Here is a 57,671-nt window from a genome sequence, read left to right as displayed (position 1 = left end):
TGCGTCCGGAGCGTCCGAGCCGTCACTCCTGGGGCTGGTTTGCGGGACAGTCGCTTTCGACGGCGATCAGCGCTAACAGTCGATTAGACACCGTCTTTTTGCGCCGCATGGCCTCGGCGGGTCGACCACGAGACGGGGAAGATTGTGACTCCAGAGGACCAATCGGACAATGTGGCGTCCACCGGCATCGCAGGCCTCGATGACATCCTGCATGGCGGCCTTACCCCCGAGCGGATGTATCTGATCGAGGGGACGCCCGGTACCGGCAAGACCACGCTTGGACTGGGCTTTCTCCTTGCTGGCGCGGCCGCCGGCGAGACCGGCCTCTACATCACTCTGGCGGAAACCGAGGTCGAGCTCCGGGCAGTCGGCAGGGCGCATGGATGGTCGCTGGACAGTCTGAAGCTGTTCGAGATGGTGCCACCGGACGGGTTCACCGAGGACCAGGAGCAGACGCTGCTTCACCCGAGCGAAGTCGAACTTGGCGAGACCGTGCGCGCTATCATGGCGAAGGTCGACGAAGTCCGGCCCGCGCGCGTGGTGCTCGACAGCCTTTCGGAGCTGCGGCTCCTGTCCCAGAGCCCGATCCGGTACCGTCGGCAAATCCTTGCGCTGAAGCACTTCTTCTCGACGCGGGCGTGCACCGTTCTCGTGCTGGACGACAAGGGAGGGAATGGAGGCGATCTGCAACTGCACAGTATCGCCCATGGTGTAGTCGCGCTGGACCAGACGCTTGCGAGCTTCGGGGCACAAAGGCGCCGGTTGCACGTTGTGAAAATGCGCCAGAGGCAGTTCCGGGGCGGCTATCATGATTTCGAGATCCAGCGCGGGGGTCTCTGTGTCTTTCCGCGGCTAGTCGCGGCCGATCACGCAATCGAGGAAGCTGGCGAGGCGATCACAACCGGGTCGCCCGAACTGGATGCGCTACTCGGCGGTGGTCTGGTCCCCGGGACGGCGACCCTGCTGACCGGACCAGCAGGGGTCGGGAAAACGACGACGTCGATTCAATGTATCGTCGCGGCATTGATGCGGGGTGAAAAAGCCTCTTATTTCCTGTTCGACGAACGCACCCCAACCTTGCTGGCGCGTAGCGCCGCGCTCGGGCTGGACCTGAGGCCGCACATCGAGAGCGGGCTGCTTGAACTGCGGGCCATCGATCCGGCTGAGATGTCGCCGGGTGAATTTGCCTCAAGCGTTCAGCGGTCTGTGGAGGTTCACGGTGCCGGCATGGTCGTGATCGACAGCCTGAACGCTTACCTTCAGTCCATGCCCAACGAGCAGTTTCTGGTCCTGCAGATGCACGAGATGCTGAGCTATCTGGGCCAGAAGGGGGTCGTCAGCCTCCTCATTCTTGGCCTGCATGGCGTCACCGGCGACATCCGTTCGGATGTCGACCTGAGCTACCTGTCCGACACCGTGGTCCAGCTTCGCTATTTCGAGGCGCTTGGCGAGGTGCGACAAGCCATATCGGTGATCAAGACGCGAACGGCGCGGCACGAACGCACGATCCGCGAGTTTCAGATCGGCGACAATGGGCTGCAGTTGGGTGAGCCGCTTGGCAGGTTCCAAGGCATTCTCACAGGTGTGCCCACCTTCTCGGGAGAGAGTACGACGTTGATGGCGAGCCAGGCGGCCACGGTTGCACCGCAGGCAAGATGAAAGCACGCGTTCTGATCCTAGCGCCGCGCGGTCGTGATGCCACGATCGCGGAAGAGCTGTTGAAGCGAAACGGAATTGCGGCGCACATCTGCACGGATCAGGCAGAGCTGGTCGACCATTTAGACGAGGGCGCCGGTGCCGTTCTGGTCACCGAAGAGGCGCTGGCGGGGTCGAGCACGGTCACTGTCGCGGACTGGGTGGCCAATCAAGCCGCGTGGTCGGACATGCCGTTCGTGGTGCTGGCTAACGGATCGCGTACGCCCCGGGCGGCTGCCGCAACCGAACGCCTTGCCAAGCTTGGCAATGTCGTTCTGCTGGAGCGACCGCTGCACGCCGAGGCAATGCTTGGCGCGGTGCGCTCGTCGCTCAAAGCGCGCGCGCGGCAATATGAGGTCCGGGACGCGGCCGCGCTCAGCGCGGCACAGAACCGCATACTGGAGCTCGCCGTCCAGGAGGCACCCCTGGCTTCGGCGCTTTCGGCCATCGTCCAGGAAGTCGAAACCCTGTCCAACTCAGGGGTTCTTGCGTCGATCCTCTTGCTGGATGAGGACGGCGTTCATCTCCGCCATGGTGCGGGGCCAAGTCTCCCGGCGGCCTACAATGCGGCGATCGACGGCATAGCGGTAGGTCCTTCCGTTGGTTGCTGTGGAACCGCAGTCCACCGGAAGGAACCGGTGTTCGTTGCGGACATTGCGACAGATCCGTTGTGGGCGGACTTTCGCGACCTGGCGCTCGCCCATCGGCTGCGCGCCTGCTGGTCGGTTCCGATCACCTCCGCAAAGGGGGACATCCTCGGTACCTTCGCGATGTATCATCACGAACCGGGGATGCCGAGCGCGGCCGACCTCGAGATCGTCGACTTCGTTGTCCGCACCGCCGGCATCGTGATCGCCCGCGCGCGGACCGAAGCCAATTTGCGAGCAAGCGAAGCGCGGTACCGGCAAATCGTGGAGGGCGCCGAAGACTTTGCGATCGTGACCCTTGATGCTGCCGGAGTCATCTCTGGCTGGAACAGCGGTGCTCAGCATCTCGTCGGCTACAGTGCGGCAGATGCGCTCGGCCGGTCTGGAGACATGTTCTTCACCCCGGAAGACAGAGCCGATCGCAAGCCGGAGCAGGAACGAGAGCGAGCGGCTGCGGAGGGACGTGCCGTCAACGAGCGCTGGCACTTGCGGGCGGACGGAACCCGCTTCTGGGGTTCCGGTCTGACTATGCCTCTCGCGGGTGAAAATGGCGGCTACGTGAAGATCTTCCGCGATCGGACGGGAGAACACGAAGCCGAGGCGGCACTGCGGGACAGTGAGGCGCGACTTCGCTTTTTCGGTGAGCTCGAGGAACGCTTCTTCGGAGCGGCGGACGCGTCAGATGCCATGAAGGCCGCGGCGGAGATGCTGGGGCAAAGGCTTAGTGCATCGCGGTGCGCCTATGCCGACGTTGATACGGCCAGCGACCTATTCTGGATACGCAGCGACTATAACGGTCCTGGCGTAGCAAGTTCGGTCGGGGCCTACAGCCTCGACCTGTTCGGGCCGCGGGCAGCTGCCGACATGCGGCTGGGCCGTACGCTGATCGTCCGAGACGTCGTTGCAGAGCTCCAGGCTGGCGAAGGGCGCGAGATGTTTCAGGCCATCGGCATCGACGCAATCATCTGCTGCCCGCTGGTGAAGGAAGGGCGGCTCGCGGCGATGATGGCCGTCCATCAGGAACATGCACGCGACTGGAGCCCCGGCGAGATCACGCTGGTCAGGGAGGTGGCAGAGCGATGTTGGTCGCATGTCCAGCGGGTCGGCGCGGAAGCTCGTCTCCGGGAAAGTGAAGAGCGCCTCCGCCTCGCGGTCCAGAACGCTGAAATCGGCTTCTGGGACGTGGACGTGGTCAACGACCGGCTGATCTGGCCGGCACAGACCAAGGCGATGTTCGGCATCTCAGCTGACGTTCCTGTGACGATGGACGACTTCTACAACGGCCTTCACCCCCACGATCGGGAAGCAACCACAGCGGCTTTTCTGGCGGCCGCCGACCCGAACGTACGCGCGCTCTATGACGTGGACTACCGCACGATCGGTAAGGAGGACGGGATCGAGCGATGGGTGGCCGCAAAGGGACGTGGCGTATTCGATGCTTCAGGGCGCTGCCTGAGGGTCGCGGGCACCGCGCTCGACATCACTGCCCGCAAGCGGGCGGAAGAGGCGCTGCGAGAATTGAACGCGACCCTTGAGGCGAGGGTGGCCACGGCAATTGCAGATCGCGAGGAGGCGCACGAGGCGCTTCGCCAGAGCCAGAAGATGGAGGCGATGGGCCAACTGACCGGTGGCGTCGCGCATGACTTCAACAATCTGCTGACGCCGATCGTCGGTGCGCTCGACATGCTCCAGCGCAAAGGGCTCGGTGGTGAGCGGGAGCAGCGCTTGATCGCCGGCGCGGCGCAGTCGGCGGAGCGGGCGAGGACACTCGTTCAGCGCCTTCTCGCGTTCGCTCGTCGGCAGCCGCTTCAGGCCGTGTCCGTCGATGTTGCAAAGCTCGTCTCGGGCATGGGCGATCTGGTCGAGAGTACGACAGGTCCACAGATTAGGGTTGTCGTTGAGGCGTCAGCCGATCTGCCGGCGGCAAAAGCTGATCCGAACCAGCTTGAGATGGCGCTGTTGAATCTTTCGGTGAATGCCCGCGACGCGATGCCGGATGGCGGAACCCTGCGGATCTCGGCAATCGCTGAGGCCGTTCCCAAAGGCCATCGGTCCCGGTTGGCGCCCGGCAGCTACATCTGTCTCTCGGTAGCAGATACCGGCACCGGCATGGACGAAGCGACGATCGCGCGGGCGGTCGAGCCGTTCTTCTCGACCAAGGGTGTCGGGAAAGGAACCGGCCTGGGCCTGTCGATGGTACACGGCCTTGCCTCCCAGCTGGGTGGCGCACTGACCATTCAGAGCCGGCCGGGGATGGGCACGAGCGTGGAGCTTTGGCTTCCCGTCAGTTCCGACGCAGCGGAGCAGGCACCGGTCCCGCAGCGGCTCGCAACCGATGTCCACCATCGGGGAACGGCGCTTCTCGTGGACGACGAGGAACTCGTGCGGATGAGCACGGCCGACATGCTTCTCGATCTTGGCTATACGGTAGTGGAAGCGACTTCGGCCAAGGAGGCCGTGCGCGTTCTCGAGCGTGGGCAGTCGATCGATGTCGTAGTAACCGATCACCTCATGCCTGGAATGACAGGGACGGAGCTTGCCCGGCATGTGCAGGTGACCCGCCCTCAACTGCCTGTCTTGCTCGTGTCCGGCTATGCTGAGCTGGAAGGCGTTGATGCCGAACGTCCGAGGTTGACCAAACCGTTCCGGAAGGACGAACTCGCGGCAACGTTGTCAACGCTTGTCGACTAAGAAGTCTGACGCGGCAGGTGTTCAAATAGAGAGCGTCCTCTCGCTGTTCCCCGATCGTCGACTGATTCATACCACTACGCAAGAACCATGGATTATGGCTTGCACTAAGCCCTGCTGTCGTTTTCTTTCAGCCGATGGCGATTGGCACCTGTTTACAACTCACGGTCGCGATCGCGTCCCGCGACTTGACTGCTTCACATAAACGAGCGCGCGAATTTGGTAAGCAGCACGCGGCCGCTTAACGACTGCTTCTCGTCGAAACTGTTGGCCGATGCGCGCTGAAGGTGGCGCGCTAGGCGACCGTCTGCCAAGTAGGTGCAAACCGATCGGCAGGCGACCGCAACCCTGGTCGTGAAGCGAGATGGCGAGAGGCAGGCGCGGAGGTAGTGACAGGGGAATGACCGCAAGCATCATTACCGCCGACGTTGGCGGCAGGTCTCCAGCATGAGCCGCAAGCTGGAAAGCCTAACTTCGGCTTCAGCAATCGACGGTGATCTTACGTTCAGGGACTTGGCAGATAACCTGCCGACCTTGTGCTGGGTTGCGAATGCCGATGGTCACATCACCTGGTATAACAGGCGTTGGCACGACTATTGCGGCACGACAGCCGAGCAGATGGAGGGCTGGGGTTGGCAAGCGGTTCATGACCCCGACGTCCTGCCTGCCGTCATGGAGCGCTGGACCGGCTCGATTGCCACGGGCGAACCGTTCGAGATGGTGTTCCCGCTGCGCGGTGCCGATGGCGTCTTTCGGCCGTTTCTCTCGCGGATCGTCCCGCAGCGCGACGAGGCAGGTGTACTGCGGCGCTGGGTGGGGAACAACGTCGATATCAGCGCGCAGGTGGCAGTCGAGGACGAACTTCGCCGGTCACGCGAGGAGCTTGAACGGGTGAACCGCGCGATCGCAGAGCGCGAGGCTTTCCTGTCGAGCGTGCTGTCCAGCTCGACGGACTGCATCAAGGTCCTCGATCTTGCGGGCAATCTGACCTTTATGAATGATGGGGGGCAGCAGCTGATGGAGATCGGCGACTTCGCCGACGTGGCGGGCCGTCCATGGACCGACGTCTGGCATGGCGCCGGCAGGGAAAGCGCGAAGCGCGCCGTCGAAGCCGCGCGGCGGGGAGATGCCACCACCTTCATGGGCATGGCCGAAACGCGCCGGGGCAACCTGAAATGGTGGCACGTCGCCGTCAGCCCGATCACGGGACCGGACGGCAAGCCTGAGCGGATCCTTTGCGTATCCCGCGACATCACCGAACTGCGCGCCAGCGGGGAGGAGCGGGATCGCTTCGTGCGACTGGCGGAGAACAGCACCGATTTCATCGGAATGGCCGCGCGGGACGGCCGCGTGTTCTACCTGAACGGCGCGGCGAGAAGGCTGGTCGGCCTGGACGACCGGGCAACGTCCGATCTGGTTATCGGCGACTTTTTCTCGCCTGAACAGGCCGAGCAGATTTCCCGCGAGGTGCTGCCAGCGGTCGACCGGGTGGGCCAGTGGGCCGGTGAGGTGGAGCTTCGCCACTTCGGGACAGGTGAGGCGATCCCTGTCCTGTATTCGGTGTTCAGAATTACCGACGCGAACGGCATGCACGTCGCCTATGGAACGGTCACGCGCGACTTCCGCGAACGTCGGCGCGCCGAAGACGACATGCGGCTGCTCAATGGCGAGCTGGCTCACCGCCTCAAGAACGTCCTTGCGGTTGTGCAATCGGTGGCGAGCCAGACGCTGCGCAGCGCGTCCGATACCGAAGCCGCGAGCCGCGACCTTTCCGCCCGCCTCGTGGCGCTCGGCGCTGCAACCGACCTGCTGACACGGAGGTCATGGCGCTCGGCCGACCTGGGCGAGCTGGCGGTCCGGGCGCTGACCCCTCATGGCGCCATCGGCACGCGCATCCTCATCGACGGGCCGCGCATCGCCATCAAGCCCCAGGTCACGCTCGCCTTTGCGCTCACGCTTCATGAACTCGCAACCAATGCCGCGAAATATGGGGCTCTATCCAATGAAACGGGGACTGTGTCACTTCGGTGGGGGATTGCGGATCAGGGAGGTGAGGCGCTTCTGGATGTTCACTGGCGTGAGCACGGCGGGCCACCCGTGCAGGCTCCGCAGCGTAAGGGTTTCGGTTCGGTTCTCATCGAGCGATCGTTGAGCGCGTACACCAGCGGCAAGACGGAAACTGCCTTCGACGCCGAAGGGTTCGCGTTCACCCTCCATGCACGCCTTGAAGACGTCTCGATCAATGATGGAAACATTTAGTGGGCCAGCGTAAGCCGATTGCGAACAAGACGATCCTGATCGTGGAAGACGAAGCCATCCTCAGGTTCGATCTGGTCGACTTCTTCGAACATGCAGGTTGGAGAGTGTTCGAGGCCACGAATGCCGAGAGCGCCATCGAATTGCTCGATCGTCACAGGGAGATCGGCGCTGTTCTGACGGACGTCAACATGCCTGGGTCGATGGACGGCCTTGCGCTCGCTCATCACGTGCGCAGGCGCTATCCGCCGACCGTCCTATTCGTGGTGTCGGGCAACGTGCCCCTGGACAGCGAGGATCTGCCGGTCCGAACCGCGTTCATGCCCAAGCCGTTCGATCCGCATCGCCTGCTTCGCGAACTGGAGGCGGCAAGTCTGTGACGGGGGGCTAACCTCAACTGCACAGGACGCCGGCGGAGGAAGGCGTTCACGCCGGTGCCAGTGCCGTCACATCGCCCGCGCCATTTCCCCGTCGATCTGCTGGACCGCGGTGACGAAGGCGAACAGCTTCTGCGGGTCGAGCTGACCACCCGTCCGGACGCCGGAGCACAGGTCGACACCATAAGGGGCGAACCTGCCTGATCGCTTCCGCCACGTTAGCGGCGGTCAGGCCCCCGGCAAGAAACACCGGCTTCTCGGTCGCACGGACGAAAGCGGCGCTGACCGCCCAGTCATGCGCGCGGCCGGTTCCGCCCAGCTCAGCGACCGGGGCGTTGGGCCTGCCCGAGTCGAGCAGGAAGGCATGAACGCAAGGCTCATAGGCCGGGATCAGCTGTAGCGCGTCGGGCCCTTCGACGTGGATGACCTGGATCCGGCGGACGTGCGGCTCCAGCGCCGCCAGCTTGCCCGACTCCGCGGGATCGATGTGCGACACGATCTGGACCGCCGCCGGAGCGGTCGCGCGGACATGGGCGGAGATGGCGTCGGCGGTTATCTCGGATGTCAGCAGCAAGGTGGCCACCGGCGGTGGCACGAGCGCCGTCACCTCTGCGATCGCCCTGTCGGAGATCCGACCGGGACCAGAGGGCATGCGTGCCACCAGCCCCAGCGCATCCGCCCCCGCGGCGATCGCGATCCGCGCTTCATCCGGCGAGGCGATGCAGCAAATCTTTATACGAGTTCTCATGGGATGGAGACATGCCGCCAGGCCAATGCGTGGGCAATGCGCCGGTCCGTGCCGGTTGCCGTCGTGAGGTCGGGCGTCCTCTATCGTGGAGCAAGGCGGATCGTGGCCGTGCCGCGCCCCCATACGGGGAGGTACACGCCTTGCCCCGCCGCCTTCAGCTGGCCCGTGCGCACGTCCGTGATGTGGGCGCGCACGATCAGGTCGCCAATCCGCTTCTCGTCGATCGCACGGGTGATCTTGGCGAGCAGCTCGTCGAAATCCTTTTCGAAGTTCTGCGTCAGCGCGGCGGACACGGTGCTGGAGATGCCGGGGGCGTTCACGAGCTTCAGGAGCAGGCTTGTTCGGACCGAGTCGGTCACACCTGCGACGGTGAGATCGTCAAACGCGACACGGCGATCATTGACGGCGTTGCGCGGCGTGGCGGTAAGCCAGATCGTGCCCCGCGAAGGCTCCCCGCCTTCGGCTGCCGCACTGAAGCGGAGCCCGACCGCGATCTTGCCGCCCGTCGTACCGTAGATGGTCACCTGGTGAAACTGCGCGCGCACCGCACCGACACCGGGCACCTCGAAGGGGCGGCGGGAACGCTTCACCAATGCCTTTGCGAGCACCGGCTCCAGCTGACGATAGTCGGCGATGACGGGTATGGCGAACAGGATGCGGCCGGGTCCAGGCTGCATGCGCGTCATGTCGGGGAGCGGCTGGCGCTGCGGATCAGGAGGCCGATCGCCGACAAAGGTCTCCGTCCCCGCCGTCAGCCCCAGCCGCAGGTTCACCCGATTGCGCGAAATAGTGTAGCCTCCGTAGCTCAACTGTCGGGGAGTGATCCGCATCCACACCGGCGGGTTCGCCCGGTTCAACTGGACGGAGGTGAACGCCGCGCCCCACACCTGCGCGATCTGCTTGCGCAGCTGCAATCTGCCGAGCTCCTGCGGCAGAGCGTCCTCCAGGCGCGCGACGACGCCGGCGAGCTTGGCGTCGGCCTTGCTGGTGAACTCGATGCGCTGGCCCAGGAAGTCGACGTGCGGCTCGTCGGTCCAGTCGTAGGCGATCGATACCGTTGCGCGCGGCGACCAGTCGCCGGCGATGTCGAGCCTGGCTACTGCCCGAACGCGGGCGTCCGCCTCGGCTGTTTCCCGGCTGAGCACGCCTCCCACGTCCCGGGCGCTGATCGCGGCGTGAAGCGGCATGGTGACGGTGATCGTTTTGCCCGAGCCCTCCAGCACCAACGGCCCTCGGACGACGGTGCCCGTGATGCGGCACCGGATCGCGGGCGTCTTAATTCTCGCAAAGAGGATCTTGACCTTCTTCGGCGGGACGCAGGTCTGCTCCGGCTTGTCGATTGACCAAAGGCGACGCGGAACCGCCTTTTCGAGAGTTGCCGCCAGCTTGCCCAGGTCCGCGACGATCGGCACGTCGATGGTGGAGGTCTGCGGCGGTACGCTGATCGTGTCCTTCGCTCGCGGAGGCGCCTCGCGAGGAGTTCGGTCGCAGCCAGTGAGGATGGCAACGCAGAGCAGAGCGAACACGATCGAGGCGCGGGAGACGCCGCTTTTGCGCAAGGAAAACCTCGCAATTCGGTCTGCCGCTTCAGATTTCGACCTAACCGGCATTGGAACGGCTTCAAGAGCCGCCATGTTCATCATCGCCGCGTACCTCCAGACGTCCGAGCGGCCACCTCTCCAGCAGGGCGCCGAGGTGCGTCGCAAGAAAGGGAACCGTTCCGTTTCCTTATCGTTCGACCCGTTGATTTCGGTCAATGCCTGACAACACCGACGGAGAACCTCGATGAAGATTGCGATTGTCGCTGCGCTGCTCACCCTGGCGCCGGTACCAGTGCTAGCGCAGGCCGTTTCGCCCGCCACTTCGGGAACAATGACCAGCGCTGACATCGGCGTCTCGCCGATCGCGAGCCAGAGCGGGCCCAATTACGTGCTCGCTGCGGCCGATGCGAACCTTTACCAGATCAAGGCCGCGCAGCTTGCCGCGACGCGCGCGCAGAGAGACGACGTCAAGGCCTATGCAAAGCGCGTGCTGGCGGAAACGCAGAGCAGCCACAAGGCGCTGCTGGCGGCGCTGAAGAATGATCAGCGCACGATCAAGGCGCCGTCCTCGAGCCTGTCCGCTGACCGCGCTGCCCTCCTCAAGCTGCTCCAGAAGGCGCCCAAGAGCGCCTTTGACAATCTGTATCTGACGCAGTCCGCGCAGGTTCAGCAGGCCGCGTGGGCCGTGCACAAGGGTTACGCGCAGGACGGGACCGACCCGGCGCTGCAGCAGGTCGCCGGCACCGCGGTCCCGGTGCTGGAAAACGAGCTCACCACCGGCAAGTCGCTTACTCCCTCCGGGCTTGCAGGATAGGTGATACCCACCGGGCCAGATCGATCAAGCCCCCCTTTCGACCTGGTCCGGTACCTGTTAATGGCGATTATTGACGGGAGTGCAGCCTGCGGAACTGCTCCCGTGCTTCACCGCGCATGAGATGCTGCATTACGATCCAGTAGCCCGTGACGGCTGTCTCTCCTGCCGCCTGATACGCGTTCGCCATGTTGCGCCTGAGTTCCTCGAACAGCGCGTGCTCCAGCGCACGTCCCTCGTCGGTGAGCGACAGCAGCTTCTGCCGTCGATCGCGCTCCCCGACACGTCCGCAGACGAGCCCGCGGTCGATCAGATCCCGCATTACCCTGCCGAGCGATTGCTTGGTGACGCAGAGAACGTCCAGTAGTTCGCTGACTGAGATTTCCGGGTACCTGCCGAGGAAGTACAGGGCGCGGTGATGCGCCCGTCCGAGGGTACGCGTTGCCAGCTCGGCGTCGGCATGCGCCAGATGGGATCTGTGGGCAAAGAACATCAGATCCATTCCTCCCCTGATCGCGTCATCACGCAGATACTGGGCAGGAGGCGGCAGAAGCGGAGCCGTCACGCGGTCGGTGCCTTCCCCTCGCATCGCTGCAAGACTGTCACTGCTGGCTCCATCCAAGTCCCATCGCCTTTTGGAGGGCGATAAAGGCACGATCAAGTTCGCCGGTCGCTTCCAGCACTGACTGGTCGGCAGCCAGCGCCGCGCGTTCGGCATCGATGGACGTGGTCAGCGGTATCGCTCCCTGTGCATATCGCTGCCCGGCATAGGTCGCTGACTGTCTGGCACCGTTACGGCTCGCGACAGACGAAAACAGGTTACGGCGCTGATTGCCGAAGCGGGTCAGGCTGGTTTCAGCATCAGACAGCGCGCCGAGAACCGCCTTGCGGTATTGTGCTTCCGCCTCGTCTCGGTCAGCCCGCGCCTGCTCGACCCGGGCACGATTACGGCCGAAGTCGAGAAAGCTCCAGCTGATCCGCGGCAGGAGCAGGCCCGCGACGCTGTCAGGATCAACCACATCGGCGATATTGGGACCACCGAGCCCGATGATCCCCATAATGCTGACCGATGGGAACTGCCGGGCGACGTTGACCCCGATCTGCGCGTTCGATGCCGCCAGCTGCCGCTCGGCTGCGCGAATGTCAGGCCGGCGTCGCAGCATCGCGGCCGGGTCGCCGATCGCGACAGTCCCTGGGATCATCGGAATCGGGGCGGGGGCAGACAGCAAGGCATCGTGTGCTCCGGGCTCGTCGCCGGTGAGCATGGCAAGCTGGTCGAGCGTGGTCGCGATCTGTCCCTCGAGCGGCAACAGCCCGGCCTCCGTGCGGGTCAGCTCGGTCTTCAGCCGAACCACTTCGTCGCGCGACGATGCACCGCGTTGTTCGCGCTGTTGAAGCAGGGCGAGTGATCGCTGTTGAAGCTGCGCGGAGCGGCGAGCCAGGATCAGGCGCTGCTGAAGTTCGCGCAGGGTCACATAGTTCTGGGCAACCTCCGCCGACAGACGAACCTGCGCATCAGCTTTATTGGCTTCGGCCGCCTGAGCCTGGGCCTGGGCACCTTCGGCAGCGCGGCGTCGCGCGCCGAACAGATCGATCTCCCACGATGCGTCCAGGCCGGCATTATAGAACTCGGCCCTGATACGATCGGATTGCTCGCCTTGCGTCGGCAGCGCGAGCGAGCCTGCGGGGAGATCGGCGACGATCGCAGTGCCTGACGCCGAGACGGTGGGAAGCTGGTTCGCGCGCTGTTCGCGCAAGCTGGCGCGCGCCTTGCGGATGCGCGCCTCGGCGATCGCCACGTCCGGATTGGAGGCAAGCGCGCGGTCGACCAGGGTCGTGAGCTGCGGGTCGCCCATGCCTTCCCACCAGCGTGCGATAGGGAGCTGCGGTGACGTGACTGCCTGATCTGCGCGGCGAAATGTCGATCCGGAGCGCTCCCCACTCGCGACGCCCGGCGGCCCTCCATAGTTGGGTCCGACGACGCATCCGGTCAGGAGGGCGGGCAGAATGGCCCAGCTGAGTCGCTTCATCAGTGCATCGCCATCTGCGTGTCGGAGGAGATCGGGCGGAGGAACAGTGCCAGCGGCGTCGTGACCGCGATCGCGACGCCGAGCGCGAAGAACAGGTCATTATAGGCCATGACGGTGGACTGCTCCAGGAGTTGACCCGCAAGCTGCCGATAGGCGCCTGCTTCGCCGGACGGCATGGCCGTAGCCTTCGCGAACCATTCCTGCGTGGTCGCTGCATTGGCCGACACCGTTTCGCCCAGCCGATTGAAGTGGAGAAAGGTCTGTCGGTCCTGGAGGGTCGCCATCATGGCAAGGCCGATCGATCCGCCTAGATTGCGCCCCGCATTGAACAGCGCGGACGCATCACCAGCATCCTCGGGCGCTACAGCGCTGATCGCTGCCTGGTTGAGGAACATCATGGCGAAGATCTGCCCGAAGCCCCGGACGAGCTGTGAACCCGTCAGGTCGCCCCCAGCCGACTGCGCGGTGAGGTGCCAATCCATGGCGCAACTGACGCCGATCAGCGTCATGCCGACGAAAACCGCCAGGCGAACATCGAGATATTTGAACGCTAGCGGCAGGAACGGCATCAGCATCAGGGCGGGGATACCGGAGACGAAGACCACCTTGCCCGATTGCAGCGCGCTATAATCCGCCATCGATGAGAGGAACTGGGGGATGAGAAAGGTCACGCCGTAGAGCACGACGCCGATGATGAGGCTGAGGACGAAGACGCTACCGAAGGAGCGGCTGAAGATCAGCGACAACTTGAGCACGGGATGCGCGGAGCGGACCTGTCCGATCGTGATGAGCGCGAAGCCGAAGACCGTGGCGATCGCGAGTTTCACGATCATGGCGGACTCGAACCACATTTCGCGCTGCCCCTCCTCAAGCATGACGGTGAGCGCACCCAGGCCGATCGCGAGTCCCGCGATCCCGAACCAGTCGGCATGGCGTAGCTGGTCGAGCCGCAGATGCTCGTGCTTGAGCCCGAACAGCAGGAGCAGGACAAGCCCTGCACAGACCGGCACGTTCAGGAAGAAGGCGTAATGCCAGCTGTAATTGTCGGTGAGCCAGCCGCCGATGATCGGACCGAGCACCGGACCCAGGATCGCTGTGCCGCCGAACGCGGCGGTGCCGATCGGCTGCTGCGACGGCGGCAGCCGTGTCGCGATGATGGTCATGGCGGTCGGGATCAGCGCACCGCCGGTGAAGCCTTGGCCCACGCGGCCAGCGATCATCATGGGCAGCGTCGTCGAGATCCCGCACACGATGGAAAAGCCGGTGAAGCTGACCGCTGCACCCAGAAGGAAGTTGCGCAGGCCGAACAGGCGCACGAGAAAGGGGCTGAGCGGTATCATGACGATCTCCGCCACGAGATAGGAGGTCGCGACCCAGGTGCCCTCGGTGCCGCTCGCGCCGATCTCGCCCTGAATGGTGGGCAAGGCCGCATTGACGATCGAGATGTCGAGCAGCGCCATGAACGACCCGATCGTGCCCGCCGCAACGGCGAGCCAGTCGCGAAGGCCGGCGCGTTCGGACGCCATCAGCGCGAGCCCTGCGTCTCGTCGCGCTTCAGCCGCTGGGTCTCCTGCTCGATCCGGTCACGACTTCCCTTTGCGCTGATCGTGTCGACCGTGACTTCGACCGACAGGCCGGGACGCAGCACCCGGCGCGCCTCCGGCCCCGCTTCAATGCTGATCCGCACGGGCACTCGCTGAACGATCTTGGTAAAGTTCCCGGTCGCATTCTCGGGCGGGATGAGCGAGAACTGCGCGCCCGTGCCTGGCGAGAAGCTCGCAACCCGGCCGCGCAGTTCGGCGCCGTCCAGTGCATCCACCTTGATGGTCACGGGTTGCCCGACGCGCATCAGTGCGACCTGGGTCTCCTTGAAATTGGCTTCGATGTAGAGTTGATCGACTGGCACCACCGACATCAGCCGGGTCGCCGGCTGGACATATTGCCCGGCCCGGACCGCCTTGTCGGCGACAACGCCGTCGATGCTGCTGCGGATCTCGACCGCACCGAGGTCCGTCGAGGCGCGCGCAAGCTGCGCCTGCGCGGTGCCACGCTGCGCCTCCGCCTGGCCGATGCGAGCCGCTTGCGTCGCGACACTGCGACGCGCGGCGAGGTAGGCGGCTCGCTGCGCGCGCAGCTCTGCGGCGGTTCGATCACGCTGAAGGACAAGGTTTGCCAGACGCTCACGCGATTCCGCTCCTGTCCGAGTAAGGGGTTCGTAGCGTCTTACCTCGTTCTCTGCCGCTGCCGCGGCGGCCTCGGCGCTCGCAACCTGGGCGGCGGCCTGAGCGACAGTGGCCTGTTGTTCGTCAAGCGTCCGGCGCGCAGTCGTAATGTTGGCGCCGGCGGCGGCGATCTGAGCTTGCGCCTGTTCGACATTGGCGCGGTAGTCACGAGGATCGAGGACGGCGAGCAGCTGGCCGCGGCCGACAGGCTGGTTGTCGGCGACGAGCACTCGCTCGACATAGCCGCCCACCTTCGGTGAAACGGTCACGAAGTCCGCGCGCACATAGGCGTTGTTGGTCGACTGCAGGTATTGGCCGCTCGCACGGTAGTTCAGGTACCAGACGACCGCCGCGACGATGCCCGCAACGAGCGCGGCGTTGAGGACGTAGCGGATGATCGGAAAGCGCTCGAGAAGCGAGGGCTTCTTTTCGCCATTCTGCTCCTCGGAACTGTCCTCCGACCTGGCTTCTGGCTGGGGATTCGCGTCCGGGTGGTCATGCGTCGCATATTTCTTGTGGTTCTCGGCCTGATCAGCAGCCACACTGAGGTCCCATCATATGTAAACCGATCCGTGGCATAGTCGTAGCGGGAGGGTAATGCCACACACATTTCGATCTGACACGTGAGCCGGTTCCGGAAGCTGATCTCACGCCGGCCCAACCCACGTTAAATGTCTCATGCCGCGAACCAGGATTTGACGATCGGCACGTGTCAATCCTGACTTTGATCAGGCTGGGAGCCGATCGGCGCTGCGAAACGTCGGCTCAGCTACTTCGAGGCTTAGAACCACAACCTCCAAAAAAGGCCCCTCCGTTTCACCAGAGCGGCAGGGGGGAGTCTGCGATCGCCGAAACCTGAATAATCAGGCCTTGAGCTCGGTCAAACTCTGGAAGACTTCACCATAGCCAGCGTCGGGAGGGATGGTCAGAACGCGCTCTCCGTCGCGTGTCTCGACCTGCGGGAGCACGGTGACCAACGGACGTGCATCCGCTCGGGCGAGGCAGCCCGCCGCGCTATCGGCCTCGGCCAGCAGCTTCACGTTCATCAAGGTGGGGAAGATCACTGTTCGGGCACCGCTTCGGGCGAGGTCCAGAACCGACTCTGGCGCGATCCACTCGGCGTCGACCGTTTCATGTCCGTCGCAGATTGCGACTTGGTCGGCAGGAGCGTGGGCGGCGTAGAACCAGGTGTCGAACCGCTTCGGCATCATCTCCGGAGTGATCCAGCGGGCGAACACGGTCAGAGCGGTCAGCGAGAGCTTAACCCCCAACCCGGCGACGACATCGAGAAAGGCGAGTTCCCCGGAATCGACATTCCGGCGTGCCTCGGCGTCGCAGACGCTGGAGAAGCCGCGGCCGTCGGGGTAGGTGCCCAGTAGGATCCCCGCTTCCTCGAACGCCTCGCGGATGGCGCCTATGCGCAGCGCGCGCTGTGTCGCGTCGATCTCGTCCCACCCGGTCACGTGATCGCGCCAGCGCGGATCGTCGTCACCGGGGTGCATCTTGCCACCCGGGAACACCAGCGCCCCCGACGCGAAATCGATCTGGTGGTGTCGTCGCACCATGAGCACCTGATATTCGGGCACATCCCGCAGCAGCAGGATGGTGCCGGCCGGTCGCGGCTCGGCCGGAGTGCGTCTGGCGTCTGCCGTCGAAGTTTCGCCGCTCATGATCTCTCCTATTCTCTGCACGGTCACGCCGCGATGCCGCCGTCCCGCATAAGGTACGAACCGCGACCGCTGGCGAGCAGCACGTCGTCGGGCGAGCGCACCTCGCTGTCCGCGACCGACAGCGTCCGTCCTATCTTCACGACGCGCGCGCGGACGTGAAGCGGGCCGCCGCTTGCCGGGCGGTGATAATCGACGTGGAGCGACGCGGTGGCGCTGACCGCGCGCGTCCTCGTCAGCAGGACGTACATGCCGGCAAGATCGATCAGGCTGGCGAGCACGCCGCCATGCACGGACGGGATCCGCGGATTTGATACGATCTCGTCGCGCCAGGGCATGCTGAGGTGAAGGACCCCGTCAGCGACGTCCTCGACGCGAAGCCCCAGCCAAGCATGGAACGGCGCAATCGAAAGCGCGCCTTGCAATGCGGCTCCCGCCAGGCCGTCCGGGTTTGCCGAGGGAGTTTCGCCGACCATCTTACCGCCCCCTGAACACGGGCGCGCGCTTTTCCATGAAGGCGCGCGGACCTTCACGTGCATCTTCGGTGCGAAACACCGGGGCGGCGAAGCGCGACTCCATTTCCATGGCTTCGCTTTCCGGCCGCCCGAGACAGGCGCGCGCCGACGCGCGGATCGCCTGCACCGCGATCGGGCCGTTGGCGGCGATCCGTCGCGCTAGGTCGAGCGCCGCAGGCAGCACCTCCTCCGGCGCAACGACGCCGTTGAGGAAGCCATAGTCGAGCGCGGTTCCGGCATCGATCAGATCGCCGGTGAGCAGCAATTCCATCGCCCGCGCAAAGGGAAGCTGGCGCGGCAGCCGCACCGTCGATCCCCCGCCCGGGAAGATCGCCCATTTGACCTCCTGCACGCCGAAGCGCGCGGCGCTCGATGCGATCCTGAGATCCGTACCCTGGACCAGTTCCATGCCGCCCGCGATCGCGTGCCCGTTGATGGCAGCGATCACCGGCTTGACGACGTCAAATGTGCGCAGCAGCGCGGTGCCGAGAATATCGCGGTCGGCGAGCACGCGGCGATCCCACTCGTCCTCCGGCGGTCGCCCGCCGCTGACGAGCGGAATGAGACGGCCGAGGTCGGCACCCGAGCAGAAGGCGCCGCCGGTGCCGGTCACCACCGCGACGCGGATGTCCGCGTCATCGCGCACCCTTATCCAGCAATCGGCCAGCTCCACCAGCATCCGCGGATCAAGCGCGTTGCGCGCCGCGGGGCGGTTCAGATGGACGATCGCGACATGTCCATCGGTCTTCATCCAGGCTGCGCTGTCGGTCATTCAGTCCCCTCCCACCCTTTAATATTATACCCTTTGAGTAGCCTTGCAAGCCGCCGACGGCCGAAATTTATTACTGGACAAAGATAAAACAGTGGATCAGCATAAAACCATGATAAGGGTTCTTGATGTTGGACGTGGCTAAGCAGGGTGACGCGCCCTCGTTCGTACGGGGCAAGCGCGCGCTTCGCGTCGCGCAGGCGATCGTGCTCGACATCGAGGCGGACGCGCGCCAGATCGGCGACCGGCTACCTCCGGAGCACGACATGCTCGCGCGGTACGAAGTCGCCCGCGCCACATTGCGCGAGGCGCTGCGTTTTCTGGAACTGCAGGGCGTGCTCCATCTGCAGCCCGGTCGCGGCGGCGGGCCGGTGGTCGCGCGGCCGCAGGTCGGCGATTTCACGAGTTCGCTTGCGCTCGTACTGCACTTCGTCGGCACCGACCTGCGCGCGCTGATCGAGCTGCGCGAGGCGCTCGCCCCGCAGGCGGCCTCCCACGCCGCCCGGCGCGCAACGGCGGCGGATCTGATGGCGCTGGCAAGCTGCTTCGCCGAGCTCGAGCAGCAGGTGGGATCGACGCTGTTCGAGGAAACCAACCGGCGCTTCCACGACCTTCTGGCATGGGCGAGCGGCAATCCGCTGTTCGGGCTGCTCACGTCCGCGCTGCACCTGCTGACCCGCGACCTTTCGCGCCAGCTCGGCTATTCCGAGCACGAGCGCGAGAACCAGGTTCGTCGCCTCGCGCGCGTCGTCCATGCGGTGCGGCTGCGCGACCCGGTCACAGCGCGGCGCGAGATGGAGCGGCTCGTCGAGGGATCGGCGGAATATCTCGGGCGGCGCAGCCCTGACCTGATGGATCAGAAGGTGCGCTGGAACCAGGCGTTCGAGGCGTAGCCGCCACGGTAAATCAGCAACGAGAACGATGTGGGAGAGACGGACAATGGCCCTGAACAGCCGAATCTGCGGGATGCTCGGCATCGACTATCCGATCGTCCTCGCCGGAATGGGCGGGGCCAGCGTCCCGCGACTGGCGGCGGCGGTGTCCAACGCGGGCGGGCTAGGCGTGCTCGGCGCGGCAGCCTGCCCGCCCGAGCAGCTCCGCGCGTGGATCCGCGAGACGCGCGCGCTGACCGACAGGCCCTTCGGCGTCGACACGCTCCTGCCCGCCTCGGTGCGGCGCGGCTCGGCGCCGCAGACCGGGGCGGCCCCGGCGGACCCGCGCGCGGTGCTTGCCGACTATCAGGCGTTCACGCGCGACTTCATGGAGCGTGAGGGGCTGGAGATCGTCGCGCGTGATGCCGGCCGCGATGCGACGGAGGGCCCGGCCAACGGTGGCGCGGCGCTGTTCTCCAAGGAGTTCTTCGAGGCCCAGATGGAGGTCGTCGTCGAGGAGAAGGTACCCGTCTACGCCGCGGGGCTCGGCAATCCGGGGCCGTGGATGGATCGGCTCCACGCCAACGGCACGGTCGTCATGGCGGTGGTCGGCAAGGTGAAGCACGCGCTGCAGGTGGTGGAGTCGGGCATCGACGTGATCGTGGCCCAGGGGCACGACGGCGGCGGACACAATTCGCCCATCGGCACCATCTCGCTCATTCCGCAGGTGGTCGATGCCGTTGGGGACCGGGTGCCGGTGCTCGGCGCGGGCGGCATCTCCGACGGGCGCGGGGTGGCGGCGGCCTTCATGCTGGGCGCCGAAGGCGCCTGGGTCGGCACCGCCTTCCTCGCGACCGAGGAGGCGGGGATCGAGGATTTCCAGAAGGAGGCGATCGTCGACAGCGGCGATGCCGACACCGTGGTGAGCCGCTCGATCACCGGCAAACCCGCCCGCATGATCCGCAGCAAGTGGGCCGACGCTTGGGTGGCGGCGGGGAAGGAGCCGTTGCCGATGCCATACCAGTCGATGATCGCCGGTCCGGTCATGGCGTCGGGCATTCGTGCGAAGCGCAAGGACATCATCCCGGGCTTCGCGGGACAGGGCATGGGCCTGATCCATGCCGTCCGCCCCGCCGCCGAGGTTATGCGTGACCTCGTCGCCGATGCCGAGCGCGCGCTCGGCCGCGCGGCGGGCCTGCGCTGAGGGTCGCGACTGGTTACAGGAGGGACAGATATGACCTTCTCGGATAAGGCGGCGATCACCGGGGTCGGGGAAACAGACTTCGTCAAGGGAACCGAGCGCACCGCGGTCGACATGATGCTGGAGGCGTCGCGGCGCGCGATCGCGGACGCGGGCCTCCGCCCGTCCGACATCGACGGCATGGTGCCGCCGCCCATCTACACCACGTCGGAGGAATTGGCGGCAAACCTCGGCATCGACGTGCTGCGCTATGCCGCGACCGTCCACATGGGCGGCGCGAGCCCGACGACCGCGCTTCAGCATGCCGCGATCGCGATTGCGGCCGGTCTGTGCGACCACGTGCTCGTCACGCTCGGGTGGAACGGCTTCTCAGCGCTGCGGCCCAAGCCGGGTGCTCCGCCCACGCGGCCGATGAACATGAACACGCTGACCAATACCATCCGCGGCTATTACATGCCCTTCGGCGTGTTCCTGCCGGTGCAGATGTACGCCTGGCTGGCGACCCGGCATTCGCAGCTCCACGGCGTCGGTCCCGAAGCCATGGGCGCGGTGGCGATGGCGTGCCGCCGCCATGCGCAGCTCAATCCGAAGGCGTTCACCTACGGTCGGCCGCTCGACTGGGAAACCTACCACGACGCCCGGATGGTGTCGGAGCCGTTCCGACTCTACGACTGCTGCCTCGAGACCGACGGCGCGTGCGCGGTCGTCGTCTCGCGCACCGACCGCGCGCGCGACATGCCGCATGTCCCCGTTACCATCGCGGGCGCCGCCGAGGGACATCCCTATCCCGCCGACGACATCCCCTCGCGCCCGGATCCGTTCAAGATCGGGCTGAGCTATGCCGCGCCAAAGGCGTTCGAGATGGCCGGCGTGGGCCGCGAGGAGATGGATTTCCTCCAGGTCTACGATTGCTTCACCTACGTCGTGCTGCTCCAGCTGGAGGCGATGGGATATTGCGAGCCGGGCGGCGCGCTCGACTTCGTGCGCGACGGGCAGATCGAGCTCGGCGGGCGCTATCCGCTCAACACCCACGGCGGGCTGCTGAGCGAGGCGCACGTGTGGGGGCTCAACCACGTCGTCGAGGCCGTGCGGCAGCTGCGGCACGATTGCGGGGAGCGCCAGGTGCCGGGCGCACGGACCGGGCTCGTCACCGGCTGGGGCGACCTCGGCGACGGCAGCATCGCCATCCTGCGGAGGTTCGCATGAACGACGACGACATTGCGCCCAAGCTGCGGACGCCAGCCGTCTCGCCCCCCAAGCCGTTGCCGCACCCGCAGGATCCGGTGGAGCAGGAGTTCTGGCAGCGTTGCCAGGGCGGCACGCTCCATTTCCAGCGGTGCGGCGAGTGCCGGACGTGGCGCCACCTGCCTCGCTACATGTGCGCGCGCTGCGGCTCGCCCTCGTTCGCCTGGGAGCCGAGCAGCGGGCGTGGACGGCTGTTTTCCTGGACGGTGACGCATCAGGCGCTGCACCCCGCCTTCGCGGCCGACGTGCCGTATGTCGCGGCGGTGGTCGAGCTGGACGAGGGCGTCCGCATGGCGACCCGGCTGACCGGCGCCGATCCCGCCACGCTCGCGCTCGACATGCCGGTGGCGCTGGCCTTCGAAACGATCGGCGACGGGTTCCGGCTGCCCGTCTTCACACCGGCTGCAGGAGCGTGAATCGATGGACCTGAGTTACGGCCCGGAATACGAGGCGTTCCGCGACGAGCTGCGCGCGTTCATCGCCGCGAACCGCCACCGTGCGCCGGCCGCACCCGGCGCGGCGCAGCGCGCCGGGGCGGACGCGGTCGCGTGGCAGCAGCTGCTGCTCGAGCACGGCTACACCGCACGCACCATTCCGTGCGACTTTGGCGGCTTCGGTGCCGAGCCCGACATCCTGACGTCGCGCATCATCGCCGAGGAGTTCGCTGCGGCGGGCGTACCCGGCGGGCTGTCGAACCAGGGCATCTCGATGCTCGTCCCGACGCTGCTCGAGCTCGGCACGGAGGAGCAGAAGCGCCGCTGGATCGCACCGACGCTGCGCGGCGAGATCGTCTGGTGCCAGGGGTATTCCGAACCGGGCGCGGGCTCTGATCTGGCGGCGCTGCGCACCAGCGCGCGCGAGGAGAACGGCGAGTTCGTCATCAACGGGCAGAAGATCTGGACCAGCACCGCGCATCAGGCGGACATGATCTTCTGTCTCGTGCGGACGGAAGCGGACGCGCCGAAGCATGCGGGGATCAGCTACCTCATCTTCTCCATGAAGACGCCCGGGATCGAGGTGCGCCCGCTGCGCACGATGACCGGCCACGCCGAGTTCAACGAAACCTTCTTCACCGACGTGCGCGTGCCCGTCGACCAGATCGTCGGCCAGCGCGGGCAGGGCTGGATGGTGGCCAACGCCACGCTCGGTTACGAGCGTGGCATGCTGGGCGACCCGGCGGCGCTGGAGAATCGCCTCGCCGCGCTCGTGCAGCTGATGCACGATGAACGGATCGACGGCGTGCGCGGGATCGACAACGCGGCATTGTGCGATCGGCTGGTGGCGCTGCAGGCCGAAGTCGCGGCGATGAAGTTCAACGGCCTGCGGCTGCTCTCCAATTCCCTGAAGGGCGAACCCGGCGGCCTCGCCAAACTGATCGTCAAGCTCCAGTCGTGCGAACTGGCTCACCAGATCTCGGCGCTGGCGATCGACGCCATGGGGGAGCTCGGCCTGCTGTACGGCGGCAGCCGGCGCGAGCGCGCCGGCGGAAGCTGGCAGTGGAACTACATGTTCCAGCTCGGCCTCATCATCGGCGGCGGCACCGCGCAGATCCAGAAGAACATCATCGCCGAGCGCGGGCTCGGCATGCCGCGCGAGCCGAAGCTGGAGCACGCGCGCGCACCCAAGGCGGAGGCGGCATAGATGGATTTCGGTCTTTCCCCCGAGCAGCGAATGCTGCGTGACGCGGTCGATCGGCTGCTGCGCGAACATTCTCCGCTCGATCACGTCCGCGAGGTCGTTGCGCGCGGCGACAACGTCAGTGCGGCGGTGGTGGCGGCGCTGGCCGAGCTCGGCCTGCCCGGCATCGTGGTGCCCGAGGAGCACGGCGGTCTTGGCCTCGGCCTGCTCGATGCCGTGGTGGTGGCGGAGGCGCTCGGCGCGGCGGTGGCGCCGGTGCCGTTCGTGGCGCGCAGCGTCCTCGCCCCGCTTGCGCTGCGCCTCGCCGGCTCGCCGGAGCAACAGGCGCAATGGCTTCCGCGCATCGCCGAGGGCAGTGCCCGTTTCGGGGTCGGACTGACCGAGTTGGTCAACCGACGTGATGGCAGCGGCATGACGGCGGACAATGGCACTCTACGCGGCACGGCGCTTTTCGTACTCGACAGCGCCGACGCCGACGCCTTCATCGTTGCGGACGAGGATGGATCGTTGCACTTGGTCACTGGCGACGCCGACCGGCTGGAGTTTGTCGCCCTACCAACCGTCGACCTCACCCGCGCCGTCGGCGAGCTGCGCCTGGACGGTGTCGCAGCCGAGCCGTTCGGCAACGATACTGGCGACGCTGCCCGCATGCTGGTCGCGGCGGGCCGGGTGCTGCTCGCGGCCGACACGGTGGGGTCTGCGGACGCCATGATCGCCAAGGCGGTCGCCTACGCCGGCGAGCGTGAGCAGTTCGGGCGGGTCATCGGCAGCTTTCAGGCGGTCAAGCACATGTGTGCCGAGATGGCGGCGCGGCTGGAACCGTGCCGTTCCCTCGTCTGGTATGCCGCGCACGCGTTCGACACGGTGCCTGAAGAGGCGCTGCTGATGGCCTGCCATGCCAAGTCGCATACCGGTGAAGTGGGCCGCTTCGTTGCGCGCACCGCGACAGAGGTTCACGGCGGCATGGGTTTCACCGACCTTCTTGGTCTCCACTACTGGTTCAAGCGGATCGGCTTCGACCGGCAAGTCCTTGGTGGTCCGGAGATCGTGCGCACGGAGGCTGCAACGTTGCAGGGTTGGGATGCACGCGCCGCCTGAGGACAGGAGAAGAAGCCATGACGCAGTGGAACCTGGGCGATATCCTCGACGCGATCGAGCCGGTGATGCCTCATGACGCCCCCGCGCTGATCCACGGCGACCGGGTCATCACGTGGCCCGAGATGGCGCGCCGTTCGAACAACCTCGCGCGGGCGCTGCGCGCGCGAGGGGCGGAACCCGGCGCCAAGGTCGCCTTCTATATGCGCAACCGGCCCGAGTACGGCGAGCTGATGGCGGCGTGCTTCAAGGGGCGACTGACCCACGTCAACATCAACTACCGCTACCGGCCCGACGAGGTGTTCTACATCTTCGACGACAGCGACAGCGAGGTCGTGGTCTACAGCGCAGAATTCCGCGCCTGCATCGAGGAACTGCACGGCCGGCTCGGCAAGGTCCGCACCTTCGTGGAAATCGGCCCGGAAGCGGAGCGTGCTGTGTTCGCGCTGCCCTACGAGGCGCTTGCAGCGGAGGGCGACGGCGGGCCGCTCGGCATCGCGCGCTCGCCCGACGACGAGCTGTTCATCTACACCGGCGGCACGACCGGGATGCCGAAGGGTGTGATGTGGCGGCACACCGATATGCGCGAGGCGCAGCTCGACGCGCAGCGGCTGATGGGGCCGACGCCCGCCGACCTCGCCGAGACCGCGGCGCTGATCGCGCGCGACGGACCCGGCCGGCGTACGATGCCCGCCTGCCCGATGATGCACGGCACCGGCTTCATCACGTCGATCGGCACGCTGATGAGCGGCGGCTGCATCGTGACGCTCGGCGGTGAATCGTTCGATGCCGACGAGCTGTGGCGGTCGGTCGATCGCGACCGCGTCGAATCGATCGCGATCGTCGGCGACGCCTTCGCCAAGCCGATGCTGGCCGCGCTGGATGCCGCGCCGGGGCGCTACGACACGTCCAGCCTCGTCACGATCGTTTCATCCGGGGTGATGTGGAGCCGCGAGGTGAAGGCGGGGCTGATCCGGCACATCCCGCAGGTCGTGCTGATGGACAGCTTCGGCGCGTCGGAGGGGCTGGGGTTCGGCCTGTCGGTTACCAGCGCGGCGGGCGAGACGGCGACCGCGCGCTTCACCATCGGCGGGCTGTGCGACGTGTTCGACGAGCATGACCGGCCGGTCGTGCCGGGCAGCGGCACGCCCGGCTTCATCGCGCGCAAGGGCGCGATCCCGATCGGCTACTACAAGGATCCGGAAAAGAGCGCGAAGACGTTCCGCACCATCAACGGCGTCCGCTACTCGATGCCGGGCGACTGGTGCACCGTCGCCGCGGACGGGACGCTGACGCTGCTCGGGCGCGGCAGCGTGTGCATCAACACCGCGGGCGAGAAGGTCTATCCGGAAGAGGTGGAGGAGGTGCTGAAGACGCATCTTGCGGTCGCGGACGCGCTCGTCGTCGGGGTGCCCGACGAGAAATGGGGCCAGGCGGTGACGGCGGTGGTCCATGCCGTGCCGGGGGCGACAGTGGACGAGGCGGCGGTGCGCGCTCACGTGCGCGCCGCGCTCGCCGGCTACAAGACGCCCAAGGCGATCGTCGTTACCGACCGTGCGCTGCGCGCGCCGAACGGCAAGGCGGATTACAAGGCGGCCACCGACATCGCCTTGGCCGGGGTCGGCGCGCGATGAGCGCCGCGCCTGACATCGACGCGCTGGTGATCGGTGCCGGCTTCAGCGGGCTCTACCTGCTCGGCAGGTTGCGCGAGAACGGCTTCAACGTTCGGCTGGTGGATGCGGCGGCGGAGCCGGGCGGCATCTGGTACTGGAACTGCTACCCCGGCGCACGGGTCGATTCGCACGTACCGATCTACGAGTTTTCGGACGAGCGGGTGTGGCGCGACTGGACCTGGTCGGAACGCTTCCCAGGCTGGCGCGAGTTGCGTCGCTATTTCCGACATGCCTGCGACGTTCTCGACCTCTGGCCTGCAATGAAGCTCGGTGTCGCGATGCGCTCCGCCGTATTCGACGAAGATGCCGGCTTCTGGCGGGTGGAACTCGCCGATGGAGATCGGCTGACCACCCGCTATCTGCTGCCGTGTACCGGCTTCGCGGCGAAGGCGTACATCCCGTCACTTCCGGAACTCGACCGCTTTGCCGGCCCTGCGCACCATACCGCGCACTGGCCGCAGGAGGGCATCGACTTCACCGGCAAGCGCGTCGCGATCATCGGAACCGGCGCGAGCGGTGTGCAGGTCGCCCAAGAGGCGGCGCGCGAGGCGGCGCAGCTGACGATCTATCAGCGCACCCCCATCCTGGCACTGCCGATGCGCCAGCGCTCATTGACGACGGTTGAGCAGGCGCAGGCCAAGCCCGGCTACCCCGAGATCTTCCGTCAGCGTCGGCTGAGCAGCGGCGGGTTCGAGATCCCGCGGCTCGACCAGTCCGCGCTCGAGGTTTCGAGCGAGGAGCGCACCGCGACGTTCGAGCGGCTGTGGGCGGCTGGAGGCTTCCACTATTGGGTCGGCAATTACGCCGACATCCTGGTGGACGAGCGCGCCAACCGGCTGGCCTACGACTTCTGGCGCGACAAGGTGCGCGAACGGATCACCGACCCTGCCTTGCAGGAGAAGCTTGCGCCCAGCGAGCCGCCGCATCCGTTCGGGGTCAAGCGGCCATCGCTCGAACAGACCTATTACGACATCTTCAACCAGCCGAGCGTCGAGCTCGTCGACCTGCGGGAAGAGCCGATCGAACAGATCCTGCCAAACGGCATCGTCACGAGCGCCTGTGAGCGCAGACACGACGTCCTGGTGCTCGCGACCGGTTTCGACGCGGTGACGGGAGGGCTGATGCGGATGGACATTCGCGGGCGCGGCGGGACGACGCTGGCGCACGCTTGGGGCGAAGGCGCACGCACGCATCTCGGCTACGCGGTCTCGGGCTTCCCGAACATGCTGTTCCTCTACGGCCCGCAGAGCCCGTCCGGCTTCTCCAATGGTCCGACCGCCGCGGAAGTGCAGGGCGATTGGGTGGTCCGGTTCCTCGAGCATCTGCGCACGGCCGGGTGGTCCCGCTTCGAGGCCGAGCCGGACACGCACGCGGCATGGGCACGCCACATCGACGAGATCGCCGCCATGACGCTCTTCCCCAAGGCCGATTCCTGGTACATGGGAGCGAACGTCCCAGGCAAGCCGCGTCAGCTGCTCAACTACCCGTCTGTGGTCGGCTATGCCGAGATCTGCGATGCGGTCGCCGAGGCGGGTTATAGCGGTTTCAGGCTGTCGGCATGAGCACCGCCGAGGCCACGGGATCGTCGGACATCGACCCGATCTGGGCCGGCGACGGGTCGCACCTGCCGGACTGGTTCGTCGATGCGCTGGCCGTTCCGCGGGAAGAAGGCTTCGTTACCGTGGAGGGCGCGCAGGTGCACTATCTGCGCTGGGGCGACCGCGCTAAGCCGGGCATCCTCATGGCGCACGGCTTTCTTGCCCATGCACGCTGCTGGGCGTTTATCGCGCCCTTCCTCGCCGCGGACTACCAGGTCGTCGCCTATGATCTTGCGGGCATGGGCGACAGCGACGCACGCGCGGGAATCGATGGCGATGGCCGCGGGCGCGAGATGATCGCGGTGGCGGAGGCGACCGGGCTGTTCAACGGTGATGCGCCGCCGGTTATCATCGGTCACAGCTTCGGCGCGGGGGTCGCGGTGACCGCGATGACGCTCGCGGCAGAACGGTTCGCGGGCGCGATCATTTGCGACCTGATGATCATGCGGCCCGAGGCGCTTGCCGCTTATTGGCGCGGCGGACGCGGCAGCCCCGGCTCGGGCGACCCGAACAAGCCCGCCAGCCGGTATCCCGACTATCCGACCGCACGCGCGCGCTACGTGCTTGCGCCCCCGCAGCCTGCGGGCGAGCCGTTCCTGATGAATTACATGGCCTATCATTCGCTCCGGCGGGACGGGGACGCGTGGACGTGGAAGTTTGCGCCCGCGGTGTTCGCGCGCGGCAATTCGTCGGACGAATGGATGACGATGGGGCGCCGTGTCGCCGCGGCGCCCGGTCGGCTGGCAATCGTCCACGGCGAGCAGAGCGCGCTCTTCGGCAGTGATTCCGCGGCATATCTGCGCGAACTGGGTGCCGGGACGATCCCGATCGTCGCGGTGCCGAACGCGCGCCATCACCTGATGCTGGACGAGCCGCTCGCCTTTGCGACGGCGCTCAGAAGCATTCTTGCTCTCTGGAGATCGGCCCGCTGAAACAATCAGGCGTTTCGAGCGAGTTTCTCTTCGCTGGGGGATCTTTCGAGGGCGAATTCCAGCTGCGCAAGGCACAGTTTTCCGGCTCCGTCCCGCTCTACGGCTTCGGCATGCACCACTGCGACACGACGTCCCACACGCATCAGCGTGGGCGTCGTGCTGATTGCGCCCAGTCTGACCGGGGCGAGAAATTGCAGGTTCACACTGATCAGCCGGGAGGATTGCCCTGGCGAGAGTGTGCGGGAGAGAGCAAGCTGTGCGGCCAGCTCGAGAAAGGAAGCGATTGCTCCTCCATGCAATGCGGGCAGGAGAGAATTCCCCACAAGCTCCTCTGTCGGGATGAGCGTGAAGGTTTCACCGCTTTGCGTCATCATGGTGCCGAGCAACCGCGCGAAGTCGTTCCGCCCCATGCCAGCCGTGACTGCGCCTTCGCTCATGGGCCGACAGCCCGATTGATCGAAAAGACGCCTTGGGCAGTCGCGATCAGGTGAGAAGGATCGGTATCCCAGACTTCGGTCCGTACGAACGCACGGTGCTCGGTCGCGTCGTAACAGTGCGCCCACGCCGTCGCGGAGTATCTCGCCTCGGCGGACCGCACATGGTCCACCTTCAGGTTGAGGGTCGAGATCGCCAGCCGTCTGCCCAGCCGGGACATCACGGCAACGCCGCAGGCCTGATCGATGAGGCTCGTCAATACGCCGGTTGCGAGAGCCTCGTCCTCGTCCGCCAGCTCCCGACGCCAACCGATCCGCAGCGAGCTGAGGCCATCGCCGATCGAGACCAGCTCCAGGCCCAGCCTGTTGCCCCATGGTATGTTGCCTGGTTGCAGGCTCCAGTCTCCAGCCACGATTCCATCCTCGTCCCGAACTGACCCCACCGCTCACGAGAATAGCCCGTTCTCGGGACATTCAGGAAACGGTACGGTTTACATCTTTCACCCCGTTTCTTAATGGCTGTGTCCACGCATGGAAACGCGCTCGAACAAATTTATCGTGCTCGTGATGACCGGCTTTCTGCTGGGCACGCTCCTGATCTTCACGCTGTGGCTGCTTGACGCACGCGATGGGGACGGGAATCCCTATCTGATCCGCTTCACCGGAAGCGTTGCCGGTCTGGAGGAGGGGTCGCCGGTGACCTTCTCGGGCGTTGCGGCCGGCCATGTCACATCGATACGGTTCGACAAGGAGGATCCCTCAGCGGTCCTCGTGACCGTCAGCCTCGAGCCTCAGATCCCAATCGTCGCAGGCGTAAAAGCGTCGATCGCACGATCGGCCCTGGCCGGAACCGCGAACATCAGCCTCGACGGCGCCACGTCTGGCGCGCCCCCGATCGTTGCGAGCGACGGGGAGCTTCCCGTCATTCCCGCCAAGGAAGGCGGGCTCCTTGGCGGCGGAGGGGACCCCGTCGCACTGGTCGAGAAGATCAGCCGCACCGTAGATTCTGTTTCTCGCAACCTCGACGCCGCTCAGCAGCAGCGGGCCAGCGATCGACTGGCGGCGCTTGCGGAAAGTTCCGCCGGTTGGGCAGACAGGGTCGGATCGGCATCCGACGGACTTACTGGCGCACGCGGTCGCGTGGTAGCCGTGGGGGACGCCCTGCAGCGATCCGGCGCCAGCGCTCAACGGTTGAGAGCTGCCCTGAACGACCGCCGCGCGACCGTTCTCGCCAGGGCGAACCGCCCGTTGCTGAACGCTCGAGACGAAGCCGAGCAATTGACAGCGCGCGTCGAGGCGGTTCGACCCACGATCCGCGGCATGACTGCCAAACAGGCCCAGCTGCGTGAGACCATTCGTTCAGCAAGTAACAAGGTAGGCGCTGTCAGGGATACGGCTGTTCGCATCGATCAGGAGGGCTTGGGGGTAAGTGCTCCGTCCCTTCCGACCTACAAGCCGAAATCACGGCAGTGATCGGCCGCGAAGCGATAGGACAGCTCTTGGCTGAGCTCGAGATGGCAGGCGACCGACCGACCGTCCCGGCGTGATTTCTCGTCAACCGGTCCGGATTGCGCTACCCTCGATCGGGGAGAACGAGATTGAGCGACGACGAGAAAAAGGGACGGCGCCCAAGAAAGATGGGCAGACCGACCACTGAGGACGCGGTCCGCCTGACCTCGCACATCCTTAAGAGCGCTCGCGAGCTGTTCTTCGAGCACGGGTTCGACGGCGCGAGCGCCGACATGATCGCCGAACAGGCGCGTATCTCCAAGCGGACCCTCTACGCCCGCTTCGGCAGCAAGGCGCGTGTGTTCGAGGCGGTGATCCTCGACGAGATCGATACGCAGCTGCGCGCGCTCGAACCCTCCGGCAGCGACGAACCCGAGATCGGATCGCGACTTCGCATGATCGCCGATCGCCTGCTCGAGTGGCTCCTGACGCCCCGGATCGCCTCCATGGAACGCGTCGTCATCGCGCAAGCCGTACGCTTTCCAGCGCTTGCGGCGAACATCCACGATTTCGGCTACCAGCGGGCCGTCCAGTGGGTGGCATCGATCCTCGCCCACGCCAATGCCAGGGGGGAGCTGTCGCTGGTCGACCCCGTGTTCGCTGCCGAGCAGTTCGTCACACTCGTCGTGGTCGCCCCCATGCGCCGGGCAGCGCTGGGTTTGTCTCCGCCAGCGTATGACGAGGCGGCACGCGATCGTATCTTGCGCGGTATCGACCTGTTCCTCGATGGCTGCCGTCCGCGCGGGGCGGATGGTTGCAGCGCCTGATGTCCACCACCGACGACGAGCCTCAGATCGGTGAGCGCACGCGCCTGGCCGAACTCATCCAGATCATGGGCCGACACGGCCTTAACGGGCTCGCCTCGCGCCTGGGCCTGCTGCCCGGTCGCTTGGAGCAGCCGGTAGACCTCGGTCCGCCCGAGCGGGTCGTCGCGTTACTGCGAGACCTTGGACCTGTCGCGGTAAAGCTGGGGCAGGTACTCGCCACCCGCGAAGACCTGCTCGGGCCGGAATGGGTGCGCGCGCTGTCGACGCTGCAGGACCGGGTGACCCCGCTGCCGTTCGAGGCGCTGGAGCCGACGATCCTGACAGCGCTTGGTTCCCCGATCGCGGATGTGTTCGCGCGGTTCGACCGCGAGCCGATCGCCGCGGCCTCCATCGCGCAGGTTCATGGCGCCACCCTGCGCGACGGAACCGAGGTCGTGGTCAAGGTGCGCCGGCCGGGAATCGCGGAACGCGTCGATGCCGACCTGCGGCTCATCCGCCGCATCGCGCGGCTCGCCGCGAGGCACTCACCGGAGATCCGTCGCCTCAAGCCTGACGAACTGCTCCGGTTCTTCGCTGAGAGCCTGTCGCAGGAAATGGACCTCAGCGCCGAAGCGGCAGCCTGCGAGAGCATCGGCGCATTCCTGCAGCCGCTCGGCGTTCGCACGCCCGGCTTCTACTGGGATCAGGTTGGCCGCCGGATCAACGTGCAGGAACGGCTCGACGGCGTGCCCGTCCGCGCGATCCTCGACCGAGCGGGTGAGGGCGGGGCGGGTCAGGGCGCTGCTGACGTCGCCGGCAGATATGCCGATGCGGTGCTGCGGATGATCATCTTCAACGGTCGGTTCCACGCGGACCCCCATCCCGGCAACGTCTTTGTTCTGGCCGACGGGTCCTTGGCGTTCATCGACTTCGGGGCGGTTGGCGTGCTCAGTCCCGCCCGGCGGAACGAGGTTGTTACGCTCGTCCTTGCCATCGCGGGTGAGGACACACGATCGTTGACGGACATACTGCTGCAATGGTCGGGCGAGACCGACGTCGATCGCCAGGCGCTGACCCGCGATCTCGACGCGCTGATCGGCCAGTTCCGCGGGGCGGTACTCCAGCAGATCGAGCTCGCCGACATCTTCGGCCGCGTGTTCGCGCTGCTGCGCACCTACCGCCTGGCGCTGCCACCCGACCTCGCCCTGCTGCTGCGCACCCTGCTGATCGCTGAAGGGTTCGTACGACGGCTCGATCCCGGCTTCGACATCGCCGCGCGCGCCGCACCGATCGCGCGCGAACTGCTGCGGGAGCGAATCGGCCCGGCCGGCCTCAAGCGTGGCGGACGCCGGCTGGCGACGAGCCTTGGCCGTCTGGCCACCGCCTCGCCCGAGCTGGTAGCCTTCGCCGAGCGGGTTGCGCGGTCGGGTGCGCTGCCGATCGAATTGCAGGGAGGCGCGGTTTTCCCAATTCCGGCATCGCCCCGGCGCGCCGATCCCAACATTCTGTCCGCCGGACTGCTTGTCGCGGGCGCGATCCTTCAGCGCGACCATGATGTTGTCGGCGCGATGTTGATGGCGTCTGCGGTGCTGCCTGCAGGCTGGGCTTGGTTTTCGAGCAGGCAGAGGCGCTGACTTCCCGCTACCCGACCTTCTCCAGACCCGACTCTTTACCCTTACCCTTTCGCGCGCTTGTTCGGGTATCCGGCTCCTCGCTGAGAAGTGGAACAACCCACGAGAGGGGGCGTTTTCGAACAAGTAAACCAGTCGGTGTATAAACGGCGCCCTGGTTCGATCGAGCGAGGGCTTTTGCGTGTCGGAACAACCGGATCACGAAGCGCATGTACCGGCTGAGGAGTTGTCTGACTTCGGTGCTGCACTGAGCGACTTGATGCCCAGGCTGGCGAGCTATGCGCGATCGCTAACAAGAAATCCCGATGCTGCACAGGATCTCGTTCAGGACACCGTGCTGAAAGCCTGGCGCAGCCGTGCGTCATTCGAGGCGGGCACGAATTTGAAAGCGTGGACCTTCCGTATCCTTCGCAACTCCTTTCTGTCGCAGGTTCGTCGTAAAGGTGCGGGACAGGCAGGGGAGACCGCCGAACCGATCGATGTTCCGGTGGCGTCAAACCAAGAGTGGGTCGTGACGTTGGGCGATGTTCGCCGCCTGTGGCCGCGCCTGACACCCGAGCAGCAGCGGTGCATCCAGTGTGTCGGGATCGAGGGTTTGAGCTACGAAGAGACAGCAACGATCGAACAGGTTCCTGTCGGTACGATCAAGAGCCGCGTGGTGAGAGGGCGGCAGATGCTGCGCGCACTCCTGGATCACGCGAGCAGCGGCAGGCTTTACAATTCGGACTCACACTTGGAGGCGACTAATACAACCTGTCAGGCCGCGCCAGCGATCGACGACGTGCATGAGAAACAGATTAAGCTGCTGCGAAGCTGGCGGACGAAGCGTGCGGCCGATCGCTGTTACGTCGGCTGAAGCAATCTAATTGCTGGAGGCCGGTCTGGTTCGGTCACATCCGACTACCGTGCAACTAAGACTCCACGTAATCTTAGCCATCGTCTCCGGCTGGTGAGTAAACCAACGCTCGGCGCAGCTTTCAAGCGAATGTGTTGCGGAGGTCAGTTCGGCCTGATCACGCCCACGATCCGTTCCAGCTCATCGTTCCAACTTTCCAGCGCTTGACGTTTCTCCCGCTGGTAATCGTAGCGTTGGTAGACGCCGGCAATACCTGATCGGGAGCCACTGATGTGGTTCAGCACGGCTTCGGTCACGGGCATCGGTACTCCGAGGCGCTGCATGCCTGTTGCGACTGTGCGTCGCAGATCATGCAGGATGAAGTGACTCACCGCGTCTACCTTCATGATCTTGGCCATCTCCCGCAGCAGGCGCGGATGCCCTTTGCTGAAGCCGTTGACCGAAGCGTGGGGGTTACCTGCGACGGGAAAGAGCTTGCGCGACCCATCTATCACCGGAAGCTCGTCGATCAACGCTCTGGCAGCATTGGTGAGCGGCACGATGTGCGCTTTACCATTCTTCACTCGAGCCGCGGGAATGACCCAGGTATCGCCATCGAACTCGGAACGGGATGCGTCGAACACCTCACCGCGACGTTGGCCGGTCAAGAGGAGCAGCTTGAAGCCGGGGCCGAACGGCCAGCCCATTGCGTCGCATGCCTGCCAGAAGATGCGAATTTCAGCATCTGAGAGGAAGCGATCGCGAGCTTTAGGAAGGGGAGGGCGGCCTGCATCTCGACAGGGGTTGGCTGGTAGCTTTTCCAGCTTCGGCATCGCCCAGGTGAAGAACGAACTCAGCTGTTGATGCACGCCCAGTCCCGCTCTTGGGGTCGGGTGGATCGGGTCACGATAGGTGATGTCCTCTACGAGCGCGGTCACTTCAGACCGGGTGATAGTGTCGGCAAGCCGATCGCCAAACCGCGGGAGGATGAACTTTTTCCCTATGCGCTCGATCTCGGAGGCACTCTTCTTCTTACCCTTGACAGCACGCTCGAGATACTGTGCCCACAGAACGGAGAATGTGAGGCGTCCAACAGCACCACCAGTGCTACTGGTCGGCTGGGGCAATCCTTTCCCGGACTCGAGATCGATCAGCAATGATCGGGCCTTCTTACGGGCGTCGGCTAGCGTGAACGCTTCCGAGAAGCGCCCGAGAGTGACGTTCCTGACCGAGCCTCCCACGCGCTTACGTAGGATGAAGGTTTTACCGCCTGACGCGCCAACGCGAACGCGCAGTCCGCCGATGAGTTGGTCGGAGATTTCCAACTGACCCGAAGGGGGCGGGGTCAAGCCACGGATCTTGGCGTCCGTGAGGCCTACAGCTTTGCCGGGCATAGCTATGATCCTGATCCGTTCCGGCCGCTATCCTGTTACCTTAGGTAACATTTAGGTGCTGATACCCTGAAACATACAGGGAACAATCGGAACGCGCAAGTTGCTGATTTAGCAACAAAAAGGGACGTCCTGGAACGTCACGAGAAGGCACTTTATCGCCCTACGAATCTGAGGGTCGGACGTTCGAATCGTTCCGGGCGCGCCATTAAAAGCCCCGCTACGCCAATGGCTTAGCGGGGCTTTTATGTTTTCGGCAGTTCGGGCGTGGAGATTGGCGATTCCTGCGGACAATCGCAGATCATCTTTCCAATCGGCCTTATCTGGCTCTCTACGATCAGTTCGACCGTTGCCTGATCGACCCTGTGCGGCGCGCGGCTCGCCGACATGCGCCATGCCGCCTGGTGGATGCTGTCCGGCAGCATGACGCCGGCAATACGGTCGAACGCTTCGGCGACGTCCTGCGGCCACGGGCTTCGCAGGGTGATCCGCTCCGGCCCGATGCGCGGCTGGATGGAACCGTGGAGCGCGCCGCCATCGGCGTGGGTGACGGTGACGGCCCTCGGCGCGAATGGCAGCGTCCAGCGACCGTCGGCCTCGCGAAAGTGGGCAGGCGGCGGCTCAGCTTCCGGCCAGGGCGTATTGAAGTCGGCGACGAGGATCGGCTCGCCCGGCGAGATCTCGATGAAGTCGCCCTGTCGCATCATGCGGATGTGGGGCTCGTCGAAGCCGGCGGGCAGCTCGACATATCAGCAGTCCTGAAGCGCGAGCGGCGTCCTGGCCAGCCGGCCCCGATCGATAGCGGGGTCGCCTCCCGGCGGCTGGCGGCCGGACCGGCAGGTCTCGTCCGCCTGGTAGCAGGTGCAGTCGTGCGGACCCCGGACGATACAGTATCGCTGTCGATCAGGGCTCCGGTAATTGCCACGCTACTGCCGCAAGCGACGACGATGATCTACGTTCCCAAAACACCATCGGGCAGGATGCGGCCATCGCAGATCGCCCGCTCGCTCGAGCCAAAACAGCTCAAGTCACCGCGCAGCTTGTTGGAGAGAGGTTGTCGTCGCCGCGCAGCCGCATCTCATCCCGCGTGCGGCGCGGATGGTGATCGCCAATTCGCGCATCCGCTTGCCACCGGTGGTCGAGGCATTGGCAAAGGCAAGGATAACGGCGCCGGTGGCAGCAGCAAGATCAGGCGTTCCCGAATTGGCAGTGTTGAACACACTTGCATGACAACGCCATTCGGCTGCGCTACCGGAACCCAGTGTTCGCCGTTCGCCGCCTCCTGACGATACGCTCCCTTGCCGTTGCGTTATGCGTGGCCGCGCTGCTGCTGAAGCTGCTGGTGCCAACCGGATATATGATCGGCAGCGATAGCGGGCGCGTGACCATCGAGCTGTGTTCCGGGGTGGGTCCGCAGACGATGGGCATGTCGATGGACCACGACACGCCCGGTCACGGCAAGTCTTCGGATCATGGCAAGGTGCAAATGCCTTGCGCCTTTTCTGGCCTGTCGGCGGCGGCGATGGGTGCTGCCGATGCGATCCAGCTTGCCGCCCTGACTGTCTTTGTCATGGCGGTAGGACTTTCGCCCGCCACTCCGCGGCGGACTGTCCGCCGCGTTTACCTACGCCCCCCGCTTCGAGGCCCACCGGCTGCCCATTGACTGATTGATCGCGTGCTCCGCGGGAGCAACCAACGTCCACGGCCAGCGCCCATGCGCGCGGCCGGTCAAAGGCATTTCCATGATCCGATACCATCGGCTGGCAGGGGCTTGTCTGCCCTGCCTCTTGTTCGCCGGACCCTCGTTCGCGCAAAATGACATCCCACGCACCAGCAATCCTTCAGAGAGCATCAAACCGAAGCTCACAGCGGCGATCGAAAGCGACGACATCATTGTTACCGCGCAAAAGCGGTCACAGACGCTGCAGGAGGTTCCGGCAAGCGTCACCACCCTTTCGGCTGAGCTGCTACAGCGCCTCAACGCGCTGGACTTCTCACGCATTGCGGATGCCGTGCCTGGTGTTGCCTTCGCCACCACTGGTCTTGGCAACTCGCAATATATCATCCGAGGCATCGGGGGTGTTGGGTTCGTTCAGTCACCGACGACCGGTGTCTACCTTGACGAAACCCCATTGCAGACTCGCGCGCTCCGCGGGTTTTCACAGCCTGACCCACAGCTTTTTGACGTTGAAAGGGTCGAGATCCTGCGCGGCCCGCAAGGCGTTTTGTTCGGATCGTCGACGATGGGCGGCCTGGTCCGCCTCGTCACCAACCAGCCGGACGCATCCAGGATCTCGGCACTCGGCACGGCAAGCGTGGCGAGCATCACCGATGGAGGAACAAGCTGGGACGCGAAGGCGATGTTGAACCTTCCCATCGTGCCCAACAAGCTAGCGTTGCGCGTATCGGGCGGGTTCGTTCGGCAGGGCGGCTGGATCGACGATCTGCGCCCGACAACCGGTAACCTGACCGAGAACGCCGGCACGTCGGCGGTTCGGAAGGACGTCAACTGGATCACGACCGGCTCGGTCCGCGCGGCGCTGCGTTGGAACGCGACGCCAAGCCTCACCATCACTCCATCGCTTATATGGCAGGACGGCTACGGCAATGCGGACCGTCCCCACAGCGATGTGACCTTTGGTAAGCGTGCGAGGCTCAAGGCGCGGTACGAGGACACATTCGCCAGGGACAAGTTCGTCATCGGCTCGATCCTGATCGAGAACCGGTTCGATGCGCTCGGTGGTTTCAGGCTGTCGTCCAACTCGTCCTATCTCGACCGGCGCAACCGGCTGCTGTTTGACGTAACCGCGTTCGACTCCCCCATCGTCGAGAATCTCGTTGGACCTGGACCCGGCGGAAAGCTGTTCCCAACCCCGCTCAAGGATTATGGCCGGACCAGGCAGTTCACGCAGGAAGTGCGCGCCGTGTCGGAGGGCAATGGACCACTGCAATATGTGGTCGGCGCCTTCTACCGCGATCTGCACCAAGACTCCGGGCGCACTATTACCGTCGCCGACCTGTTCGGCGTGATCGCGCCGCTTCCCCTTGGCGCGTCCAGCCCGCCGGTCATCCAGGACACCGCGGTGCGCTTCTCCGAGAGCGAGATCGCGGCGTTCGGCGAGCTGACCTATGCCCTGACGCCAAAGGTGAAGGTGGCGGCTGGAGCGAGAGCCTTTTCCTATCGGCAGCGCGAGGCGAGCCGGCGGTACGGGATCGGTGGCGTGCAGGGAGGTGACCTTGCCTACGACTACGACGAGCGCAACCGGGAGAGCGGCGTTACGCCGCGATTTACGCTCAGTTATCAGCCAACGTCCGACGCGACGATCTACGCCAGCTACTCGCAGGGGTTTCGCACTGGCGGCGTCAACGCTCCCGTGACAGACGACATCTGCTCGGCCGCGGAGCGTCGCGCAGCGGGCATTCCGGACACCCCGCCGCCCTATGGCAGCGACCGGACCGACAATTACGAGTTGGGTGCCAAGACGAGCCTTTGGGGCGGACGCTTGCGGATCAACGGCGCGGCCTATGCGATCGAATGGAAGGACTATCAGCAGGCGTTTCAAACCGCGTGCGGTATCAACAACGCCACCACAATCTCCTTCACCGTCAACGCCGGGCGTGTCCGCAGCCGCGGCGGCGAACTCGAGGTTTCCTTATCGCCGATGGCAGGACTGAGCCTCCATGCCGGAGGGTCTTTCACTGACGCCACCTACCGGAACGATGTCCCCAACCTGCTCCTGCCAGCCGGGTCTCGCGTGCTCGACGTGCCGCGGTGGCTGTGGAACGTGCGCGGATCTTACGAGGCGCCGATCACCGACAGCATCACCGGCAACCTGTTCGCCGCGGCACGCCACGTTGGTGCGTCGAACAGCGGGTTCGGGGAAGGTGAGGTGTTGCCCCGGCCTGCCTACACACTGGTTGATGCGACGGCCGGGGTGCGGATGCGCGGCGGCGTGAGCGTGGAGCTGTTCGTCACCAACCTGTTTGATGTGGTTCCGGTGTTCGGCCAGGAGTTCACCACCTCGCCGGGCAACACCACCGCCACCAGCTACTTCTCCTATCTTGTCGGGGCGCCACGGACTGTCGGACTACGTCTGACCAAGGCGCTATGATGGGGACGATGGATGCCGCGAGCGGCGGAAGCGGTTCGGCGGTCGATGAACGGAACGTCGGCGCAAGATGGTACAATGCGGTATGGCGCTGGCACTTCTACGCCGGGCTGTTCTGCATACCGTTTGTCATCTGGTTGGCGCTGACGGGAACAATCTATCTGTGGCGCCCGCAGCTCGAGGCCTGGCTGGATCGACCCTACGACCGCCTGCCGGTCGGCGGGGCGACGTTCGCGCCTGACGCCCAGGTCGGAGCGGCGCTGCGGGCGGTGCCGGGATCGTCGCTTCGCAAATATGTGCTGCCGCAACAGAGCGGACATGCTGTTCGCGTCATCGTCACGGCAGGGCGCGTCGATGAACGCGTTTACATCAATCCTCGGTCGCTGACGGTCCTGAACGTTGTTCGGGAGGATGACAGGCTGTTCAACGTGGTGTCACGCCTTCATGGGCAGTTGCTGGCGGGAAAGTGGGGAAGCTACCTCGTAGAGATCGCCGCATGCTGGGCAGTCGTGATGCTCCTGACCGGGCTCTACCTGTGGTGGCCGCGCAATCGGCGCGGGCTCGCGGGCGTGCTGTACCCGCGGCTCCGTGGTGGCCGGCGCCGGTTCTGGCGCGATGTCCATGCCACCGCAGGCATCTGGGTTTCGGTGTTCGCGCTGGGGCTGATCCTTACTGGCCTGCCATGGGCTAGCGCCTGGGGGAGCTATATGGGCGAGGTACGTGCGCTGACCGGCACGGTGGCAGGCCCCGTCGACTGGACGATCGGCGGCAAGGCGCCGGCCCCCGGGCGCGACGCCATGCCGGGCCTTCATGCCCATCACGAGGGCATGGCCGTGCCTGCACCCCCGGTAAAAGCGGGCGAGCTTGCGCGGGTGATCGCGACAGTCCGGCCATTGCAGATCGCGCCACCGGTGCTGCTGTCTCCGCCGAAGCATCAGGGCGGGCCGTGGGCGGTGGCGTCCGACGCGGCGGATCGCCCGCTGCGATCGGAGGCGGAAGTCGACGGATCCACGGGCCGGCTCGTCGGCCGCGTCGCCTTCGCGGACCGCCACGTGATTGACCGCATCGTCGGCTATGGCATCGCGGTCCACGAAGGTGCTCTGTTTGGCATCGCCAACCAGCTCATTGGCACGCTCACCGCGCTGTTGCTGATCGTGCTCGCCGTCTCTGGTGCCATCATGTGGTGGCGAAGGCGGCCGATCGGCTTACTGGGCGCACCCCTGCCACTGGCCCGGCCACGCTTCCGAACTGGACTCGTGGCGGCGATCGTCGCGCTTGGCGCTTATATGCCGCTGTTCGGTGCGACGTTGATACTGGCGGTCGTGGGTGAACGGGCCGTGCTCCGCCGCATTCCGACAACGCGACACTGGCTTGGGCTGAGTTGAACGTGGCGTCCCTGTGACGATCGAAAGCCTGATGCCAAACGCAAACATTTGCCTTGAGCGCCTTGGTGGAGGTCAACGCTACCGACCTGTGCCAGGGCTGCTCGTTGACCACGAACGGGGAGCCGCGACGGGTCGCGGCGTGCGGTATCCTGGTGATGACAAGCGGGTGATGCGATCGGAGCGAGACGGATGCTCGCGCTTGTGATCCTGCACCATCCGAACCGCGCGGGCGCGCACCTACGGTGCGAACTCGTCCGTCGTCTTGCTGTTCGTAGGCCCTTACTCTCGAAAGTTGGAGCCTCCGGCAAACCCGTCGCGGTTCAGATCGCCATCTACGCCTCTTCCGTCATCGGATGCGAAGATCCCGATGATGTCTCGAAAGCCCATCAGCAGTCGAGGGTCGTGTCCCGTTCCCACTGGGTGAGGTGGCGCGCATAGTCGTTCCATTCGCCATGCTTGAGCTTAAGATAAGCAGGAACGAGTGCGCCGAGCGCCCCCTTCAGGACCGTCGACTCTTCGAGAGCTCGAAGCGCGTCCAGCATGTTCAGGGGTAGCTTCTTTGCGTCCTTGATCGAATGGCCGTCGGTGTACATGTTGATGTCGAGCCGCTGGCCCGGGCTACGGCTGCTCTCGATACCGTCCAGTCCGGCGGCCAGGGTCACGGCAGGGAGCAGGTAGGGATTGACGGCACCGTCAGCGAGCCGGAACTCGAAGCGGTCGCTTTCTGGCACACGGATCATATGTGTGCGGTTGTTCCCGGTCCACGTCACGGAATTGGGAGCCCAAGTCGCGCCAGAGAGCGTGCGCGGCGCGTTGATCCGTTTGTAGCTGTTCACCGTAGGGTTGGTGATGGCGGCAATTGCGTCTGCCGAGTGAATCACGCCACCGATGAAGTTGAGCCCCAGATGGGAGAGCTCGCCACTATTTCCGACGAAGGCGTTTTCATCACCTTTCCACATCGACACGTGCATGTGGCAGCCATTTCCGGTCAAGTGGACGAACGGCTTGGGCATGAAAGTAGCCCGCAGGCCATGCTTCTCGGCAATGCTCTTGGCCATGAACTTGAAGAACGCGTGCCGGTCGGCGGTGAGTAGCGCATCGTCGAACTCCCAGTTCATCTCGAACTGGCCATTTGCGTCTTCATGGTCGTTTTGGTACGGCTTCCACCCAAGATCCAACATGCTGTCGCAGATCTCGGTAATGACATCATAGCGGCGCATCAGGGCCTGCTGGTCGTAACACGGCTTGACCTGTGTGTCGGCGGTATCGGCGATGCGATCGCCATCGGGCGCGATCAGGAAGAATTCGCATTCCACGCCAGTCTTCATCTGGAGGCCGATATCGGCGGCCCGCGCGATCTGCGCCTTCAGCGCGTTGCGGGGCGACGCCTCGACAGGCGCGTCGTTCATCCAGAGATCGGCGGCGAGCCAGCCCACTTCTGGCTTCCAGGGCAGCTGGATCAGGCTCTCCGGATCCGGCCTGGCGAAGAGGTCCGGGTCGGCCGGGGACATGTCGAGCCAGGTGGCGAAGCCCGCGAAGCCGGCGCCATTCCGCTGCATCCCGGCGATGGCCGAGGCCGGAACAAGCTTTGCCCGCTGGCTTCCGAACAGATCCGTATAGGAGATGAGAAAGTACTTTATGCCCTTTTTCTTGGCGACTTCGGCAAGATCCTTGGTCATGGTCAGATGTCCGTCCCCGATGCGAAGGCGGCGGACTTCTGACCTGCCACCTCCTGTGAACCCGTCCCGCCTGCGAAGGGAGTTCCTAAGTTGATGTTCGTCTAGAGATTGCCCTGTCCGGGGATCCAACCGGTGCCCGCCAACGGCACTCGCGCCATGGCCGCCGCCTCGATGGTCAGTGCGACCAGATCCTCTGGCTCGAGATTATGCAGGTGGCTCTTGCCGCAGGCGCGCGCGATGGTTTGCGCCTCAAGCGTGAGCACGGCAAGATAATTGGCGAGGCGACGGCCAGCTGCGATCGGATCGAGCCGGGCGGCCAGTTCCGGATCCTGCGTAGTGATACCGGCGGGGTCGCGGCCTTCCTGCCAGTCGTCATAGGCGCCGGCGGTAGTACCGAGCTTCTGGTATTCGGCCTCCCACGCAGGATCGTTATCACCCAGCGCGACCAGTGCCGCCGTGCCGATGGCCACCGCGTCGGCGCCGAGCGCCAGCGCCTTGGCGACATCGGCACCGTTACGGATGCCGCCTGAGACGATCAACTGCACCTTACGATGCATTCCAAGATCCTGCAGCGCCTGCACCGCGGGGCGGATCGCAGCGAGGATAGGGATGCCGACATGCTCGATGAACACGTCCTGCGTCGCCGCCGTGCCGCCCTGCATGCCGTCCAGCACGACCACATCGGCGCCCGATTTCACCGCAAGCGCGACGTCATAGTACGGCCGCGTGGCACCGACCTTCACGTAAATCGGCTTCTCCCAGTCGGTGATCTCGCGAAGCTCCTCGATCTTGATCTCGAGGTCGTCCGGCCCGGTCCAGTCGGGGTGGCGGCAGGCAGAACGTTGATCGATCCCCTTGGGCAAATTGCGCATCGCCGCGACGCGATCGGAGATTTTCTGGCCGAGCAGCATGCCGCCGCCGCCCGGCTTTGCGCCCTGCCCAATGACAACCTCGATCGCGTCCGCCTTGCGAAGGTCGTCCGGGTTCATGCCGTAGCGAGAGGGGAGGTATTGGTAGACCAGCGTTTTGGACTGGCCGCGCTCCTCGGGCGTCATGCCGCCGTCGCCGGTGGTTGTGGATGTGCCCGCCGCACCTGCCCCGCGACCGAGCGCCTCCTTCGCCTGCGCCGAGAGCGAGCCGAAGCTCATGCCCGCAATGGTGACTGGGATCTTGAGGTGGATGGGCTTCTTCGCGAAGCGCGTGCCAAGCCATACGTCGGTCGCGCACTTCTCGCGATAACCCTCCAGCGGGTAGCGCGAGATCGAGGCGCCGAGGAACAGCAGATCGTCGAAGTGCGGCAGCGCGCGCTTCGTGCCCGCGCCGCGAATGTCGTAAATGCCGGTCGCCGCCGCGCGCCGGATCTCGGACAAGGTGTGCGGATCGAAGGTCGCCGACTGGCGCGGCAGGGTCTGCGGGATGTTCGCCAAATCCATCGATCGATCCTCAGTAGGCCGCGGCGTTGTCGACGTGGAAGTTGTACAGAGCGCGCGCCGAGCCGTAGCGCTTGAATTCGTCGGGCTGCACGTCGGGCAGGCCGGCTTCGTCGAGCAGGCGACGGAGATCCCTCCGGTGCTCGTCGCGCAACTCCTTTTCGACGCAATCGGCGCCGAGGCTCTTCACCTCACCGCGCACGAACAGTCGGGCCTCGTAGATGGAGTCGCCGAGCGCGTCGCCAGCGTCGCCGAGCACGACGAGATTGCCGGATTGACCCATGAATGCGCTCATCGGTCCGATCGAGCCCTTCACCACGATGTCGATGCCCTTCATCGAGATGCCGCAGCGGGCCGAGGCATCGCCGTCGATCACCAGCAGGCCGCCATGCGCCGTCGCGCCGGCCGACTGGCTGGCATCGCCCTTCACATGCACCTTGCCCGACATCATGTTTTCGGCGACGCCAACGCCGGCATTCCCTTCGACCACAATGGTGGCCTGCTTGTTCATGCCCGCGCAATAGTATCCGGCATGGCCAGCGATCTCGACGGTGACGGCAGTATCCAGCCCGACGGCGAGCGCGTGCTGCCCCTGCGGATTCTCAACGCGCCACAGCGTCTCATTGGTGTTGGCGGGAAGCGCGTGGAGCTGTGCGTTCAGCTCGCGCCTGGCGGTATTGGCGAGATCGACGACGTGCATCAGTTGCGCTCCCAGGCGTAAACGCGAGCGGGCTCCGGCTCGAAGACGCGGGCATTCTCGATGCCCGGCAGGCCGACCAGCGCGCGATATTCGGATCCGAAGGCGACATACTGGTCGGTCTCGGCCATGACGGCGGGCTTGCAGGAGATCGGATCGCGCACCACGGCGAAGCCGCTCTCCGTGCCGACCACGAAGGTGAAGAAGCCATCGAGATCGTCGAGGCTAGCTTCGAGCGCCTCGGCCAGAGTGGCGCCCTCGCGCAGCTTCCAGGAGAGATAGCCGGCGGCGACCTCGCTGTCGTTGTCCGTGGCGAAGCTGATGCCCTTGGGCTCCAGCATGCGGCGTAGCGAACGGTGGTTGGAGAGAGAGCCGTTGTGTACGAGGCACTGGTCCGAGCCTGTGGAGAAGGGATGCGCGCCGTCGGTGGTGACGGCGCTCTCGGTCGCCATACGGGTATGACCGATGCCGTGCGTGCCGCTCATGCCCGCCAACCCGAAACGCGCGGCCACGTCGCTCGGAAGTCCGACCTCCTTGTAGAGTTCGATCCGCTGCCCGGTTCCGGTCACGACCAGATCCGGGCGCTCAGTGGTGAGCCAGCCTCGCACCTGATCCTCCAGATCGCAGGGGACCTCAAGCACCGCATGGGTTTCACGGACAGTAACCGTCACCGTCTCGCCGAATTGGCCTGCGATGCGATCGAGGCCGGTACCGCGCACCGTAAGTTTCACGCGATCCTTGTCGCCATTGCCGTAGATCGCGAAGCCGGCGCTGTCCGGGCCGCGATCGGTCATGACTTCGAGCATGCCCGCGAGCAGCGATCCAAGCTGCGGCTCAAGGGCTTTGTCTTTCAGGAACAGTCCAACGATACCGCACATTTCGGGGAGAAACCTTCCGTGATCGGTTTCCACTTTCTTAAGTGCGTCTTCGTTGCTCGTCAATCCAAGAGAACAAAATATTCTTGAGAGGAAAAATCAGCCTTCGGGCCGGGGATAGATGATTACCGAAATGTACTTCATCTGCTTTTCGCTCAGCCGCTCGGGCCCGTGCGGGGCGGCGCTGTCGAACAACAGCGCGTCGCCGGGCTCGAGATGGTAGACCTCCGAGCCGTGCCGGTAGTGCACGTCGCCCTCAAGCATGTAGATAAACTCGACGCCCGAATGGCGGAAGCTGGTGTGCGCCGCCGCATTTTCGCGCAGTGTGATGAGATAGGGCTCGACTGCCACGTCGCCACGAAGCACGTGGCCGAGAAGCTGATAAACGTGACCGACTTTCGTACCGCGTCGCTCGATGCTCAGACCTTGCCCGGCCGGGACGTAGGAGCAATCCTGTCGTTCCTCGAATGAGGCGAAGAGCGAAGACAGCGGTATTTGAAGCACCGCCGAAATCGCCTGCAGAGTCGAGAGCGAAGGTGAGATGGCGCCGTTCTCGATTTTCGACATCATCCCGTTGGAAATGCCAGCCGCGCTGGCGAGATCGGTAACGGAGAGGTCGTGTTGCCGGCGGATCGTGCGAATCTGGTTGCCGAGTGCCTTTTCGAGGCTGCGCTCCGGCACACCAGGCGCGGCCGATCCCGTTGCCAGCTCGTCTTCGGTTTCTTCGGATACGTTAGGGGGGGGGAGAATCGTTCGGCCCTCTGCTGTCGGTATCGATACCAAATCTAGGCGGCGACAAGACGAATGTCACGCGATGGCGCGTCGGCGGTGGGCCGCGCGCACGGTATTCTCGAGAAGGCAGGCTATCGTCATTGGTCCGACGCCGCCGGGAACAGGCGAGACCGCGCCGGCGTGGCCCATCTCGTCGAACGCCGCGTCGCCGACGATGCGAGTTCCGGCCCCGTCGGGAATCCGGTTGATTCCGACATCGATCACGACTGCGCCGGGCCGGATCCAGTCGCCCCGCACCAAGCCCGGCACACCGGCCGCGACCACGAGGATATCGGCGGTGCGCGTGATCTCAGGCAGGCTGCGGGTGTGAATGTGGGTAACGGTGACGGTGCATTCGCGCTCAAGCAACAGCATTGCGACGGGCTTGCCGACGATGTTTGACTTGCCAATGACGACTGCCTTCTGCCCGCGATAGTCGTCGATCACCGTGTCGAGAAGCCTCATGCAGCCCAACGGTGTGCACGGCACCAGGCCGCCGGTGCCGGTGGAGAGGCGACCGACGTTCACCGGGTGGAAGCCGTCGACATCCTTCATCGGATCAATGGCGTCCAGCACGCGGTCCGAATCGATGTGGCCCGGCAGTGGCAACTGGACGAGGATGCCGTCCACCCGATCGTCGCCGTTCAGCGCGCGGATCAGTTCGAGCAACTCGCCCTGCGTGGCTGTGGCGGGCAGGCGATATTCGAACGAGGCGAGGCCGGCAGCCTTGGTCTGGCGGATCTTGGAGCGGACGTAGATGTGACTGGCCGGATCCTCGCCGACCAGGACCACGGCGAGCCCTGGAACGATGCCGCGACCGGCCAGCCGGACCGCTTCCTCGGCGACGCATTGGCGCACCCCAGCCGCGATCCTGGTCCCATCGATCAGCGCCGCCACCGCTTTAGTCCCTGAAAACGACGGTCTTGTGGCCATTGGCGATCACGCGGCCGTCGAGGTGGAAGGCGACCGCGCGGGCGAGCACGCGCCGCTCGATGTCGCGGCCCTTGCGGACGAGATCCTCAGGCGAGTCGTGGTGACTGATCCGTTCGACGTCCTGCTCGATGATCGGGCCTTCGTCGAGATCGCCGGTTACATAGTGGGCGGTCGCGCCGATCAGCTTCACGCCGCGCGCATGGGCCTGATGATAAGGCTTGGCCCCCTTGAAGCCGGGCAGGAAGCTGTGGTGGATGTTGATGCACCGGTCCGAAAGGAAGGCGGCCAGATCGTCCGACAAAATCTGCATGTAGCGGGCAAGCACCACCAGCTCGGCGCCTGTCGCGTCGACCAGCGCCTTGATCTGGGCTTCCTGCTGCGGTTTCGTGTCCTTGGTGATCGGCAGGTGGTGGAACGGGATCGCGCCGAAATCGGTGCCCGCATAGGTGTCGCGCGGATGGTTGGAGACGATGCCGACTACCTCCATGCTCAGCTCTCCGATCCGGTTGCGGTAGAGCAGATCGACCAGGCAGTGGTCAAACTTCGAAGCGAGGATCAGCACCTTGCGCTGCTCGCCGCGCTCACGAAAGGACCAGTCAAGCGCCAGGCCGGAGGCGAGGGCGCCGAAACCCTCGCGGAAGGCGTCCGCCGCGCCTGAAGATGGCAAGGTCGCGACGATCCGCATGAAGAAGCGGCCGGTCTCGACGTCGTCAAACTGGTGGGCCTCCTTGATGTCGGCGCCGTGGTGGAACAGCGCGGCGGTGACGCGCGAGACGATGCCGGGCTGGTTCGGGCAGGATAGCGTGAGCAGATAGGCGACGGTCATCGGGATCCTCGTCGGGTATGTGGAGTGATGGATCAGAGCGCCGCGACGCTGAGATCGAGCCAATGGCGGAAGCTCCCCGCATAGCTGCGGAACGTCGCGACGTCGTAGGTAGGCTGGTCGTCGACCTGCCACAGGATCACGCCGATATGCGCGATGATCGTGGTCGCGGCCGACCCGGGTTCGAACGCCACGGGATCAACGTCGATCGCGACGCCGCGGCGCATCAGGGTGCGCGCATCCGGGCCGGACAAACGCAACACGGAATAGCCGCTTGACTGGTCTGAGACGGAGGCAAGGCCGGCAAGTCTTTCCGCCAGAGCGTCTGCGTAATCGGGGGCCGCACCCTCTTCGATTACCAGCCACGTACCGGGGCCTGTGCCGATGACCGCTCGCGCGCCGTCGAACGCGGCGCGCGGGCTGGCGGGCATCGGAGCGCCGACCAGCGCGCTGATGGCGGCCGGGTCCGCGCCCTTTCGCGCCATAACGCTCGCGATGCCGAGCCCCTCTCTCGATTGGATTGTCAGCCGCTCAGCCACGGACGCGCACCCCTTCCGGATCTAGGAAGACGGGATCGCATATCTCCGCCTCGACATCCGCTCCGCGCACCGGGTCATGCACCGCGATATGCTCACCGTGACGGTTCGCACCGTCGACCAGAAGCGCCAGAGCGATAGAATGGCCCAGCGTCGGGGACCAGCAGGCCGATGTGACATGGCCCTCGTCGTGCGCCGCGGTGCGCGGGGCATCGACGCCGAGCAGGTGCGCACCAGCCCGTATCTTGTGCGCAGGGTCGACCGGCCGCAGGCCGACCAGCGCCGGCCGCATCGGATCGGCGATGCCCGGTCGCGCTGCCATAATGCGTCCTATAAAGTCTTTTTTCTTCGACATCATGCGGCCCATGCCGAGATCGGCGGCGGTAGTCATGCCGTTCAACTCATTGCCGGCGGCGTGGCCCTTCTCGATCCGCATCACGCCCAGCGCCTCGGTGCCATAGGCCACGACATCGAAGCCGCGTCCCGCCTCGATCAGATGGCGGATCAGGGCATCGCCATGGTTGGCGGACACGCTCACTTCATAGGCCAGCTCGCCAGAGAAGGAGAGGCGGTAGATGCGCGCGGATACGCCGTTCCAGCGAAATTTTGCCGCCGCCATGAAGGGGAAGGCTTCGTTGGAGAGGTCGATGTCCGGAAATGCCTGCTGGAGCAGCGAGCGGGAGCGGGGACCGGCCACCGCATAAGTCGCCCACTGCTCGGTGACGGAGGTGGCCTGCACATCGAGCTCCGGCCAGAGAACGTGGCGTGCGTAGTCGATATGCTGCATCACCCGCGCGGCATTCACCGTCGTCGTAGTGACGAAGAAGCTGTCCTCGGCGAAGCGGGTAGTGGTGCCGTCGTCCATCACCATCCCGTCCTCGCGCAGCATCACGCCGTAGCGCGCCTTGCCGATGGGCAGCGTCGAGAACATGTTGATGTAGAGCCGGTCGAGTAGCGCCGCGGCATCCGGCCCGTGAACGTCGATCTTGCCGAGCGTCGAGACGTCGCAAATCCCGACGCCGTTCCGCGTCATCGTGACTTCGCGATTGACCGTCTCCAGCCAGTCATTCTCGCCGGCGCGGGCGAACCATTGGGCACGCTTCCACTGGCCGGCATCCACGAAGGTAGCACCCTGCGCCGCGGCCCAGTCATGACTGGCAGTGCGACGTTCGGGGCGGAAATGCTCCTCGCGATGATGGCCGGCGAGCACGCCGATCGCGACCGGCTGATAGGGCGCGCGCGACAGGATCGTGCCCGCCTCGGCGATCGACTTGCCCGTCGCGGCAGCGAGCAAAGCGTGGCCGTTCATCTGGCTGGTCTTGCCCTGGTCGGTCGCCATGCCGAGCGTCGTGTAGCGCTTGAGATGCTCGATCGAGACGAAGCCCTCGCGCGCAGAAAGCTGAACGTCCTTATCGGTGACGTCGTGCTGGAAATCCACGAATGCCTTTCCGCGACCCGGCACATGCCAGAGCGGACGGACGCCGGCCAGCTCGTCGGTGGCGTTGAAGCGAGGGGCGGTTATGGATTTGCCGAGCGCGTCGGCCGCGGTAACCGCCTGCGTTGTGGCATCAGTCAGCGCTTCGGAGAGAATGAAGTGGCCTGCCGCCGCTCCGGCCGGCGCGAGGCCGGGCGGGGTCTGATCCAGCAGGAAACTCTGCGCCGCCTCGGACCAGACCGGGCGCGCTCCCATGTTGCTGCCAAGGCCAATGGCGGGATTCCATCCGCCTGCCATGGCCAGGAGGTCACAGGCGATCGTCCGGCTGCTGCCATTAGCAAGGCGGACGTCCACCTTGCGCACTGGCGCGCCGATCGCGTCGCTCACCTGCGCACCAAGCAGTATCTCGGTGCCCGCCTTGCGTAGTGCCTCGGGGTCGATTGGGGCGGTTTCGCGCGGATCGACCACCGCAGCGACCTCCATACCCGCGGCGATCAGGTCGAGCGCTGTCTGCCAGCCGCTGTCGCTGGCGGCGAACACCACCGCGCGCTTGCCCGGCAACGCGGCGAAGCGGTTAACGTAAGTGGACGTTGCCGATGCAGTCATCACGCCGGGGCGATCGTTGCCGCCGAACACCAGCGGCCGCTCGATCGCGCCAGTGGCGAGGATCGCCCGTCTCGCAACAATCTTCCACAAGCGCTGGCGCGGCTGGCCTGCGGGCGTCACGCGAAGATGGTCCGACACGCGCTCGACGGCGGCATATTCGCGGCCGTCATAGACGCCGAAGACGGCAGTGCGGGTCAGCACGCGGACGTTGGGCAGCGTCGCCAGCTCGGCCGCGGCATTCTCGGCCCATATTGCGCCTGGTACGCCGTCGATCTCGTGGCGCTGAGCGAGCAGGCGTCCGCCAAGCCGGATGTCCTCGTCAGCGAGTATCACCCGAAGGCCTGCGCGCCCGGCGGTCAGCGCTGAGGCGAGGCCGGCGGGGCCGCCGCCGATCACCAGCAGGTCGCAGAAGCCATGCTCCCGATCGTAACTGTCCGGATCGGGCAGCGTCGAAAGCTCGCCGAGGCCGGCAGCGCGGCGGATCAGCGGCTCGTACAGCTTCTCCCACAAGCCCGCCGGCCACATAAACGTTTTATAGTAAAAGCCAGCGACGAAGATCGGCGCGAACAGCTGGTTCACCGCCATCATGTCGAAGCGCAGGCTCGGCCACCGGTTTTGGCTGTTCGCGTCCAGGCCGTCGAACAGCGAGACCATCGTGGCGCGCGTGTTCGGCTCGGCATAAGCGCCGGTACGGAGCGTGACGAGCGCGTTCGGCTCCTCGCTACCGGCCGTCAGGATGCCGCGCGGCCGATGATATTTGAACGAACGTCCGACCAACTTCACGTCGTTGGCCACCAGCGCCGAAGCTAAGGTGTCGCCCTCGAAGCCGGCATAGGGCCTGCCATCGAAAGTGAAGGATAGCGGCTTCGATCGATCAACCAAGCCGCCGGAAGGAAGACGGCTCATCGGCCCACCTCCGCCGCCAGCACCGCGCCGTAGATGGTGTGGTTGCGGGTGTCGCGGGACACCTCGATCCAGGTGCGGCACCCTTGGGCATGGTACCAGTGCTCGCGTATCGGACCGGCTGGATTGTCGCGCGTGTAGACATAGTCGAAGAAGCTCTCTTCGCCATCCGGGCGCTGCGGGCTTGCGTCACCGCGGTAGACGAACTCCTGAGAGTCCCGGTCGCCGCAATAGGGGCAGGGGATGCGCATAGTCGCGACCTCAGTGAAGGTTGGGTTGGGCGCCGACGCCCTTTTCGTCGATGAGATGTCCGGTGCGGAAGCGGTCGAGCCTGAAGGCGGTCGCCGTCTCGTGCGGACTGTCGGTGGCAAGCAGGTGGGCGAAGCACCAGCCCGAGGCCGGCGTCGCCTTGAACCCGCCATAGCACCAGCCGGCGTTGAGATAGAAGCCGGGGACGGGCGTCGCGTCGATGATCGGGGAGCCGTCCATCGACATGTCCATGATGCCGCCCCAGCTGCGCAGCAGGCGCGCGCGGCCGATCATCGGCATGATCGCCATGCCGCCCTCGCACACGTCCTCGACCACCGGCATGTTTCCGCGCTGCGCGTAGCTGTTGTAGCCGTCGAGATCGCCGCCGAAGACCAGGCCGCCCTTGTCCGACTGGCTGATGTAGAAATGGCCCGCGCCGAAGGTGATAACGCCGGGTATCACCGGCTTGAGCGCCTCGCTGACAAACGCTTGAAGAACATGGCTTTCGATGGGGAGTCGAAGGCCCGCCATCGCGGCGACGCGCGAGGTGCTGCCGGCGACGGCTACGCCCACCTTTCCGGCGCCGATCGCGCCGCGTGTTGTCTCGACCCCGGTAACGGCGCCGGAGGCGTCACGGATGAACCCCGTTACCTCGCAGTTCTGGATGATGTCGACGCCGAGTTCAGAGGCGGCGCGCGCATAGCCCCATACGACCGCATCGTGCCGCGCGGTTCCGCCGCGGGCCTGATACAGGCCGCCCTGAATAGGGAAGCGGGCGCTGTCGAAGGCGAGGAATGGCGCGAGACGCCTTACTCCGTCCTGTCCAAGCAGCTCCGCGTCGACTCCGTGCAGACGCATCGCGTTGCCGCGCCGGGCGAACGCGTCGCGCTGGCCATCCGAGTGGTAGAGATTCAGAACACCGCGCTGGCTGACCATCGCGTTGTAATTCAGCTCCTGCTCCAGGCCCTCCCAGAGCTTCATCGACCATTCGTAGAAGGGCTCGTTGCCCGGCAGGCCGTAGTTTGAGCGGATGATTGTGGTATTGCGCCCGGCGTTCCCGCCGCCAATCCATCCCTTCTCGATCACTGCAATGCGGGTGATGCCGTGCGTTTTGGCGAGGTAGTAGGCGGTGGCCAGCCCGTGCCCGCCGCCGCCTACGATGACGACGTCATAGCCCGACCGAGGCGAGGCATTCCGCCAAGTGGGCTTCCATCCGCGATGTCCGTTAAGTGACTTCGCGGCCAGGCCGAAGATCGAAAAGCGCGACATCCTGCGAACCTCGATTGGCATTTACCTCTCGTCCTCTAGCCGATAATCGGGGACCGCACTTGAGCAGGAGCGACGCTTCCATGTCGCAGGACGACTCTCACTCGCAAACGACGCGGTCTTTGGGACTGCTGATGGTCGATGGTTTCGCGCTGATGTCGTATGCGTCGGTGATCGAACCCTACCGGGCAGCGAACGTGCTGGCTGGACGCGAGCTGTATCGCTGGACACACGTCTCGACGGGCGGGCCGACCGCTACCGCGTCTAATGGCGCCAGCATTCTCGCGGAGACGACCGTTGGTGAACTTCTCGAGTGCGACGTCCTATTCGTATTCGCCGGTGGCGATCCCACGCTGTTCGACGACAAGCGAACGATGGCTTGGCTACGTCAGATCGCGCGCACGAAGGCGGTCCTGGTCGGCGTCTCCGGTGGGCCGTTCCTGCTCGCGCGAGCTGGTCTCCTGGACGGATACCGGGCGACAATACACTGGGAGCACCGCTCCGCTCTCCAGGAAGCATTCCCGATGGTCTCTGTCGAGCCCGGCCTCTACGTTGTCGATCGACGCAGGGTCACGTGCGCAGGCGGAACGGCGGGGCTCGATCTTGCCATAGAGCTGATCGAACGGGATCATGGCCACGATCTATCGGTACGCGTAAGCGATTGGTTCATCCGCACCGAGGCGCGGGCGCCGACCGGATCTCAGCGCGTCAGCCTCCGCGAGCGGTATCAGCTGAGCAACGACCGTCTCCTCCGGACGCTGGCGCGCATGGAAGCGTCGGTCGAGGATCCGATTTCCCGGCGCGAGCTGGCGGAGGCGGCGGGCGTGTCAGTGCGGCAACTTGAGCGGATCTTCTCGAACCATCTACACGAGACCATCGAGCAGGCGTATCGGCGCATTAGGCTCGAGCAGGCCGATCAACTCCTGCGCACGACCGGGATGACGATATTAGAGGTCGCGATCGCGTGCGGCTTCTCGAGCGCAAGCCAGTTCTCGCGCAGCTTCAGGGCCCACTTCGGGTTATCGCCCTCGGCGCGTCGGGCGCAGCGCCGCGCTTCCGAGCGCGACTAGGCGTCGGTGCTTCGGGAAAATCTCCAGGTTGACTGGCAAGGGATGACTTTTTCCGTGCGCCAGCTTGCCTGCGCCGCCCGCTCGAACACCGGCGCGATCACGCGTCGGGCAGTCAGGTTGTCGTGCTCCCCTGAAACTCTGCCAGTTTGTGCTGGGGCATTTCTCGATCATCAAGCGTCATTGCGCGATATCGCATTGCTCCTCAGCAACACGACGCCAGCCCCTTGATGACAGGACAGCTGTACTGGTCTATGCGCACGCACCGTGTCTCGCATTCTGCGCCTGTTTCTCATGCTGATCGCTTCATCGCTGTTGATGTCGGCGACCGTGCACGCGCGCGAGCTGCCGGGTGTGGCCACGATCGAATGCAGCGGTGCGGTGCACACAGATGGCGACGCTGATCAGTCGCAGGGCGACAGTGATAAGGCGATGCCTCATCATCACGGCACCTGCCACAGCTCGGCGATGCAGATACCCTCGAACGACGAGGTGCGGCCCTCACTTGACGGTGCCCGTATGGGTCCGCTGGCGGGTGCTGATACGGTACTTGCCTCCAGCACGGTTTCGCCAGGACTGAGGCCGCCGAACGCCTGACGAACACCGCTGGCCGGATTCCGGCCTGATGCTGTTTGTCAGGATGATTCATCATGAAAATGTTGCTTGCGGCCCTGCTGGCCGCGGCGTCGTGCGCCACGGTCGCGCACGCGCAAACGGTGATGCCGGTGCCGGGTGCGTCGGTAGGTCCAATCTACACGCTCGAAGATGCCGTGGTTGCGTCGGGCGGCTCGGCACCGGCGTCCGAGGCCGCGACGGCGGCGATCGACGCGGCACGCCAGGGCCGCACGATTGCGGGGCTTCGCCCCAACCCACAGGTGCAGGGGCAGATCGAGAATATCGCCGGCACGGGGCCGTATAGCGGCCTCAGAAGCGCGGAGACGACGATCGGGGTCGCGATCCCGATCGAGCTGGGCGGCAAGCGCAGCGCGCGCGTCGCGGTAGCCAACGCACAGCTTAGCCGCGCCGAACTTCAGGCGGCGATCGTCGCGGCCGATGTGCGGTTGCAGGTGACGCAACTCTATGTCGAGGCGATCGCGGCCGAACGACGCCTCATCACCGCACGCGATCAGGTGCGGATCGCGAGCGAAGCCCTGCGAGCCGCATCGGTGCGGGTCCAGGCTGGTCGGGCGTCGCCGCTCGAAGAGCAGCGCGCCAATGTCGCCAAAGTCAACGCGGATGCCAATGCCGAGCGATCGTCGCGGCTCGCGACAACGGCACGCGCGAACCTGTCGCGCCGGATCGGGCGTCCGATCGACGGCCGTCTCGATTTGGGGCTGCTGGATCGCATGCGTCAGGTGGCGATCGGCCCCGTAGCGCCGGTGCGCGCGATCGGCACGCTGGCGCTGGCGGCGGCCGATGCGGATCTGGCGATTGCCGATGCAGGCGTCCGGCTTGCGCGCGCCAATCGCGTGCCGGACCTCAACGTCGGGCCGGCGCTGCGCCGATTGGAAGCGACCAACGACGTCGCGGCGGTGTTCGCCGTGTCGATCCCCATCCCGATCTTCAACAACGGGCGTGCGGCGGTCGCACAGGCGCGCGCGCAGCGGACGCAGGCCGAGGCGCTGCGTCGCGTGACCGCGCTCGATGTCGAGCAGGCGATCAGCGAGGCCGAGACGGAAGCCGCGAACGCGGCGATCACCGCGCGGACCGCTGCCGGTCCTGCGCTGGCGGCGGCACAGGAAGCCGCACGCATCGCGCGGATCGGCTACCGCGAAGGCAAGTTCGGGCAGCTAGATTTGCTCGACGCCGAGCGCACGCTCGCAGAGACCCGGCTCGCGGCGATCGACGCGCTCGCCAACTACCAGAATGCACAAGCACGGCTCGGACGGCTGACTGCCCCGGTGCCGACACCCACGACGGGGGGAAATCGCTGATGAAGAAGATCCATGTCGCGCGCGCGGCGTCGCTCGCGCTCCTGCTGGCCGCTTGTGGTGGCGGCGCCGATGCCGGTAACGAAGCCGCGCCTACGAACGAAGCTGCCGGTGCTCAAGGCGAGACACATGCCGATGACGGTGCGGTGACGCTCACCGCCGAACAGATTGCCGCGGCTGGCATCCAGCTCGGCCGTCCGATCGTTGGCGGCGCGGGCACGATCGCGCTGCCGGCGACGATCGAGGGCGATCCTCAGGCGACGCAGGTCGTCTCCGCCGCCATCGGGGGCCGCGTGGTCGCGCTCACCCACAACCTCGGCCAATCGGTCGGGCGGGGGCAGACGATCGCGATCATCGAGAGCCGCGAAGCAGCGCAACTCAAGGGCGATGTCGAGGCCGCGCGTGTGCGCCTCCAGCTCGCCAATTCCAATTTCGCACGCGAGCAGCGGCTGTTTTCGCAGCGCGTCTCGCCCGAGCAGGATCTGATCGCCGCGCGGACGGCCGCGACGGAAGCGCGCATCGCGCTGACGCAGGCACGGAGCCAGGTGTCGGCGGCGGGTGTGAGCGGGGGCGGCCTAAACCGCCTTGGCATCGTCGCGCCGATCCGCGGACAGGTGATCGCGCGACCGGTGACGCTGGGGCAGACCGTGACAGCCGATGCCGAACTCTACCGCATCGCAAATCTCGATCAGGTCTCGTTGTCGCTGAATCTCCAGCCTGCCGATGCAAGCCGGGTCCGACCCGGCAATGTCGTGATGGTTTCGGCGGCGGGTCGGCAGGCGTCGGCGCGCATCACCTTCGTGTCTCCCGCGCTCAACTCTCAGACGCGGCTCGTGCCGGTCATCGCGACGCTCGACAATCGCGGGGGAACGTGGCGTGTCGGCGAGCCCGTCACGGCTGCGGTGCAGTTGACCGGCAGCGGCGGATCCTCCTCGATCCGCGTCCCCTCCACGGCGATCCAGACCAACGAGGGCAAGTCGGTCGTGTTCGTGCGGACGCCCAAGGGTTTCCAGGCGACCCCGATCGTCCCCGGCGACGCCTCCGGCGATACCGTGATCGTGCGTTCGGGCCTCACCGGCAACGAACAGATCGCAACCACTGGCAGCTTCACGCTCAAGGCCGAACTCGGCAAGGGCGAAGCGACGCACGAGGACTAAGCCATGATCGCCCGCATCGTAACATGGGCGGTCGAGAAGCGCTGGCTCGTCCTGCTCCTCACCGCCATCGCCGCCGTCCTCGGCGCCTATTCGCTCTACCGGCTCCCGATCGACGCGGTGCCGGACATCACCAACAATCAGGTCCAGATCAACGTCCGCGCTCCTGCGCTCTCGCCGGAGCTGGTCGAGAAGCAGGTCAGCTTCCCGATCGAGACCGCGCTCGCCGGCGTTCCGGGGCTCGAATATACCCGGTCGCTCAGCCGCAACGGCTTCGCGCAGGTGACGGCGGTCTTCTCGGACTCGACGGACATCTTCTTCGCCCGCCAGCAGGTCGGCGAGCGGCTCCAGGGCGTGCAGGAGAACCTGCCCGATGGCGTGAACCCCGAAATGGGGCCGATCGCAACCGGGCTGGGCGAAGTGTATATGTACACCGTCCATCTCACGCATCGCGCTGACGACAAGCACAAGCCCGGCGAGCCGGGCCAGCAGCCCGATGGCAGCTACATCACGCCGGAGGGCGAACGGCTGACAAGCGAGGAGGACAAGGCGACTTATCTGCGCACTGCGCAGGATTGGATCGTCGCACCGCTGCTCAAGAACACGCCTGGGCTTGCCGGCATCGACTCGATCGGCGGCTATGTGAAACAGTTCCTGGTCGTTCCCGATGTCCAGAAGCTCGCCTCGCTCGGCATCACGCTGACGGATCTCGGTACGGCGCTGGAACGTAACAACACCAGTGTCGGCGGTGGGTTCGTCAACCGCAATGGCGAGGGCCTGGCGGTTCGTTCGGACGCGCTGATCCGCAATGCGGCCGAGCTTGGGCGCACTGTGGTCGCAACCCGTGAGGGCGTGCCGATCACGCTCGATCAGGTCGCGAGGGTCCAGACGGGTCAGGCGATCCGGATGGGCTCGGCCTCGGAGAACGGCACCGAAGTCGTGGTCGGCACCGCGATCATGCGCATCGGGGAGAACAGCCGCACCGTCGCGACCGCGGTCGCGGAACGGCTGAATGAGATCAACGCCTCGCTGCCGCCCGACGTGACCATCCAACCG

General features: G+C 65.5%; 52 protein-coding genes (1 of these 52 only partly in view). 28 read left to right on the top strand and 24 right to left on the bottom strand.

Annotation, left to right across the window (positions count from 1 at the left end):
* The first annotated feature begins 144 nt into the window (after positions 1-144).
* From FFS35_RS07840 to FFS35_RS07825, 4 genes are all read left to right on the top strand, one after another.
* A complete protein-coding gene (locus FFS35_RS07840; RefSeq protein WP_283214547.1) occupies positions 145-1,659 on the top strand; it encodes an ATPase domain-containing protein in 1,515 nt (504 codons plus the stop codon).
* On the top strand, positions 1,656-5,033 hold the full coding sequence (locus FFS35_RS07835) for a PAS domain S-box protein (RefSeq protein ID WP_137786559.1): 3,378 nt from the start codon (positions 1,656-1,658) through the stop codon (positions 5,031-5,033). The genes FFS35_RS07840 and FFS35_RS07835 overlap by 4 nt, the downstream gene beginning before the upstream one ends.
* A 444-nt stretch (positions 5,034-5,477) precedes the next feature.
* Positions 5,478-7,289, top strand: coding sequence for a PAS domain-containing protein (locus FFS35_RS07830; RefSeq protein ID WP_096614147.1), 1,812 nt, complete (start codon positions 5,478-5,480; stop codon positions 7,287-7,289).
* Entirely contained in the window at positions 7,289-7,666 is a 378-nt protein-coding gene (locus tag FFS35_RS07825; protein WP_096614145.1) for a response regulator, read from the top strand. Before FFS35_RS07830 ends, FFS35_RS07825 begins: the two co-directional genes overlap by 1 nt.
* Positions 7,667-7,712: 46 nt before the next feature.
* Here FFS35_RS07825 and FFS35_RS07820 read toward each other — a convergent pair whose 3' ends face one another.
* Both FFS35_RS07820 and FFS35_RS07815 read right to left on the bottom strand, forming a co-directional pair.
* Positions 7,713-8,411, bottom strand: coding sequence for a phosphoribosylanthranilate isomerase (locus tag FFS35_RS07820; RefSeq protein WP_245857932.1), 699 nt, complete (start codon positions 8,409-8,411; stop codon positions 7,713-7,715).
* 80 nt (positions 8,412-8,491) lie between these two features.
* Positions 8,492-9,970, bottom strand: a complete 1,479-nt coding sequence (locus FFS35_RS07815) for a DUF4403 family protein (RefSeq protein ID WP_249341523.1) — start codon at positions 9,968-9,970, stop codon at positions 8,492-8,494.
* Between the two features lie 73 nt (positions 9,971-10,043).
* Between FFS35_RS07815 and FFS35_RS20480 the strand changes: the two genes are divergently transcribed.
* Entirely contained in the window at positions 10,044-10,175 is a 132-nt protein-coding gene (locus tag FFS35_RS20480; protein WP_255266731.1) for a hypothetical protein, read from the top strand.
* A gap of 21 nt (positions 10,176-10,196) precedes the next feature.
* A complete protein-coding gene (locus FFS35_RS07810; RefSeq protein ID WP_066707305.1) occupies positions 10,197-10,766 on the top strand; it encodes a DUF4142 domain-containing protein in 570 nt (189 codons plus the stop codon).
* A 67-nt stretch (positions 10,767-10,833) separates the two neighbouring features.
* Here the strand turns inward: FFS35_RS07810 and FFS35_RS07805 are convergent, their stop codons facing one another.
* From FFS35_RS07805 to FFS35_RS07775, 7 genes are all read right to left on the bottom strand, one after another.
* Positions 10,834-11,265, bottom strand: coding sequence for a MarR family transcriptional regulator (locus FFS35_RS07805; RefSeq protein ID WP_096614143.1), 432 nt, complete (start codon positions 11,263-11,265; stop codon positions 10,834-10,836).
* A 100-nt stretch (positions 11,266-11,365) separates the two neighbouring features.
* Positions 11,366-12,793: an efflux transporter outer membrane subunit gene (locus FFS35_RS07800; protein ID WP_083956699.1), complete on the bottom strand. Its 1,428-nt coding sequence runs from the start codon at positions 12,791-12,793 to the stop codon at positions 11,366-11,368.
* A complete protein-coding gene (locus FFS35_RS07795) occupies positions 12,793-14,319 on the bottom strand; it encodes a DHA2 family efflux MFS transporter permease subunit (RefSeq protein WP_066707300.1) in 1,527 nt (508 codons plus the stop codon). Before FFS35_RS07795 ends, FFS35_RS07800 begins: the two co-directional genes overlap by 1 nt.
* Positions 14,319-15,557, bottom strand: coding sequence for an HlyD family secretion protein (locus FFS35_RS07790; RefSeq protein ID WP_066707297.1), 1,239 nt, complete (start codon positions 15,555-15,557; stop codon positions 14,319-14,321). The genes FFS35_RS07795 and FFS35_RS07790 overlap by 1 nt, the downstream gene beginning before the upstream one ends.
* Before the next feature lie 321 nt (positions 15,558-15,878).
* Positions 15,879-16,685, bottom strand: coding sequence for an NUDIX domain-containing protein (locus FFS35_RS07785; protein WP_096614151.1), 807 nt, complete (start codon positions 16,683-16,685; stop codon positions 15,879-15,881).
* A 23-nt stretch (positions 16,686-16,708) separates the two neighbouring features.
* Positions 16,709-17,158, bottom strand: a complete 450-nt coding sequence (locus tag FFS35_RS07780; protein ID WP_066707291.1) for a PaaI family thioesterase — start codon at positions 17,156-17,158, stop codon at positions 16,709-16,711.
* 1 nt (position 17,159) lies between these two features.
* Positions 17,160-17,969: an enoyl-CoA hydratase-related protein gene (locus FFS35_RS07775; RefSeq protein ID WP_066707287.1), complete on the bottom strand. Its 810-nt coding sequence runs from the start codon at positions 17,967-17,969 to the stop codon at positions 17,160-17,162.
* A 125-nt stretch (positions 17,970-18,094) separates the two neighbouring features.
* On the opposite strand from FFS35_RS07775, the gene FFS35_RS07770 reads away from it, so the two are divergent.
* From FFS35_RS07770 to FFS35_RS07730, 9 genes are read left to right on the top strand one after another with little or no spacing between them, the layout of a single operon-like run.
* Positions 18,095-18,859 (top strand): FCD domain-containing protein, encoded by a 765-nt coding sequence (locus FFS35_RS07770; protein ID WP_066707284.1) that lies wholly within the window; start codon positions 18,095-18,097, stop codon positions 18,857-18,859.
* 46 nt (positions 18,860-18,905) lie between these two features.
* Positions 18,906-20,042 carry a nitronate monooxygenase family protein gene (locus FFS35_RS07765; RefSeq protein WP_096614141.1) on the top strand — a complete coding sequence of 379 codons (1,137 nt, stop codon included), beginning with the start codon at positions 18,906-18,908 and terminating at the stop codon, positions 20,040-20,042.
* 30 nt (positions 20,043-20,072) lie between these two features.
* Complete coding sequence (locus FFS35_RS07760) at positions 20,073-21,245, top strand: transporter (RefSeq protein WP_066707606.1); 1,173 nt, start codon at positions 20,073-20,075, stop codon at positions 21,243-21,245.
* Positions 21,242-21,700: an OB-fold domain-containing protein gene (locus FFS35_RS07755; protein WP_066516418.1), complete on the top strand. Its 459-nt coding sequence runs from the start codon at positions 21,242-21,244 to the stop codon at positions 21,698-21,700. Before FFS35_RS07760 ends, FFS35_RS07755 begins: the two co-directional genes overlap by 4 nt.
* A gap of 4 nt (positions 21,701-21,704) precedes the next feature.
* Positions 21,705-22,925, top strand: a complete 1,221-nt coding sequence (locus FFS35_RS07750) for an acyl-CoA dehydrogenase family protein (RefSeq protein WP_096614137.1) — start codon at positions 21,705-21,707, stop codon at positions 22,923-22,925.
* Positions 22,926-24,020, top strand: a complete 1,095-nt coding sequence (locus tag FFS35_RS07745; protein ID WP_066707610.1) for an acyl-CoA dehydrogenase family protein — start codon at positions 22,926-22,928, stop codon at positions 24,018-24,020.
* Positions 24,021-24,037: 17 nt separating this feature from the next.
* Positions 24,038-25,651 (top strand): acyl-CoA synthetase, encoded by a 1,614-nt coding sequence (locus FFS35_RS07740; protein WP_096614136.1) that lies wholly within the window; start codon positions 24,038-24,040, stop codon positions 25,649-25,651.
* A complete protein-coding gene (locus tag FFS35_RS07735; RefSeq protein WP_066707615.1) occupies positions 25,648-27,252 on the top strand; it encodes an NAD(P)/FAD-dependent oxidoreductase in 1,605 nt (534 codons plus the stop codon). Before FFS35_RS07740 ends, FFS35_RS07735 begins: the two co-directional genes overlap by 4 nt.
* The gene (locus FFS35_RS07730; protein WP_096614134.1) at positions 27,249-28,220 is read left to right on the top strand and encodes an alpha/beta hydrolase; all 972 of its coding nucleotides are present in this window, start codon (positions 27,249-27,251) and stop codon (positions 28,218-28,220) included. The genes FFS35_RS07735 and FFS35_RS07730 overlap by 4 nt, the downstream gene beginning before the upstream one ends.
* Before the next feature lie 5 nt (positions 28,221-28,225).
* On the opposite strand, the gene FFS35_RS07725 is transcribed toward FFS35_RS07730, so the two are convergent.
* Complete coding sequence (locus FFS35_RS07725; RefSeq protein ID WP_066707621.1) at positions 28,226-28,657, bottom strand: PaaI family thioesterase; 432 nt, start codon at positions 28,655-28,657, stop codon at positions 28,226-28,228.
* Positions 28,654-29,067, bottom strand: a complete 414-nt coding sequence (locus FFS35_RS07720) for a PaaI family thioesterase (RefSeq protein ID WP_171007553.1) — start codon at positions 29,065-29,067, stop codon at positions 28,654-28,656. The genes FFS35_RS07725 and FFS35_RS07720 overlap by 4 nt, the downstream gene beginning before the upstream one ends.
* A gap of 118 nt (positions 29,068-29,185) precedes the next feature.
* On the opposite strand from FFS35_RS07720, the gene FFS35_RS07715 reads away from it, so the two are divergent.
* From FFS35_RS07715 to FFS35_RS07700, 4 genes are all read left to right on the top strand, one after another.
* The gene (locus FFS35_RS07715) at positions 29,186-30,127 is read left to right on the top strand and encodes an MlaD family protein (RefSeq protein WP_066707628.1); all 942 of its coding nucleotides are present in this window, start codon (positions 29,186-29,188) and stop codon (positions 30,125-30,127) included.
* A gap of 164 nt (positions 30,128-30,291) precedes the next feature.
* Complete coding sequence (locus tag FFS35_RS07710) at positions 30,292-30,930, top strand: TetR/AcrR family transcriptional regulator (RefSeq protein WP_096614131.1); 639 nt, start codon at positions 30,292-30,294, stop codon at positions 30,928-30,930.
* The gene (locus FFS35_RS07705) at positions 30,930-32,543 is read left to right on the top strand and encodes an AarF/UbiB family protein (protein WP_096614149.1); all 1,614 of its coding nucleotides are present in this window, start codon (positions 30,930-30,932) and stop codon (positions 32,541-32,543) included. Before FFS35_RS07710 ends, FFS35_RS07705 begins: the two co-directional genes overlap by 1 nt.
* A 178-nt stretch (positions 32,544-32,721) precedes the next feature.
* On the top strand, positions 32,722-33,396 hold the full coding sequence (locus FFS35_RS07700; protein WP_249341522.1) for a sigma-70 family RNA polymerase sigma factor: 675 nt from the start codon (positions 32,722-32,724) through the stop codon (positions 33,394-33,396).
* 143 nt (positions 33,397-33,539) lie between these two features.
* Here FFS35_RS07700 and FFS35_RS07695 read toward each other — a convergent pair whose 3' ends face one another.
* Positions 33,540-34,769, bottom strand: coding sequence for a site-specific integrase (locus FFS35_RS07695; RefSeq protein WP_137786558.1), 1,230 nt, complete (start codon positions 34,767-34,769; stop codon positions 33,540-33,542).
* Between the two features lie 242 nt (positions 34,770-35,011).
* Positions 35,012-35,473, bottom strand: coding sequence for a hypothetical protein (locus FFS35_RS07690; protein WP_137786557.1), 462 nt, complete (start codon positions 35,471-35,473; stop codon positions 35,012-35,014).
* 240 nt (positions 35,474-35,713) lie between these two features.
* Between FFS35_RS07690 and FFS35_RS19935 the strand changes: the two genes are divergently transcribed.
* The 4 genes from FFS35_RS19935 (at position 35,714) to FFS35_RS07675 (ending at position 40,260) form a co-directional block, all read left to right on the top strand.
* Positions 35,714-36,052, top strand: a complete 339-nt coding sequence (locus FFS35_RS19935) for a hypothetical protein (RefSeq protein WP_171007550.1) — start codon at positions 35,714-35,716, stop codon at positions 36,050-36,052.
* A 29-nt stretch (positions 36,053-36,081) separates the two neighbouring features.
* A complete protein-coding gene (locus FFS35_RS07685) occupies positions 36,082-36,429 on the top strand; it encodes a DUF2946 family protein (RefSeq protein ID WP_249341521.1) in 348 nt (115 codons plus the stop codon).
* Between the two features lie 79 nt (positions 36,430-36,508).
* On the top strand, positions 36,509-38,878 hold the full coding sequence (locus FFS35_RS07680) for a TonB-dependent receptor (RefSeq protein WP_137786556.1): 2,370 nt from the start codon (positions 36,509-36,511) through the stop codon (positions 38,876-38,878).
* An 8-nt stretch (positions 38,879-38,886) separates the two neighbouring features.
* A complete protein-coding gene (locus FFS35_RS07675; protein ID WP_137786652.1) occupies positions 38,887-40,260 on the top strand; it encodes a PepSY domain-containing protein in 1,374 nt (457 codons plus the stop codon).
* Positions 40,261-40,646: 386 nt separating this feature from the next.
* Here FFS35_RS07675 and glnT read toward each other — a convergent pair whose 3' ends face one another.
* The 11 genes from glnT to FFS35_RS07620 all read right to left on the bottom strand — a co-directional run bounded on the left by glnT (position 40,647) and on the right by FFS35_RS07620 (position 52,466).
* A complete protein-coding gene (gene glnT / locus FFS35_RS07670) occupies positions 40,647-41,939 on the bottom strand; it encodes a type III glutamate--ammonia ligase (protein ID WP_137786555.1) in 1,293 nt (430 codons plus the stop codon).
* 101 nt (positions 41,940-42,040) lie between these two features.
* Positions 42,041-43,372, bottom strand: a complete 1,332-nt coding sequence (locus FFS35_RS07665; RefSeq protein WP_137786554.1) for an FMN-binding glutamate synthase family protein — start codon at positions 43,370-43,372, stop codon at positions 42,041-42,043.
* A gap of 10 nt (positions 43,373-43,382) precedes the next feature.
* Positions 43,383-44,069: a protein glxC gene (locus FFS35_RS07660; RefSeq protein WP_137786553.1), complete on the bottom strand. Its 687-nt coding sequence runs from the start codon at positions 44,067-44,069 to the stop codon at positions 43,383-43,385.
* Entirely contained in the window at positions 44,069-44,944 is an 876-nt protein-coding gene (locus FFS35_RS07655) for a glutamine amidotransferase family protein (RefSeq protein ID WP_137786552.1), read from the bottom strand. The genes FFS35_RS07660 and FFS35_RS07655 overlap by 1 nt, the downstream gene beginning before the upstream one ends.
* A 96-nt stretch (positions 44,945-45,040) precedes the next feature.
* Positions 45,041-45,622, bottom strand: coding sequence for an XRE family transcriptional regulator (locus tag FFS35_RS07650; protein WP_249341520.1), 582 nt, complete (start codon positions 45,620-45,622; stop codon positions 45,041-45,043).
* Positions 45,623-45,748: 126 nt separating this feature from the next.
* Positions 45,749-46,645: a bifunctional methylenetetrahydrofolate dehydrogenase/methenyltetrahydrofolate cyclohydrolase FolD gene (gene folD, locus FFS35_RS07645; protein ID WP_137786551.1), complete on the bottom strand. Its 897-nt coding sequence runs from the start codon at positions 46,643-46,645 to the stop codon at positions 45,749-45,751.
* Entirely contained in the window at positions 46,614-47,471 is an 858-nt protein-coding gene (gene purU / locus FFS35_RS07640) for a formyltetrahydrofolate deformylase (protein ID WP_137786550.1), read from the bottom strand. The genes folD and purU overlap by 32 nt, the downstream gene beginning before the upstream one ends.
* Before the next feature lie 32 nt (positions 47,472-47,503).
* A complete protein-coding gene (locus FFS35_RS07635; RefSeq protein ID WP_137786549.1) occupies positions 47,504-48,007 on the bottom strand; it encodes a sarcosine oxidase subunit gamma family protein in 504 nt (167 codons plus the stop codon).
* Positions 48,000-50,951 (bottom strand): sarcosine oxidase subunit alpha family protein, encoded by a 2,952-nt coding sequence (locus FFS35_RS07630; RefSeq protein ID WP_137786548.1) that lies wholly within the window; start codon positions 50,949-50,951, stop codon positions 48,000-48,002. Before FFS35_RS07630 ends, FFS35_RS07635 begins: the two co-directional genes overlap by 8 nt.
* Positions 50,948-51,199, bottom strand: coding sequence for a sarcosine oxidase subunit delta (locus FFS35_RS07625; RefSeq protein ID WP_137786547.1), 252 nt, complete (start codon positions 51,197-51,199; stop codon positions 50,948-50,950). Before FFS35_RS07625 ends, FFS35_RS07630 begins: the two co-directional genes overlap by 4 nt.
* A 10-nt stretch (positions 51,200-51,209) precedes the next feature.
* On the bottom strand, positions 51,210-52,466 hold the full coding sequence (locus FFS35_RS07620) for a sarcosine oxidase subunit beta family protein (protein ID WP_137786546.1): 1,257 nt from the start codon (positions 52,464-52,466) through the stop codon (positions 51,210-51,212).
* A gap of 80 nt (positions 52,467-52,546) precedes the next feature.
* Here FFS35_RS07620 and FFS35_RS07615 point away from each other — a divergent pair, with 80 nt between their 5' ends.
* From FFS35_RS07615 to FFS35_RS07595, 5 genes are all read left to right on the top strand, one after another.
* Complete coding sequence (locus FFS35_RS07615; RefSeq protein ID WP_137786545.1) at positions 52,547-53,533, top strand: GlxA family transcriptional regulator; 987 nt, start codon at positions 52,547-52,549, stop codon at positions 53,531-53,533.
* Positions 53,534-53,797: 264 nt separating this feature from the next.
* Entirely contained in the window at positions 53,798-54,127 is a 330-nt protein-coding gene (locus FFS35_RS07610) for a hypothetical protein (protein ID WP_249341519.1), read from the top strand.
* A gap of 53 nt (positions 54,128-54,180) precedes the next feature.
* Positions 54,181-55,464, top strand: coding sequence for a TolC family protein (locus tag FFS35_RS07605; protein WP_137786544.1), 1,284 nt, complete (start codon positions 54,181-54,183; stop codon positions 55,462-55,464).
* The gene (locus FFS35_RS07600) at positions 55,464-56,618 is read left to right on the top strand and encodes an efflux RND transporter periplasmic adaptor subunit (RefSeq protein ID WP_137786543.1); all 1,155 of its coding nucleotides are present in this window, start codon (positions 55,464-55,466) and stop codon (positions 56,616-56,618) included. The genes FFS35_RS07605 and FFS35_RS07600 overlap by 1 nt, the downstream gene beginning before the upstream one ends.
* 3 nt (positions 56,619-56,621) lie before the next feature.
* On the top strand, positions 56,622-57,671 hold the start of the coding sequence (locus FFS35_RS07595; protein ID WP_137786542.1) for a CusA/CzcA family heavy metal efflux RND transporter. Its footprint extends 2,172 nt past the window's final position; the window shows 1,050 of its 3,222 coding nt (coding positions 1-1,050); the start codon lies at positions 56,622-56,624; the stop codon falls past the right edge of the window.

It is taken from the genome of Sphingomonas sp. 3P27F8, assembly GCF_005502745.1.
In the GTDB taxonomy this organism is placed as follows: domain Bacteria; phylum Pseudomonadota; class Alphaproteobacteria; order Sphingomonadales; family Sphingomonadaceae; genus Sphingomonas.
The sequence above is the reverse complement of the archived record's forward strand: the minus strand, read 5'-3'. Positions and strand labels throughout refer to the sequence as shown.

What these genes read in the sequence shown, in the direction of transcription:
- FFS35_RS07835 (WP_137786559.1), top strand. Translation starts at nt 1,656, where the DNA reads ATGAAAGCACGCGTTCTGATCCTAGCGCCGCGCGGTCGTGATGCCACG.
- FFS35_RS07830 (WP_096614147.1), top strand. Translation starts at nt 5,478, where the DNA reads ATGAGCCGCAAGCTGGAAAGCCTAACTTCGGCTTCAGCAATCGACGGT.
- FFS35_RS07820 (WP_245857932.1), bottom strand. Translation starts at nt 8,411, where the DNA reads ATGAGAACTCGTATAAAGATTTGCTGCATCGCCTCGCCGGATGAAGCG.
- FFS35_RS20480 (WP_255266731.1), top strand. Translation starts at nt 10,044, where the DNA reads ATGTTCATCATCGCCGCGTACCTCCAGACGTCCGAGCGGCCACCTCTC.
- FFS35_RS07810 (WP_066707305.1), top strand. Translation starts at nt 10,197, where the DNA reads ATGAAGATTGCGATTGTCGCTGCGCTGCTCACCCTGGCGCCGGTACCA.
- FFS35_RS07805 (WP_096614143.1), bottom strand. Translation starts at nt 11,265, where the DNA reads ATGGATCTGATGTTCTTTGCCCACAGATCCCATCTGGCGCATGCCGAC.
- FFS35_RS07800 (WP_083956699.1), bottom strand. Translation starts at nt 12,793, where the DNA reads ATGAAGCGACTCAGCTGGGCCATTCTGCCCGCCCTCCTGACCGGATGC.
- FFS35_RS07795 (WP_066707300.1), bottom strand. Translation starts at nt 14,319, where the DNA reads ATGGCGTCCGAACGCGCCGGCCTTCGCGACTGGCTCGCCGTTGCGGCG.
- FFS35_RS07785 (WP_096614151.1), bottom strand. Translation starts at nt 16,685, where the DNA reads ATGAGCGGCGAAACTTCGACGGCAGACGCCAGACGCACTCCGGCCGAG.
- FFS35_RS07780 (WP_066707291.1), bottom strand. Translation starts at nt 17,158, where the DNA reads ATGGTCGGCGAAACTCCCTCGGCAAACCCGGACGGCCTGGCGGGAGCC.
- FFS35_RS07775 (WP_066707287.1), bottom strand. Translation starts at nt 17,969, where the DNA reads ATGACCGACAGCGCAGCCTGGATGAAGACCGATGGACATGTCGCGATC.
- FFS35_RS07770 (WP_066707284.1), top strand. Translation starts at nt 18,095, where the DNA reads ATGTTGGACGTGGCTAAGCAGGGTGACGCGCCCTCGTTCGTACGGGGC.
- FFS35_RS07765 (WP_096614141.1), top strand. Translation starts at nt 18,906, where the DNA reads ATGGCCCTGAACAGCCGAATCTGCGGGATGCTCGGCATCGACTATCCG.
- FFS35_RS07760 (WP_066707606.1), top strand. Translation starts at nt 20,073, where the DNA reads ATGACCTTCTCGGATAAGGCGGCGATCACCGGGGTCGGGGAAACAGAC.
- FFS35_RS07755 (WP_066516418.1), top strand. Translation starts at nt 21,242, where the DNA reads ATGAACGACGACGACATTGCGCCCAAGCTGCGGACGCCAGCCGTCTCG.
- FFS35_RS07750 (WP_096614137.1), top strand. Translation starts at nt 21,705, where the DNA reads ATGGACCTGAGTTACGGCCCGGAATACGAGGCGTTCCGCGACGAGCTG.
- FFS35_RS07745 (WP_066707610.1), top strand. Translation starts at nt 22,926, where the DNA reads ATGGATTTCGGTCTTTCCCCCGAGCAGCGAATGCTGCGTGACGCGGTC.
- FFS35_RS07740 (WP_096614136.1), top strand. Translation starts at nt 24,038, where the DNA reads ATGACGCAGTGGAACCTGGGCGATATCCTCGACGCGATCGAGCCGGTG.
- FFS35_RS07735 (WP_066707615.1), top strand. Translation starts at nt 25,648, where the DNA reads ATGAGCGCCGCGCCTGACATCGACGCGCTGGTGATCGGTGCCGGCTTC.
- FFS35_RS07730 (WP_096614134.1), top strand. Translation starts at nt 27,249, where the DNA reads ATGAGCACCGCCGAGGCCACGGGATCGTCGGACATCGACCCGATCTGG.
- FFS35_RS07725 (WP_066707621.1), bottom strand. Translation starts at nt 28,657, where the DNA reads ATGAGCGAAGGCGCAGTCACGGCTGGCATGGGGCGGAACGACTTCGCG.
- FFS35_RS07715 (WP_066707628.1), top strand. Translation starts at nt 29,186, where the DNA reads ATGGAAACGCGCTCGAACAAATTTATCGTGCTCGTGATGACCGGCTTT.
- FFS35_RS07710 (WP_096614131.1), top strand. Translation starts at nt 30,292, where the DNA reads ATGGGCAGACCGACCACTGAGGACGCGGTCCGCCTGACCTCGCACATC.
- FFS35_RS07705 (WP_096614149.1), top strand. Translation starts at nt 30,930, where the DNA reads ATGTCCACCACCGACGACGAGCCTCAGATCGGTGAGCGCACGCGCCTG.
- FFS35_RS07695 (WP_137786558.1), bottom strand. Translation starts at nt 34,769, where the DNA reads ATGCCCGGCAAAGCTGTAGGCCTCACGGACGCCAAGATCCGTGGCTTG.
- FFS35_RS07690 (WP_137786557.1), bottom strand. Translation starts at nt 35,473, where the DNA reads ATGATGCGACAGGGCGACTTCATCGAGATCTCGCCGGGCGAGCCGATC.
- FFS35_RS19935 (WP_171007550.1), top strand. Translation starts at nt 35,714, where the DNA reads ATGATCTACGTTCCCAAAACACCATCGGGCAGGATGCGGCCATCGCAG.
- FFS35_RS07680 (WP_137786556.1), top strand. Translation starts at nt 36,509, where the DNA reads ATGATCCGATACCATCGGCTGGCAGGGGCTTGTCTGCCCTGCCTCTTG.
- FFS35_RS07675 (WP_137786652.1), top strand. Translation starts at nt 38,887, where the DNA reads ATGGATGCCGCGAGCGGCGGAAGCGGTTCGGCGGTCGATGAACGGAAC.
- glnT (WP_137786555.1), bottom strand. Translation starts at nt 41,939, where the DNA reads ATGACCAAGGATCTTGCCGAAGTCGCCAAGAAAAAGGGCATAAAGTAC.
- FFS35_RS07665 (WP_137786554.1), bottom strand. Translation starts at nt 43,372, where the DNA reads ATGGATTTGGCGAACATCCCGCAGACCCTGCCGCGCCAGTCGGCGACC.
- FFS35_RS07660 (WP_137786553.1), bottom strand. Translation starts at nt 44,069, where the DNA reads ATGCACGTCGTCGATCTCGCCAATACCGCCAGGCGCGAGCTGAACGCA.
- FFS35_RS07655 (WP_137786552.1), bottom strand. Translation starts at nt 44,944, where the DNA reads ATGTGCGGTATCGTTGGACTGTTCCTGAAAGACAAAGCCCTTGAGCCG.
- folD (WP_137786551.1), bottom strand. Translation starts at nt 46,645, where the DNA reads ATGGCCACAAGACCGTCGTTTTCAGGGACTAAAGCGGTGGCGGCGCTG.
- purU (WP_137786550.1), bottom strand. Translation starts at nt 47,471, where the DNA reads ATGACCGTCGCCTATCTGCTCACGCTATCCTGCCCGAACCAGCCCGGC.
- FFS35_RS07630 (WP_137786548.1), bottom strand. Translation starts at nt 50,951, where the DNA reads ATGAGCCGTCTTCCTTCCGGCGGCTTGGTTGATCGATCGAAGCCGCTA.
- FFS35_RS07625 (WP_137786547.1), bottom strand. Translation starts at nt 51,199, where the DNA reads ATGCGCATCCCCTGCCCCTATTGCGGCGACCGGGACTCTCAGGAGTTC.
- FFS35_RS07620 (WP_137786546.1), bottom strand. Translation starts at nt 52,466, where the DNA reads ATGTCGCGCTTTTCGATCTTCGGCCTGGCCGCGAAGTCACTTAACGGA.
- FFS35_RS07615 (WP_137786545.1), top strand. Translation starts at nt 52,547, where the DNA reads ATGTCGCAGGACGACTCTCACTCGCAAACGACGCGGTCTTTGGGACTG.
- FFS35_RS07605 (WP_137786544.1), top strand. Translation starts at nt 54,181, where the DNA reads ATGAAAATGTTGCTTGCGGCCCTGCTGGCCGCGGCGTCGTGCGCCACG.
- FFS35_RS07600 (WP_137786543.1), top strand. Translation starts at nt 55,464, where the DNA reads ATGAAGAAGATCCATGTCGCGCGCGCGGCGTCGCTCGCGCTCCTGCTG.